Below are 46225 nucleotides of genomic sequence, written 5' to 3'. Positions count from 1 at the left end.
GGTCCCGCACCTCGCTCACGATCCGCGCCACCTCGGCCGCCCCCGACCCCAGGTCGCCCTTCAACCCCTCCGGGTCCCGCGCCAGCACGTAGGACCGGAGCGATTCCACGAACGGTAGATACGGCAGGGAGAGCGAGCCCTCCTCATAGCAATGCCCGACCAGCGTCTTCCCACCCCGGATCGACACGTAGGTGGCAAGCTGCTCGCACAACGCCGTCTTCCCAATCCCCGGCTCCCCCACCACCGCCGCCAGCGACCCCTGCCCCGACATCGCCCCGTCAAACGCCGCTCGAAGCTGCTTCAGCTCCGCCTCCCGCCCCACGAACGCCTCCCGGTAGAGCGGATCGTCAAGGGCGCGACTCCCACGCTCGACCGATCCCTCCCCGCGGGTCGCGGTCCCCTCGCCCTTCGCCGCGGCCCGCGCCCCAGCCAGCATCGCCCGGACCTCCCCGGCGCTGGCCGGCCGCTTCCCCGGGTCCTTCTCCAGCAATCGCAGGATCAGCGCCTCCAACCCCACCGGCAGGTCCGGCACGTGCCAGCTCGGCGCCACCGGCGGCGTGTTCAGGTGCTGGGTGATGATCGCCACACTCTCATCCCCCACAAAGGGCGGCCGGCCCGTCACCAGCTCGTACAGCATCGCCCCCAGCGAGTACAGGTCCGAGCGCGGGGTCACCTCGCCCCCGGTCGCCTGCTCCGGCGGCATGTAGCTCACCGTCCCCACCATCATCCCAGCCTGCGTCAGCCGGGTCCGGTCCAGCGACACCGCCAGCCCAAAATCCCCCAGCTTCGCCGTCCCCTCCGCCGTCAGCCACACGTTCCCGGGCTTCAGGTCCCGATGCACGACGTTCTTCCCGTGGGCGAACTCCAGCCCCTCGCACACCTCATCGGCGATCCGAATCGCATCTTGAAGGGACACCCGGTGGCTCTCGGCCCGCTCGATCAGTCCTTCGACGTCACCCCCTTCCATCAGCTCGGTGACGATGAAGGGCTGGCCACCCTCCTCCCCCAGATCGAACACCGAGACGACGTGCGGATGCGCGCCGAGCCGACCCATGGCCTGGGCCTCGCGCCGGACGCGCTCGCGGCCCACCTCGTCCAACCCATCGGTCTTGATGAGGGCGAAGGCCACATCCCGATCCAGCAGCGTATCAGTCGCGAGATAGACCCGCTTCTTCCCGCCCTCACCCAGGAATTCCTTGACCCGGTAGCGGCCGTTGCAAAACGAGGTCGGCTCCGGGGCGGGAGCGAAAACTGCCGACGCTGCTTCTCCCGCCCCGTCTTCTGCCGCGCCAATCGGATTGGCGCTGCGAGAGGCAGCGGCCAGATACGTGAGGGCGTCTTCGTTCTCGGGATCGAGGCGCAGCGCCGCCTGGGCTCGCTGCAGTACGGTGGCCCAGTCATCGCGGCGCACCGCGTCGTCCGCCTCATCAAGAAGGCGATCGATCTGGCGCTGGATTCGCTCGCTCGGCATCCAAGCCTCCAGCGTTGATCCGGACGTGGCTCGCCGGCGCCCCGACTCCGGACAACAGCGCGTAGTGTACGTGCGGTGGAGCGCACGTACAACACACGTCGGCGCTCCAGGTTGCACGATTCATGTCGGCGCGCGCTGAAGCGCCCGTGACCCCTCGAGCGCGGGATGGTATGCTTGCCCGCGTGCGACGGCCGTCCAAACCCGCGTCGGCTTGTCGGGAGGAGCATGGTTTCGCCTGCATCCGCCGCCACCCTCGATCTCCACGGCTTCCTGATCCAGTACGAGCGCGACTATCCCGACGAGGTCGTTCACGTGGAGCGACCGATGGACGCGACGTGGGAGCTGACGGCGCTCGCGGCGAAGCTCGAGCGCGACAAGCGCTTTCCGGTGCTCATCTTCCACGACATTCGCGTCGACGGCCTGCCCCTCGACATCCCGCTCGTGACCTTCATGATGGCCAGCAGGCTCCGGCTCGCACGGCTCCTGGGCTCCGGCGTGCCGGAGGCCGGCCGCGTCTGCTTCGAGCGCGTTCAGCGGCGTCGGCCGCCGATCGTGGTCCCGCGCGCGGAGGCGCCCGTGAAGCAGATCGTGGAGACCGGCTCGGCCGTCGACGTGCGGCGCTTCCCGGCGCCGCGCCACCACCGGACAGACCCGGGCCGCTATATCACGGAGGGGCTGTTCCTGACGAGACATCGCTCCACGGGCCTCGACAACTCGGCGCTGCACCGCGGCTGGCTGGCGGGCCGCGACGAGATCCGCGTCTGGATGGGACCCCAGACCCACAACGCCCATAATCTGCGTCAGTACGAGGACGCCGGTGAGGACATGCCCGCGGCGTTCTGGATCGGCCACCATCCGCTGGTGGTCCTCGGCGCGGCCAGCCACATCGGGCCGGAGGACAGCCACTTCGCGGCGGCCGGTGGTCTGGCCGGCGAGCCCCTGCGGCTCGTTCCATCGGAGACCCTTGGCGACGACTTCCTCGTCCCCGCGGATGTCGAGGTCGTCATCGAGGGATACGTGCCCGCGGGCCAGCGCAAGCCGGAAGGCCCGTTCGGAGAATACACCCGCTACATCGGGCCCCAACGCTGGGGCCCGTTTCTGAAGGTCACGGCGGTTACCCGGCGCCGCGACGCGTTCTGGAGCGACGTGATGGTCGGCCACACCCACTGGATCAGCAGCCTGGCCAAAGAGGGCGAGATCTTCCAGGCGATCCAGCGCGCCGTGCCCACCGTGCGCGCCGTGCACGTTCCCATGTCCGGGGCCGGCGTGGCCCACGCGTACGTACAGATCCGCAAGACCATCGAGGGGCAAGGCAAAGTGGCGGCGCTTGCCGCGCTCAACACGCAGGGGAGCATGAAGCACGCCTTCGTGTTCGATGACGACGTCGACGTGTTCGACGAAAAGGAGGTTCTCCTGGCGCTGGCCATGCGATTCCAGGCCGACCGCGGCATGGTTCAGCTCAGCGGCTTGACCGGCGGTCCCCTCGATCCCAGCTCCGAGGACGGGCGAACCTCGGCGAAAATCGGGTTCGACTGCACGAAACCGCTGGACAGACCCTTCGCCGAGCGCCTCGCCGTGCCCGCCGACGTGCTGGGCCGAATGGACCCGGTCGCGATCCTCGGGCGTGATCGCCTGGCGCGTATCCCGGCGGAGCCCTGGGGGTAGCAGGTGGCAGTGGAAACGCGTCCCCGAAGCTCAGTCCACGACCTCCGAAGCTACCTCGCCGCCCTGGAGGCGGCGGGCGAGCTGGCCCGGGTCTCAGCGCCGGTCGCGCTTGATCAGGAGATCGGCGCGATCTGCTACCGCAACTTGCTCAACCACGGGCCGGGGCTCCTCTTCGAGCGGCCCGGCGGCTCCGACATTCCGCTGGCCGTGGACCTGCTCGCCAGCCGAGCTCGGTACGCCCTGGCGCTGGGGACAGAGCCCGATCGGCTCGCCTCGGAGTGGAACCGGCGCGTCGCGACGCTCCTCCCTCCTCGAATCGTGGAGCGGGGCGCGTGCCAGGAGCACGTCCTGGTCGGGTCCGACGTCGACCTAAAACGGTTGCCGGCCCCCATCTGGAACGACCTCGACGGCGGGCCGTATCTCACCCTCTCGTGCCACGTCACCAGAGACCCGGAGACCGGCGCGCGGAACGTCGGCGTCTACCGAAACCAGGTGCACGACCGCGACCTCCTGGGCCTCCTCTCCGCGCCGTACACGCATCTGATGCTGCAGCGTCGCAAGGCGCCCAGCGAGCCGTTTCCGGTCGCCATCGCCATCGGCGCCGACCCCGTCGTGCTGATGACCGCCACCTCCCCGGTCCCCTTCGGCACCGACGAGCTGGCGGTGGCCGGCGCCCTGCGGGAGGCGCCCCTCGACCTCGTGCGCTGCGTGACGGTACCCCTCGAAGTGCCGGCCTCCGCGGAGATCGTCATCGAAGGCCACATCGCGCCGGACCTCCTTGTGGACGAAGGCCCGTTCGGGGAGTTCACCGGCTATTACGGCGGCCCAACGGAGCCCCGCCAAGTGATCCGCGTGTCGGCCATCACCCATCGGGATCGGCCGATCCTGCAGCAGACCTACGAGGGACGCCCGCCCCATGAGTCGGCAATCCTCACCGGCGTGCCGCGTGAAGCCGAGCTGATGCGGCAGATCGCCCTGCCGGGAATCAAGCGGGTGCACGTGACGGCCCCTGGCGGCGGGGCGCTCCACGCCGTGGTCTCCATCGAGAAGCTGTACGAGGGTTACGGGAAGTCCGTCGGCATGGCCGTCCTCGGGACACACCCCGGCCGATTCATCAAACAGGTCATCGTGGTCGACGACGACGTCGATCCCTTCGATCCGAGCGCGGTCGAGTGGGCCGTCGCGACGCGGGTGCAGCCACATCGGGACATGGAGATCATCAACGAGGTGACCGGCATCATCCTCGATCCCTCCCTCCCGCGTGCGGAGCAGAGCGTGCACGCCCGAACGTCGAAGGTCATCATCGACGCGACGCGCTACGACGCCAAGAGCTATCCTCCCCTGTGCATCCCGCGCGCGACTGTGCAGGAGCAGGTGGATCAGAACTGGGGACGATACGGCCTACCGAACGGGGGGAGGCAGCCGACATGATCTCGAGAGAGCGAGAACGGGAGCGCGAGCGCGACGATTATCAGCAGCTCCTGGACTACCATCGCGCGGAGCGCGACCGGTCTTTCGAAGGACGAGTCGTAATTCGGGCGAAGGACGTTCCCCTGAAGCAGACGCGCCAGGCGCTTCGCCGGAAGTACATGTGGCCGTCCCAGTACACGGGCGAGCCGGTCGACACGGCGCTCGACGGCTGGACCATCTTCGTCCAAACGATCCTCAAGCACTCGGGCCGCCACAAGCACCAGGGCGGCCTGGTCATCTACATCCTGGAGGGCGAGGGGTTTTCCATGGTGGACGGCGAGCGCCACGACTGGGAAGCGGGGGACCTTCTCCTCCTGCCCATGAAGCGCGGCGGCGTGGACCACCAGCACTTCAACAAGGACGACGCGAAGCCCGTGAAATGGATCGCCTTCATCAACGTCCCGCTGTTCACCTGGGGATCGAGCGAGATGGTGCAGATCGAGAACCACCCGGACTTCCAAGACCCCCAGGCGAACGCGACCGGGTCAATCCGATGATCCGTCTCTTTCCATCGCACTCGAGTGAGTCAGTTCCCGCGCACCAGGCTTCGATTTGTTCCTCTCCCATCGCAATGGGAGACGTTCGGTGAGGGGCCCTCGTCGGCGCCTCCATGCCGCAGGTCCTGGCCCAGGGTACGCCCTTACCCCGCCCGCTACTCCTGCGGCAGGAGCGGGTGACCACGCACGCCCCGCGCGTTTGGCCTCGACCATAGGGACTCACCGCACTGCCTTGACGGCGCGGGGTCTGGGTTAGCGCCCGATGGCCGCCACGATCCCCATCCGGATCGCTGACCTGCCGGTCACGCAGCCGCGCTACGTCGGGAAGGACCTGCCCCGGATCGAAGACGCCGCGCTCCTCACCGGGCGGGTCGACTTCACCGACAATCTTGCCTTCGCCGGCATGCTGCACGCGGCCGTCCTCCGAAGTACCCGGCCGCACGCCCGCATCCGGCGGATCGACACCTCGCGCGCCGGGCAGCTCGACGGCGTCGCCGCGGTCATCACCGGCGCCGACGCCGAAGCGTGGTCCGAGCCGGTGCCCGGGCTTCCGCCGGGCTGGGCTGGGCACTGCCTCGCCACGGACAAAGTCCGCTTCGTCGGCGAGCCCATCGCCGTCGTGGCGGCGACGAGCCGCTACGTCGCCGAGGATGCGCTCGAGCTGATCGACGTCGACTACGAAGATCTCCCGCCGATCCTCGACCCGGAGCGCGCGCGGGAGGCGGCGGGCCCGCTGGTGTACGAGTCGCAGGGGACGAACGTCGTGTACCAGCGCCAATTCGCCTTCGGCGACGTCGACGAGGCGTTCGCGCACGCGGACCTCGTCGTGCGCGACACCTTTCGCTGGCACCGCGCCAGCGGGAACGCCCTAGAGACGTGCGGCTGCATCGTGCAGTGGAACCCGATGGATCAGATGCTCACCTCGTGGGGCGGGTTCCAGGGGACCGGCTTCTACGTCCCATCGGTGAGCCGCGCGCTGCGCCTCCCGACCAACAAGATCCGCCTCATCCCGCTGCCCCATGGCGGCAGCTTCGGCACGAAGATCGTGCCGCACCACGTGGTCCGGATCGCTCTCCTCTCGCGCAAAGCGGGCGGACGGCCGGTGAAATGGATCGAAGACCGCGTGGAGCACTTGATGAGCGCATACAGCCATGGGCCCGATCGCCGGTACACGGCGGAAATGGCCCTGACGCGCGACGGGGAGATGACGGGATTTCGCGTGACGGCGCTCGAGGACATCGGCGCCCACGTCGTGTCGGTGGCGATGGGGATGACCCTCAAGCCCCTCTCCGCCTTTACCGGTCCATACCGCGTCCGCAACGTCGCCTACGACCTCGCCGTGGTCACGACCAACAAGTGTCCGCAGGGCTCATACCGCGGCTGGGGCGTCCCGCCCCACAATCTCGCCATGGAGCACTGTCTCGATCTCGCGGCCCGGGAGCTGGCGCTCGACCCCGCCGAGATCCGACGACGAAATCTCCTCCGCCCGGAGCAATTCCCCTACGTCGCGCCCAATGGGGCCGCGTACGACAGCGGAGACTACGAGCGGTCCCTCGACCTCGCCCTGGACCTCGCGGACTACCCTGCGCTGCGACGCGAGCAGGAGGAGGCGCGCGCCCAGGGACGGCTCGTGGGGATCGGCGTCTATACCGGCGTGGAGATCAGCGCCGTTGCCATGAGCATGTTCACGTTGCTCGGCGGAGGCGCGCCCTTTGGGACGTCGGTCCCCGAGAGCGCGCGCGTCCGGATCGACGCCGCGGGCAAGATCGTCGCGGAGGTCACGTTCCCGTGGGAGGGCCAGGGCCAGCACACAATCGTCGCCCACGTGCTCGCCGACTACTTCGGCGTCGATCGGGAGGACGTGGAGGTCGTGGCCGTCGACAGCTTGAGCGCCGGTCCTGGAACGGGGCCCATCGGCAGCCGCCAGGCCGTGATGCTGTCCGGCGCCGTGCTCGGGGCCGCGGGCCGGGTAGCCGAGAAGCTGCGCAAGGTGGCCGCAGTCCTCCTCGAGGTCCACGCCGACGACGTGGAGCTTCGCAATGGCCTCCTCCGGGTAGCGGGGGCGCCGTCGAAGGCGCTCCCCCTGCGCCAGGTCGCCGCGACGATGCTCACCCGGTGCGATCTCCTGCCCGAGGACGTCGACGGAAGCCCGGAGGCCACCTACACCTTCAACCCGCCGAGCCGTCGCCTGCCCGACGCGGAGGGGCGGGGGAGCTTCGATCTCACCGCCTCCAACGCGGTCCACGTCGTGATGGTGGAGATCGACCGCGAGACCGGCCAGGTGTCAATCCTGAAGTACGCCATCGCCGACGACTGCGGCGTCCGCCTCCATCCGGCCATCGTGGAGGGGATGGTCCAGGGCGGGCTGGCCCAGGGCGTCGGCCAGACGCTGCTGGAGGAGCACGTCTACGACGAGGGCGGACAGTACCTCACGGCCTCGTACATGGATTACCTCCTCCCGACCATCTGCGAGGTGCCGATGCCCGAGAGCGTGTACACCGAGACGGCGTCGCCCGTTGCCCCGCTCGGCGTGAAGGGCGCCGGCGAGGCGGCCGTGCTGGCGACGCCGGCGGTCCTCATGAGCGCCATCAACGACGCGCTCGCGCCCCTCGGCGTCCGCTGCACGACGGTGCCCGCCACGCCGCTTCGGCTGTGGGAGGTCATCCAGAGCGCTGAGCGGGCGGGCGGGTGACGGCGCGGCTCTCAATCATCTCGAGAGGATTTGGTCGAATGGCTCGTGCGCGTTTGCTCCTCTTGCTCGCGGCGATGACGATAGTCGGCTGTACCGCGGCGCCGAAAACGGCGGCGCCCCCCTTGCAGGCGCCGAGCCAGCCGAGCGAATGGGACCGGGTTCTGGCCGCGGCCAAGGAGGAGGGCACCGTCGCCATCATCGGCCCGACCGGCGACGATCGCCGCACCGCGCTCACCGAGGGCTTCGAGCAGAGCTACGGAATAACGGTCGATTACCTGGCGGACGCGGGCGCCGGCATCCCGCCGCGCCTCTCGGCGGAGCGCGGCGCCGGGCAGTACCGCTGGGACATCTTCGTCGGGGGGACCACGACGGCGCTGGAGTCGTTGATTCCCATGGGTGCGCTGGACCCGATGGAGCCCGCCCTCATCCGGCCGGAGGTCAAGGACCCGTCCAGCTGGCGCGGCGGGGCCCTCGAGTTCGTCGATGAAGGGCGAACGTGCCTTGTCATCACGCCCTTTCATCGCGGCACGCTTTTCGTCAATCCGACCCTCGTGAAGCCCGAGGAGTTCACCTCGTACAAGGACCTGCTGGACCCCAAGTGGCGGGGCAAGCTCGCCAGCGACGACCCACGACGCGCGGGCCCCGGCCAGGCGACCTTCACCTTCTTCTACCTCCACCCTGACCTCGGGCCCGACTTCATACGCGCGCTGGTCAAGCAGGACTTGACCCTCCTCCAGGACTACCAGCAGGAGATCGACGGCGTCGGACAGGGGCGGTATCCGGTGCTGCTCGGCAGCTCGGACGCCCTGGCCGAGGCGCGGATCAAGCAGGGAGTGCCGATCACCATCGTCGACCCCAGCACGCTGCGTGAGGGCTCCGACGTGAGCCCAGCGTCCGGCTCGGTGGGGCTCTTCAACGGCGCTGCCCACCCGAATGCGGCCCGCGTGTACCTGGATTGGCTGCTCTCGAAGGATGGCCAGACAGCCTACGCGCGCGCGACGGGGTACATCAGCGCGCGCCTCGACGTTCCCACCGACCACACCTTCCCATGGCGCGTCCCGAGGCCGGGGGCAGTGAAGACGTACGACCTCCGCGCGATGGAGACGAAGGACGCGGTGCTGGACCTGCTCCGCGAGGTGCTCCCGCAGTAGATCGCGCTCGTCGGCGACGCTGCCGAGCGCGCACGATTCGAGCGGGTTTCCGGTGGGATCGCAGCTCATATCCCACTTTCGGTCCTCGGCGTCCGGCAGCGGAGCGAGTCAGCCCCCGTGCCACCCCCGATAGTCCGGGTGGCTCAGGACGCGGTCCAGGAACTGCTCCTTCATCGCGGGGCCGTAGGTCGTGCGACTGTCCGGCACGCGCGCGGTCTCGGCCTCCACCTTGATCTGCAAGAACGTCGGGCCGGGCTTCGCGAGCGCGTCGCGGACGGCGCGCTCGTACTCCGGGAGCGTCCGCACCAGGCCTGTCGACCGGATGCCCGCGCCCTGCGCCATCCGGACGAGGTCCGCGCCGCGCGCCGTGGCAGTGGCGCCCATCCGCGCGTAGGACTCGTTGTCGAAGACCAGGATCACCAGGTTCGTCGGGTTCGCGTCCGCGACGGAGATGAGCACGCTCGTGTCTTCCATCATGCTTCCGTCGGACTCCAGCGCGACGACCTTCCGATGGGGAAAGGCGAGGCTCAGCCCAAGGGCAAACCCAATGCAAAGCCCCATATTGAGCCCCGCGAATGTCGGCCCACGGTCCCAGACCCCGGCCCAGATCCGTGCGTTGCTCGAGAGGCTGGTGACCGTGAGCGTATGCTCCTCCAGCATCTCCGCGAGGAGCGGGAGGCACTCGAAGCGATTCACGATAGGAAATCGCCGGTCAGGAGGAGCGCGATGGGCGTTCCGTATTCCCGGCATGCGACGGACGCCCCCTTGATCGAGCGCTTGAGCTTCGCCGGGTCGTTGATGATCTCGTACGGGATGCGCAGCATGTTGAGCTGCGGCTCCAGCACCTGGCGAAACATGAGGAGCTGGGACCCGGGAATGCCGGTCCGATCCGAGAAGTCGCCGCGATAGGAGGCGATGATCGTGAAGGGGGCGCCGTAGACCATGCCGACCTGCGCCAGCGCCCACGTGCCCACCAGGAGCCCGGCGACGCCGGTGAAGAACACGCAGTCGCGCCCGCCGAGCGCGGCGCCCGCGCAGAGCGCCAGCCCGTGGCCCTCCGCCGTCACGGTCACGGTCGTGAAATACGGATCGACCCGCGTCTCGTCGATCACCGAGTGGGTCGGCTCCTCTGGTAGGGTGACGACCAGATCGATCCCCGCCTCCTTCAAGCCGTCAACCACAATGCGCGTCGATTCTTTGTCCACCCATCGCTCCCGTCAGTGAGTCTGTGGGCCGGTCTGGAACAGGTCCGGCCAGTCGTGCAGGATTTGCTCCTGATACTCGGGACTCGTGCCCACGGACCGCGGAAATCGATCGCGCCAGTGGTACGGCCGGCAGGCGTCGATGACCGCCCGGGCCGCCGAGAAGTCGCCGCTCGCGCGTTTCTCCGGCGTGAGGCGCGGGTCGAGGTGGTTGGAGGCGCAGTTTCGAATCACGTCGATACTCGTCTCCGGATCGCACCGCGTCGACACAGCCCACAGCACCTGGTTGATGTCGGACGGGTCGATGTCGTCGTCCACGACGATGACGAATCGCCCGAGCTGCGCGCCGCCCGCGCGGCCGCCCATGGCCGCCTGGGCCACATTCTTGACGTGGCCGCTGTAACGCTGGCGCACCGAGATGATGGCGAGAAACGAGGAGCTGCCCGCCGGGTGCATCCACACGCCCTGCACGTCCGGCACGCCGGCCCGCTCGATCTCCGTCCACAGGTTCGCCGCGCGGAAGAGATAGGAGGCGTTGCTGGACGCTGGCGGCCGCAGCGGAGGCGTGCCCACGATGATCGGGTCGCGCCGGTGCTGCACCTGCTGCACGCGGATAACCGCCTGCTCGCTGGCGCCGCTGCCGTAGTAGCCAATCGTCTCGCCAAACGGGCCTTCGATCCGCGTCTCGACCGACGGCGGCGGAACGTACCCCTCGATCACCAGCTCGGCGGAGGCCGGGATCGGCAGCCCGGTCACCTCGCCTTCGACAACCTCGATCGGCCGGCCAACGACGGCGCCGGCCCAGCCGTACTCGCTCATGCCCCACGGCATCGCCAGGAACGAGCCCATGAGGACCGCCGGCTCCGTCCCGATACAGAGCACCACGGGGCAATCATGGCCAGATTCCCAATGGCGGCGCATGATGAGGGATCCCTGATGGGCCGGCTCGACCATGAGACCCAGCGTCCGCTCGTCGTGCACCTGCACGCGATAGGTTCCCAGGTTCACCCACCCATCGACGGGGTCCCGCATGATGACGGAGCAGCCCGTTCCGATGTAGCGGCCGCCGTCGTGCTCGTGCCAGAAGGGCGCGGGGAATTTGAGCAGATTCACGTCGTCGCCCCGCTCGGTCTCCTCGGCAAAATCGGCCCGCGACACCGTGACCGGGTCGATGAGCTGGAGACTCGAGAAGCGCTCGCGAATCGCCCGGACGAGCGCGATGCCGCCGACATCGCTGGGGTGCCCGAAGAGGGCCGCGACTCGCCGGGGACAATTCAACAAATTGGACAGCACCCGGTAGCCCGGTGCGTAGCCGGGGAGGTGATCGAACAGCAATGCAGGCCCCTCCCGGAGGGCCATCATCTCCGTGATCGCGCCCAGCTCGAGGTGCGGGTCGGCCTCATCCACGTGCCGCAACTCCCCCATGGCCTCGAAGGAGCGGATCACTTCGCGCAATTCCGTTCCCAGCAGATCGCGCGCAGCAACGTCAGTCATTCTTCCCTCCCAGCGCGCCAATGATATCGCCTGAGGGTCAGGCGGAAACGACGCGAATGGTGCGACGGACCAGCTCGACGAAGGCCTGGCGGTCGAAGTCACCTTTCTGGCCAATGGAGGTGACCTGGGTCGAGAGGGCGCTCCGCTCCTCCGCGGACAGCGTCTTCGACGTGAGAACAATGATGGGGATGGACGCCGTGGCCGGATCCGCGCGAAGCAGACGCAGGACGGCGTACCCGTCGACATCCGGCATGATCAGGTCCAGAATGATCAGCCCCGGCAGCTCGCGACGAGCCATCTCGATTCCCTCACGTCCGCCGAGCGCCGGGACCACGCGATACCCCTCGGGGGCCAGCACAGCATCGACGACCTCGATCGCCATCGGGTGGTTATCGATCACGAGCAGCGTAGGCCGCTTCTCGCCGACGCTTCCCGTTGGCTCGCGCGGCGGCGAGGGACGGTCCCACTCGTCGACTGGGCGTGGCAGGATGTCACGCGCCTCCGGAACGGAGGACCCGGTGGGCTCAGCCAGCGCCTGACGCAGCGGGATGGCGAACGTAAAGGTGCTTCCCGCCCCCGGCGCGCTCTCGACCCAGATTCGGCCGCCGTGTAGCTCTACCAGTCGGCGGCAGAGCGCCAGTCCGAGGCCGGTCCCCTCCGTCCGGGGAAAGCCATCACTCTTCACCTGCTCGAACGCGGCGAAAATCCGCTCGCGGTCCTCGGCGCTGATCCCAACACCGGTGTCGCGGACCGACACGTGGACGTCGTCGCCCATCTTTCGAACGCGCACGTCGACGCGTCCGTCATCTGGCGTGTACTTCACCGCATTCGACATCAGGTTCACCAGGACCTGCTTGATCTTCCGCTCGTCGGCCTCGACCATTCCGACGGTCGGGTCCAGGTCGAGCGTCACCGTGATGCGGTGGCGCGCGGCGCGCTCCTGAATCCAGATGAAGCTATTCTCGATCGCTTGCGCCAACGGGAATCGGCGCAGCTCGAGGTCCATCCGGCCCGCCTCCACCTTCGCGAGGTCCAGAATCTCGTTGATGAGGGACAGCAAGTGGCGCCCGGCCACCAGGATATTCGTCAGATAGCGCTGCTCGCGCTCGTCACGCCCCGGGGACGGTCGATCGGAGAGCACCTCGGCGAACCCGATGATGGCGTTCAGGGGCGTCCGCAGCTCGTGCGACATGTTGGCGAGAAACTCCGTCTTGTGGTGGCTCGCGATCTCGAGCTGGCGTCCTTTCTCTTCCAGCGCCTGCACTGCGTCCGCCAGGGCTCGGGTGCGGTCCTCGACCTTCTGTTCGAGATCGGCGTAGGAGGCCTTGAGCTGCGCGCTCATCTGGTTGAACGATTCGGCCAGCGCCTCGAGCTCATCGCCCGTTCGAACCTCGATGCGCTGGTCGAGCCTCCCGGCTCCGATGTCGGCAGCGCCCCGCTGCAGGACGTGGATCGGCGCGACCATGCGTCGCGCCAGCAGGACGCTGGCGAGCAGCGAAAGGGCGATGCCGAGGAGAACGAGAACCGTGGTCCGCCACACCACCGCGTAGAGCGGGGCGAGCGCCTCCCCCACCGGCTCGTTGACGACGACCAGCCACCCCGTTGGTCGAATCACCTCCGCCACGGAAAGCACGTCGCGGCCCTCGAGGTCCGGACCCATCGTGATGAGCTGCGGCCCGCCGGTCCAGCCATTCGCCTGCTGTACCGGAGCCAGGTGCGACACATCGGTGTGCCGAAGGACGAGGCTGAGGTCCGGATGAGCGATCAGCGCCCCGTCGTCGTCGGCCACGTAGGCATACCCCGCCTTCCCCACGCTGATCTGCGAGACGAGGTCCCACGTGAGCTTCAGGTTCACCTCCGCCGCGGTCACGCCCGGATTCGGCCCCGCCTCGCGCATCGCCACCGTCATAAAGGGCTCCGATCCGCGTCGAAAGTACACAGGGCCCCAGTAGGTGTGCCCACTCACCGCTGTGAAAATGGGATCCGCCGATCGATCCTCGCCGCTTCCAATAATCGTCGCCGCCGCAAGCGAGACGCTGAGTTGTTCCCGCCCGGTCCCATCGACGTACGTCAGCTCCGCGATGGCGGGCTCGAGGCGCAGAAGCCGCAGGTAGTCGAGCCGCCGCTGTTCGGCGCCCGCCTCGCCGCTCGGGCGCGCGCTCCGCGCCACAGAGCCGACCTCACGCTCGACGCCATCGAGAAAATCGGCGATCCGCGACGCCGCCGCCCGCGCTTCGGTCCGCTGGATCCGGGCGAGGGCATTCTGGCTCTCGGTCACCGCGAAGTACCCCTGGACGATGCCGCTCACGATGAGGGCGCCGCTGACTAGCAACCCCAGGACGAGCGCGTATTTTCGCGCCAGGCGACCCGGGACGGACGTGGTCTCCGGACGCGCTCGGCCCTGCATCTATGACGTCCGCGCGAGCCGATCTCGGACGGAGATCGCGAGCGCCAGCTCGGGACCTGCGCGCATGTGACGGAGCAGCTCGATGCTCGCATCGAGCTGGCCGGCGGCCGCGGCGCGCGCGGTTGCCCCCGGCTCGTCGTCTAGCGCGATCTCCCCGAGGAGGCGCCGCCCAATCGCCAGCGGAAAGCGCATGCCGGCCACCTCGGCGCGCGCAACCATCGCCTCAGTCATCGATCTTCCGGCGGCGCTCTGGCCGGCACCGCGATAGCTCTCGCCGAGGAAGAGCATCGTGGCGACCTCCGCCGGGCCGACGCCGAGGGCACGCACGCGGCCGAGGAGCGCTTCGAACAGGGATCGGGCATCGTCGGCCGATCCGTCGCCCGCCGTGGCGGCGCGGGCCATCGACCACCCCCGGGCCGCGTCGACCCAGATGCCCACGGCCGGACCGCACGTGATCGACGAGGCCGCCGAGGCGACGTCGACGCCCGTACGCGGGTCCCCGCCCGCCGTGCGAACCATCGCATCGACCGAGATTGCCAGGGCGACCGAGTCCGGGTCGCCCGACGCGTCTGCCCGCGCGCGCGCATCGCCGGCGATCCCGCGCGCGACATCCACTTGGCCCAGGAACGCCGCAGCCAGGGCAGCTGGCGCCATCCCCCAGCATCGCAGTCGCGCGTCCGACACCTCGTCGAGGGCGGCCAGCGTCTGCTCGTGACACAAGAGAACTTGATCGAAATCGCCCGCGCACAGTCGAGTCCACTGGAGGAGAACGTGCGAAAGCGCCATCTCCAGGCTGCTTCCGCCACGCTTGCCCTGTCCCACGGCGCCCTCGAAATCCGCGCGCGCCTGCCGCAGATCGCCCTCGGCCAGGTGACAATAGCCGATGCGATTCCCGATGGCGCCCATCACCCCCGAGTCGCCGTGCGCGGCGGCCATTGACGCCATTTCTCCGAGGAGACCGGCATACTGCGGCGCGCGCGCGATGGGCACGAACGCTACCCATTCGTCTGCAAGGGGGACGAGTCTGAGCCGCTCTGGGCTCTCGACGACGAAGCGCGAGTCCTTCTCGGTGTTCTTCGACGTTGCGCGCCGCCCACCTCGACGATCCGGAAGGGCCGGTTCGGGGTGCACTTCCTGCGCATGACCCAACACCGGGGTGCGGCGCACGGTGTCCGGCGGCCCGCTTCCGCGAATCGATTGAGGGCGAAGCAGCGATTGCAGGAGGTCGCGGCTGTCCGGCGAGAGGCGAAGAGCCTGCGCGATCCGTCGAAATGTCGCCGGGTAGGGGGCTGACTCACCGCGCTCGAGCTTCTGCACCGTCCGCGCGCTGAGGCCGGCCCGCTCGGCGAGACCCTCCTGGGTCAGCCCCGCTTCGGTGCGGAACTGCCGCAGCACCGCTCCAAATCGTTCGTCGACGACTCGCGTCACGCGGCCTGCCCCTACTCGATGATCTGTGAAGCTTGCGCAAGGACGTCCTTGGGCACGGTGAGGCCCAGATTGCGCGCAGTGTTCAGGTTGACGACGAAGTCGAAGGTGGTTGGCTGCTCGATGGGCAGGTCCTGCACGTTGGCTCCTTTGAGTATTCGATCCACGTACGTCGCCGCGCGGCGATAGTTGGCCGCGTCGTTCGTGTTGTAGGCCATCAAGGCGCCCAGCTTGGGCCAGCCCTGATCGATGTACACCGCCGGCAGATGGTATTGCGCCGCGAAGGCGCCGATTCGCTGACGGACAGCCTGATCCCCAAATGGATTCCCCTGATACTGGAGCAGGCCATCGGCCCCCCGCTCGACGGCCCCTTCCAGGGCAGGCTCGATGTCGTCGGGACCGGTCGGCTGCACGCGCTCCACGTCTACGTGGAGAAACCGGGCCATGTCCGCGATCTCCCTCCAGCCCGGAAGGTCGTCCGGCCGGTCCCATGGTGTCAGGACGATGACGCGAGTGACGGCGGGAGCGACCTGCTTCAGGAGCTGCAATCGTCGCGCGTGCTGGGCAACGTCGATGGCGATGATGCCGGTGAGATTGCCGCCAGGGTGCGCATAGCTGGTGATGGGAGGCGCGCCGACGTTCGGCGTGTTGAGGAGGGGCTCCACCATGGGAATGGGTGCCGCTGCCGCGGCAACGACAGAAAGGTGGTGGGGTAGCACCGCGGAAACAATGGCATCCACACCCTCAAGTCGGAGTCGCGCGATTGTCGCCAGCGTAGTCTGCACGTCCTCGGAGTCCGCGGGAACGTCCTCGACGACCAGGTCCCGACCCTCGACATAGCCGAGATCGCGCATCCCATCGCGGAACCCCTCCGTCCAGCCATCCCACACCGGTCCCCCCAGGGTCATCACGGCCACGCGATACACGCGCGGCGGCGATTCCGGCGCGGCCCACGCGCCTGGGAGCGGAATGGCCGGCGCGCACGCCGCGCTCAAGGGCAGGACGACGCAGAGGAGGGCGGCGAGCGCGCTCCGTGCGCGAACCGCGCGAGAATCGGTCGGGCCAATGGGTTGCATCCCGCTCAGGCCAATCACCTCCGCGAGCGCCCGCGCCAACTCTTGGTCTGTTGACGCCGGCGACGAGTAACGATGGTCAAGTTACGGAATGTTACTCCCCGGCACGAACTCTGACACGAATTCTTCGAGAATTCGCGCCATTGGTCCGGACTGTTCGTGGTCTCTGGCGCGCTGCCCGTCTACAGTGGCCCCGATCGCGACCGACAGGTCGACGCATTCGAAGGAGGCCGAGTCTCATGTACACCGAGCGCATCATCCACGTCCCTGCCGTCGGGAAGGGCCCCGAGCTGCGCGCAGCCCTCGAGGCGCGCAACGCGACCGGCAACAAGGCAGCGCCCCACGCCCTCAGCGTCCACATGTTTGCGCCCCAGCCCGGGTTCGTCCACTCGATTCGATTCGAGAACCTCGCGGCCATCGAGGCCTACATGGCCGCTCACCTCCCGAGCCCCGAGGAGAGCCGGAAGATCGACCAGTGCCTGGCCCGGGAGCGCGCCGTCGTCCTCTACGAAGAGCTGGACTCGACGCCCTTGAAGGCCACGCCGAAGTTCCTCATTCGCAATCGCTACCAGCCGTCGGCCGGGAACGGGCCGGAGCTCCGCAATGTGCTCGCCGAGCGCCTCCAGAAGGGCATCGGTGGAGCCGTGGCCGGAGCTGGGCTCAGCCGTCAGATCGGCTCGCTCGACGGACCGGCACTCGCAGTGACGATGCTGTTCGCCAGCATGGCGGATATGGACGCGCACCGCGCGGCCAACGCGAGCGATCGATCGTTCCAGCCGTACCTCAATAAGGTCGCGTCCCTCTGTCGCGCCCCGATGCAGCAGCGCATTCAGCGCATCATCGCGCCGTTCCCGTCGTAGCCCGACTCGATTCAGATAAGGAAGAGGATCATGAAACGCACAATCCTCGCGTGCGGCGGCACCGCGTTCGTCATGGCGTTCCTGGGAACGATGATGGCGATCAACGTCTCCCGGCCGACGCTGGTGGCTGCCCAGGACAGCACGATTCGGGCTGAATCCGTCACGGTGTCCGGAGGCAATGGCACGGATCAGGTCCGGCTCTCGGCAAGACCGACCGGTGGCGGCGTGATCCAGGCGCTCGACGCTGATGGAACGTTACGGGTGCAGGCGGCAACGGGCGGCGCCCCGCCCGGACAGCCTCCGAACCCGCTGACCGCTGGCATCAACGTGTATCAGCCCAACGGTCGGACGTTGGTGGCGCGCCTCGGAACCGGAGAGCGCAACGACGGCACGGGCGACGATGGAACCATCGCAACCCTGGTGTTAGATGATCAGTCGGGCCGAACGCGTATCTCGTCCCGCGTTGACGAGGACGGCTATCCGTCCCTCGTCCTCTTGAGTGATGAGGGACGCGCCCGGGCAAGTCTGCGCGCACAGCCGGACGGAAGCGCGCGGCTGAGCCTCCTCAACGCCGATGGGCAGGCCAGAGCAGCGCTCTCAACCGGCGCCGCCGGTGGCGTGGCCGACGAGGACGTCGCCAGTCTCAACCTCTGGTCGCCGGACCGGTCGCACCCGATGGTGCACCTGGCCGTTGACCACGGCCTCAGCGGCGACCGGCCGCTTTCCGCGCACCTGGTCATCTCGGACGAACAGCGTTCTCGCATCTTCATCGGCACCACCGACAACGGTGACCCGACCATCGAGCTCTACGACGCGGACGGCAACGTGACCTGGAGCGCCCCGTAGGCGCGCGCGGAGGTGACACGTGGTGATGCGACGCTTGCTGGCCGCGCTCGACGACTGGAGCGGCGAGCCCGTCATCTGCCCGGAAGAGCTGCTCTTCGCGATGGATGCGAACGGCATCGTCTTCGCGGACCTCGTGATCCACGACGTCTGGGACCTCGTGCGCCGGGGGGCTTCGGCCCTCCGGCGCGTGGCCTTCGCTCGGAATTCGTGGATTGCCGTCGATCTGTCCTCGGGGCAGCGCGCCCTCGAGCCGGCCGCGCCCGGAGGGCTGCGCGAGGATCGCCTCCAGTTCGTCCGCTGGCTACGGGACAACGGGTACCTTCGCGACTGAGCTGACGGTGAACGCCGAGCCGTGGGGGCGAGCCGGACGGACACGAGCGGGAGCCGCGGACCCACGGAGCCGACCCGGGCGCGGAATCCCGGATGGCCGAATCGCCCGGCTCGCGCTCCTGATCGCTGTCGCGTCCGCGCTATCGATCCGCTGTAACGCGGCGGTAAACGTCGCTCCCTCCATGGCGGGCCAGGGCAAGGTCCTCCGCGTGGGAGTGAGCCTGATCGACGCGCCCGTTTATCGCGAGGCCCTGGCCGGCCTTCAAAACGGATTGCGGGACCTGGGCTACCGTGAGGGACTGAATTTGGCGATCGAGGTACGCCACCCGACCGACGGAAGCGCCGGCGCGAAGGAGCTGGCGATCGCCGATCTGCGAGCGGCAAACGTGGACGTAATTGTCACGACTGCGCCGCCCCAGCTCATCCCGAAACTCATTCGACTCGCGAGCCCGACTCCCATCGTCGAGGCGCTCATGAGCTCTTCGATCATCGGAACGTCCGAAGTGGCGAGCTACGCGCGCCCGGGCGGGAGCCTCACAGGAATTATCCGGAGTGAGCCCAGGCAGTACGCTCGTCGTCTTCAGCTCCTCCACGAGGTCGCGCCGGCCGTCTCACACGTGGCGTTCGTGGTCGCATGGGATAGCTCACCCAACCCACCGGGACTGGCTGAGACGCAGGCGATCGCCCAGACGCTCGGCCTTGACGTGCGGGTCGTCCAGCCGAGCGCGGCGGACAACCTGAAACCCGCGCTGATCGCCGCCCTGCCCGCGCGCACGGACGGCATGATGCAATACGGCGCGGACGCGTTCGCGGATCCAGAGAGACAGAAACAGATCATTGACAGCGCCGCGACGCTCCGAATTCCGGCCGTTTATGACGATCGCGAGTGGGCCGCCGCGGGCGGGCTCATGGCTTATGGCCCCAATATCGTCGCGAACTTTCGACGCGCCGCGGCATATGTGGACAAGATCGCGAAGGGGGCGCGGGCTGGCGACCTCCCCGTTGAAGAGCCCGCCCAGTTCGACGTCGTTCTCAATTTGCGGACGGCTCGCGTTCTGGGTCTGCCGATTCCCCCGACTGTGCTGGGCCAGGCGTCCGAGCTGATCCAGTAGCTCGCGCGTGCGGCGTCCGCTATCGGCCATCGCGAATCGTTGCTCACCACCCCGGCGGGTAGGGTGGCCCCACCCCGCCATACGGGGCTGCCGGAGTCTAGGTCCGCGACACTATCTGCCGAGAGCGACGAACCCCTTCTCAACCTCATATCCGTGGACCATCCGTTGGCAGACTTCCTCGTTACCCACGTGAGCCGAGAACCCGGCTCAGAAACGATCGTGGGCATTACGCATCTCGCAGGCCCCGGCTGGCTGAAGTCGCGCCAGGAGGTGGTCGAGCTGCTCGAAAGCGGCCAGGACACGTTCTACACCGTGCGCAATGGGCTCCGGCGCGACGTGGCGATCGTGCGCGGCGCGCTCGGCGACTACCTGAGCACCAAGGTCGGCGGCCTATGGACCAGCGACCTGCTGTCGCTGCCCGTGCTCACGCCCGCGACCCCCGACGCCGGCGCGCGCCACGACACCGGCTGACGCGCAGACACCGCGTCCAAAGCGTCTACACTGCGGTCGCTTGCGTGTGGGCATCGATGACGATAGACTCCACGCACCCACGACCGGAGGAATTCCACTCATGCGCTTGATCCCGGCGATCGCGGCTGTCGTCATCATGGTCGCCTGCGGGAGCCAGGCCGGCGCGCCGGGAGGAACCGGGGGCGCTTCGAATGGTCAGGCGCAACAGACCTCCGAGTGGGACCGCGTCCTCGCGGAGGCGAAGAAGGAGGGCAGTGTCAACGTCATCGGGCTCGAAGGCGTCAACACCCAGGAGGCACTGACGGCCGGCTTCGAGCGCGAATACGGGATCCACGTGGAGTTCCTCCCGGACGCGGGACCCGGTGTCGGGCCGCGGGTGTCCAACGAGCGCAGCGCCGGGCAGTACCTATGGGACGTGTACGTCCTGGGCACGACGACCGCGCTGAACGCGATGTTCCCGATGGGCGCCTTTGACCCGATCGATCAAGCGCTCATCCGCGACGACGTCAAGGACCCCAAGAACTGGCGGGGCGGCGACATCGAGTATCTCGATCCCGAGCACCGATTGATTATCATGACGCCGTTCCAGCGCGGAACCCTCTTCATCAACCCCAGCATCGTCCAGCCCGGAGAGATCAAATCCTATAAGGACCTTCTCGATCCCAAGTGGCGCGGGAAGATGGTCATGAACGACCCGCGCCGCGCCGGCCCGGGCCTCGCGACCTTCACCTTCTTCTACCTGCACCCGGACCTTGGCCCGGACTTCATCCGTGCCCTGGGCAGACAGGACATCACCATCCTGAGCAACTTCCAGCAGGAGGTGGACTCCGTGGGGCAGGGCAGATATTCGATCCTGATCGGGACCGCGGACGCCATCGCTGAGGAGCGGATTCGACAGGGGATTCCGATCCAGATTATGGACGTGCGCCAGATCCGTGAAGGCTCCGACGTGAGCCCGGCCAACGGCGCGCTCGCCATCTTCAACCGAGCCCCGCATCCAAACGCCGCAAAGGTGTACGTGAACTGGCTCCTCTCGAAGGAGGGACAGACGGATTTCGCACGCGCCTCGGGCTACGTGAGCGCGCGGCTCGACGTGCCGACCGACCACGCACTGCCCTGGCGCGTGCCAGCGCCGGGCGCCATCAAAACGTACGATCTGAAAGCGGTTGGCCTGCGCGACCAGGTCATCAGCCTGGTCGAAGAGGTGTTCGGTCCAGCATAGAACAGGAGGCAGCGTGCGGATCTTTACATTCGACTTCATCCCCTACGCCAAGAACCTGAAAGGCTCGCTTGGGTATCCGGTCGGACGCCAGCACTTTGACCCGGAGATCGCCGCCCAGACCTACCAAAACCACGTGGAGCAATTTCAGCTCTGCGAGGAGTTGGGCTTCGACGGGATCAGCCTCAACGAGCACCACGGTAGCCCCTACGGCCTGGACAACTCCCCGAACGTCTTTTTGTCCTACATTGCGCGCGCAACGTCGAAAATCAAGCTCACCATGCTGGGCAACCTGCTGCCGCTGCATGCGCACCCCCTCCGCGTGGCGGAAGAGCTGGCGATGCTGGACTGCATCACCCGCGGGCGCATCATCGCCGGCTTCGTCCGGGGCATCCCTCGCGAGCATCTCGTGTACAGCGTGCCGCTGTCGGAGTCGAGCGAGCGCTTCGAGGAGGCGCTCGATGTCATTCTGAACGCGTGGACGAGCGAGAGCTTCACCCACCACGGGCGCTTCTACAACTACGATAACGTCGACATGTGGCCGCGGCCGTACCAGCAGCCTCGTCCGCCCGTGTGGGTTGCCGCGATCAGCGAGGATTCGACCCGTCGCCTTGCCCACCGCCCGAACGTCTGCCTGGCCGTCAACTTCCTGCCGACGCCCGGCGTGAAGAAGCAGCTAGCCGCGTATCGCGAGGAAGCGGCCGCCACCGGCCGCGCCGTGACCGACCACGACATCATCTACGGGCGGCACCTCTTCGTGGCGGAGACCCAGCGCGAGGCCGAGGCGCAGTGCCGCGAGCACGTGCAGTACTACTTCAATAATCTCTTGGAAGAGATCAACACCGCGGCGCTGAACATGCTGAAGGCGCAGAATCCGGACATCGATTTCGCGCGGCTCAAGCCGCCCTTCGACTACGCGACGGCCAACATGGACAACCTGCGCGAGCGCGGCCTCCTCCTCGTCGGCACGCCGGACCGGGTGTTCGAGGACCTCATGGAGCAGTATCACGAGGTTGGCGGCTTCGGTACGCTGCTCGCCATGATTCGCATGGGGACCATGCCGCAGGAGGTCCTGACGCGGTGCCTCCGACTCATCGGCGAGGAGCTGATCCCCAAGCTTCACGGCGTCCATGAGCCGGTGGCCGCGAGCTAATGGGTCACCGCTCACGGCTATGACAAAAGCGCGAATAGCACCGATCGGGCGGGGGCTTATCCCCCGCCGCGGCAACGCCCGGCGCGGAGCCGCAACCAAGGGAGACGGAAAGTGGTGGAGCTGAAATCGGCGTTCGTTCAGGCGGGCCAGTATCGCACGCGCTACTGCGAGGCGGGCAGCGGTGACGCCCTCATCGTCCTCCACTCTGCCGATCCGGGCTCCAGCGGTGAGCTCGAATACCGCAACAACATCGGGCCGCTGAGCGAGCATTTCCGTGTCATCGCGCCCGACATCATCGGGTTCGGCCAGACGGACCCGCCGCCCCGGCTCCTCACCCACCCCGCCTACGTCGAGCACATGCTGGCCTTCATCGATGCGCTTGGGCTCACCCGCTACCACCTCATCGGCAATTCCCGAGGCGGCCTGATCGCGATCTCCGTCGCCGCCGAGCGGAGCGACCAGGTCGGCCGGCTCATCTGCGCGGGAAACGCGGGCGGCGGCATCCCGCCGGAGATGCAGGCACGCGCCCTCGCGCCCTTCGCCGAATACACGCCGTCGCCGGAGAACCTGCGCGCCGTCGTCGGCCGGAGCTACTTCGATTTCGACCGGCACGTTCCGCCACCGGTGTTCGCTCGGTACCTCGAAAACAGCAAGCGCCAGTATGAGGCGTATGCGAAGGTCGGCGGGTATCCGATGGACGTCCCGAATGTGCGGCCGCAGCTCGCGGAATTGAAGGCGCCCGTGATGTTCTTCTTCGGCAAGGACGACCAGGTCTTCCACATCGATCAGGCCCTCGTCGGCTTCCAGGGCACGCCGAACAGCCGATTCGTCGCCTTCTCGAATTGCGGCCACCACCCCCAGGTGGAGTACGCGAACGCCTTCAATCGGCTGGCGCTGCAATTCCTCGCGGGAGAGCTGGATGACTGACCTCCGCCCGGACGGCGTCGCAATCACGACGACCGTCAACGGGACGGAGTACCGCGCAACCGTCGAGCCTCGCCTCTCTCTCGCCGACTTCCTCCGCACCGATCTCGGACTGACCGGCACCCACGTGGGCTGTGAGCATGGGGTGTGCGGCGCGTGTACGGTGCTGCTGGATGGGCACACGACTCGAGCGTGCCTGCTCTTCGCCGCTCAATGCGATGGAGCGGAGATCACCACGATCGAGGGGATCGGCCAGCCCGATCGGCTCCATCCGGTCCAGGAGGCCTTTCGCGAGCACCACGCCCTCCAGTGCGGGTTCTGCACGCCCGGGATGGTCCTCTCCGCCATCGAGCTGCTGACCGACAACCCCCAGCCGACCGAGGAGGAGATCCGCGTCGCTCTGGCCGGCAACCTGTGCATGTGCACCGGCTACGTCAACATCGTCCGGGCCGTCGAGGCCGCGGCCGCGGCTCCGCGCGCGCGCGATTCAGTCGCCGCGTCGAGAGAGGCAAAGTCATGACGGAGAGCCACGTTGGGCAACCAGTCCGACGAACGGAGGACCTGGCCCTACTGGTTGGCCAGGGACGCTTCATCGACGACGTCGCGATGCCGGGGATGGCCCACGCGGCGTATCTCCGAAGCCCGTACGCCCACGCGCGGATCGCGCGCGTGGACGTGCGCCGCGCGGCCGCCCATCCAGGCGTGTTCGCGGTGCTCACAGGGGACGAAGTGGCGCGACTGTCTCGACCGCAGCGCGGGCGCGTCCCCCTCGCCAACTCGCCCCAGGTCTTCGCCCTGGCCCACCGCAAGGTCTGCTACGTGGGCCAGCCCGTGGCGGCCGTCGCCGCCGTCGACCGGGCCACGGCGGAGGACGCGGCCGAGCTGATCGAGGTCGAGTACGAGCCGCTGCCGGTCGTCGTCGACCCCGAGCGCGCGATGGAGCCCGGCGCGCCCCTCGTGTTCGAGGAGATCGGCTCCAACGTGCTCTGGCACGGGACGTTCCCGTACGGCGACGTCGACGGCGCCTTCGCCCGCGCCGAGCGGGTCGTTCGCGAGCGCGTCACGCTGCATCGGTACGCGTCGACACCCCTCGAGACCTTCGGCGCCATCGCCCAGCTCGAGTCGGCGACAGGCGCCTACACCATCTGGGGCCACACGCAGCAGCCCGGGCAGGACCTCCACGGCGTTGCCGCGGCGCTCGGGATCTCGCCGAGCCAGGTGCGGCTGATCGTACCCCCGCTGGGGGGCGGGTTCGGCAACAAGGTCCGCCCCCTTAACTTGATCGCCCTCGCCCTCCTCGCGCGCAAGGCGGGGCGTCCCGTGAAGTGGATCGAGGACCGCCGCGAGAGCCTGCTCGCCCTCGGGCATTCCGCGGACGGCGTGATGGAGGTCGAGGCGGCGGTGACGAACGCGGGGGTCATCGAAGCGATCCGCGTCCGCAACATCGAGAACGAGGGCGCCGGCATCGACTTCGCCGGCCGCCACAACCTGCTGATGCTCACCAACCTGGTGAACTGCTATCGGATCCCGGCGGCCTCGTACGAAGGCTACTCCGTCGTCACGAACCGTTGTCCGGTCGTCGCCAACCGCGGGATCGGCAAGCCCTTCATGTGCCTCGCCGTCGAGCGGACGGTCGACGCCATCGCCCACGAGCTTGGCCTCGATCGGGCGGAGGTACGGTTCCGGAACTTCATCCAGCCGGACCAGTTCCCCTACACCACGCCCGGCGGGCAGGTCTACGACAGCGGCGACTATCCGGCGATGCTCCGCAAGGCGCTGGATCTGGTCGATTACCAGGGGGCCCTTCGCGAGCAGGAAACGGCGCGCCGCGCAGGGCGGCTCGTCGGGATCGGCATCGCAACCGGAGTCGAGCCGGGCGGCTCGAACCTGAGCTATGGGATGCTCATCAGCGGCCCCGGCCAGCTCCTGAGCGGACAGGGCGAGGCGGCGCGCGTGCGGATGGAGACCGACGGCACCGTGTCCGTGCTGACCGGCGGGCTCGACGCCGGCCAGGGCCACGCCACGGCCCTCGCGCAGATCGTAGCGGACGAGCTGGGCGTCTCCGTCGAGCGCGTTCGGGTACCGACGACGTTCGACTCGGCCAGCCATCCCTACGTCATGGCGTCCGGGAACTACTCCAATAAGTTCCACGGCCAGGACACGGCCGCGGTCATCGGGGCCGCGCGCAGGGTCCGCGACAAGCTCCTACAGCGCGCGGCGACGCACCTCGAGGTGGCGCCCGAGGACCTGGAGCTCCGGGACGGCATGATCGTCGTTCGCGGCGCGCCGTCCCGGGCGGTGCCCATCGCCGAGATCGCGACCCGCGCCTACTGGAGCCTGGCCGACGACCAGCCCGAAGATGGCCCCGGCCTCGAGGCCGTCTATTACTACGCCAATCCGTACACGAACCGGCCCGACGCGCAGCACCGCGTCCGCGTCCAGCTTGGCTTCTCGAGCGCGGCCCACGTCGCGCTCGTCGAGATCGATCCGGAGACGCTGGTGATCCACGTGCGCCGCTACGGCGTCGTGCACGACTGCGGGCGCGAGATCAATCCCATGATCGTCGAGGGCCAGGTCCACGGCGCCACCGTGCACGGGATCGCCGCGGCGCTCCTGGAGGAGTTCGTCTGCGACGACGACGGCCAACTCCTGACCGCCTCGTTCATGGACTACCTGAAGCCGACCGCCGCCGACGTTCCCACCATTGAAGGGGATCGACTAGAAACGCCCTCGCCCTTCACGCCCCTCGGCACGAAGGGGATCGGCGAGGGGGGCGCGGTCATCGCCCCGGCGGCGATCGCCAGCGCCGTCGAGGATGCGCTCGCGCCGCTGGGCATCCGCATCGGCGCGCTTCCCATCACGCCGTCCCGGTTGTGGGAGCTGATTGCGCGGGGCGGCGGGCGGTACGAGTCGCGCTAACCCGCCGTTCTCTGTCTCAGCAGTCCGGCTCGTCGCCCGGCGCGGCGCCGCGCTCGTCACCAGACGGCTGGACCTCTTCGGATGGCGCCTGCTCCTCGTCATCCTGCCCGTACGAGGCAGGGACGAGCAGGGCGCAAGTCAGTACCCCAACGGAAAGCGGGAGCACGACGAGCCTTCCCGTAAACACCTTACCCTGCAGCGGGACCCGCTGCGGCCGCGTTGTCCGGTGGAATTCGACAGCATCAGCGCGCCAGCATTGGAGATGCCGCCGACAGGGATGTAGCAGCCGCCACGGTCGCACGACGCGCTGCCGCCCGTGATGGTCAGATCCTTGGCGCCCACCGTCTTCCCGGTCGCGACGGTCAGAACCGGCTGCCCCCACGGAGGACGGCACGACCCTTCCCGTCCAGCGCCAGGGTATCGGCAGTGGTGCTCCCGATCACAAAGGGGCCCCTGCAGGTTCCGGTAATTTCCAGGTTGTGACCAGCGGTTGCGGCCGTCAGCGCGCGGGCGAGGACGCTCGGGTTGGTCCGACAGGTGACCGGGATCGTGGTGGCCGCGGTCGCTTCTTCCGCTCCCAGCGGCCCGAATGCCACCAGACGTGAAGGCGACGAGACACCAACGGGCCGACGCACGCTCAGAAGCTCCACAGCTCCGAGGCGCCGCTGCCCGCGATTCACTTCGTGGGGAGGAATCGCACCCGGTACCTGAACCCCAAGCTCGACGGCTCGATCGACACGTATTTGGCGGCGATCCAGATGGAGCCGCGCACGCCTCGGCCAGTCCGCGCACCACACCTCGGACCAGCTCAACGTGATAGGTCTGCCCTACGACCTCCGTATCACGCGAGTCAGCAAGCGAAACGCCGGCCTGTCCGGCGGGCTGACGGCTTGGAACGCGCAAGAATGGGTGTTGTACGCCGAGCACTCACGGTTGCGGGGTGGTCGGTTGCGCCCTTGCTGTAACGCTGCGCATCCGCGACGCGTTACGCGCTTTCCTCCTCGAACGGGGAAGGGGCAACCGCGGACTCTGTTGCCTGAGAAGCCTCCGCCTCATATTGTTGGTGCGGGCGGTCCCTCGATGCGCCGAGCGTCTCATCTACGATGTAGTCCAGCACCTGGACGAACAGACCGAGTTCTTGCTCGCCTGTCAAAGCGGTCAGCAGAAACGTAGGGCGACCATTTAGGCGAGGCTCCAGACGAACCCCAGGGATTGCGGTCAGTCGCTCCCAGATCCGCCGGCGGGTTTCTAGATTGTCAAAGGGCGCAGACATGTGCTGGAATTGGATCACTACGTTTCCATCGGAGCGAATGCTGCATGTCCACTGGAAGCCTTTGCTGTTTCGTCGATCGAGTTGGAAATACATTTCGGTCTCGGTGCCACGATTGACGAATGGCAGACGGTCCAGGCGGATATCCCGGTAGCCCAGGCGCTGAAGGTCATCCTGTTTGCGATTGACCCATACCAAGAGGTTCTCAACCACAACACCGGCTGCGAGACCGAATCGCTCTGCCAGCAAGGCGGCGAACGACCGAGGATCCCACTCGGTTCGCAGAAGAGGGGTCGTCAGATCGAATTCGCAAACGATCGGCACATGGTCGCTCAGGACTGACGTATCTGCCGGAAGTAAAAGCCGCTGAGCGCGCTTCGCTAGCTCTGGCGTGGCGTAAAGGTAATCCATCTGCGACCCGTTGAATGTGATCAGATGCCTGCACGCTGGCTCATGACATGAGCAGCACGGCGGGGCGGGCGGACGTTCCGGAACGACTTCCGCAAGATGCACGAGGCCCAGAGCTTCCACTGCACGCAGGATTGCGTCATATCGCTTCCATTCGGGCTTGTCGGGGTTGCTAGCTGTGGATACGTTGAAGTCGCCACCCAGAACAACATGTTGACCCTCGGGGGAATCGAAGAGCGGTATGAGATCGGCAACGATGCGGAACATGGTCGTCTGGGCATATACCTCGATCATTCCGTAGACGCTCACGAACGCGACCGAGCCAAAGTCAGGAACAGTCGTCCTGGCCACCACCACCGCGCCGGGCACGCTACCGAGCATCGAAAAAAGCTGCGGGGAATAGCGGGTCCGGACGACATCGATCTCATCAACGGCGTAGTTGGGACAAACTGCCACGACCGCTGACCCCCAGCCGCGTCTCCCGCCGATCGGACGATAGACGACACGATCTCGGGCGATAGACCGCGGCGGAACGGTCTCCTGCAGCAGAGCGATATCAATGGCGAGCTCTGTGAGTTTCACCCAACCGGCTTCGCGTGCTGACACGGTCCGTTTCCAGTGGTCCATGTTCCACGTCGCGACACGCAGAAGGCGTGGACGGCTTGTCTGCTCCTCCTCCATGCGGCCCCCGGCGTAGTAGCGCCGTCTCGAATGCGCCACCCCTAAGAGTGGCCGGAGGGTCGGCAGATGTCAACACCCTGCAATCCCTGTAATAACCTGCAATACGGCAAAGCCCCGCCGATAACGGTGCGATGGCCTCCCGTGGACCGCGCCCATGGCCGCGTTCCTTTGCGTCAGTCGTACCGCGCGGGAAATGCGTACGGCTCGGGCGCGGGCGTGTCGGTTCCCACGTTGAGCTGAATCACCTCGCGGTCGGCAAGTTCAATGTCCGACGGGTCGCCGTCGACTCGCGCGCCGTCGACGTACGCAAATACCTCTCCATGGGCCTCGCCGACTTGCGTCTCGCTGAGGGGCTCTCCCCAAACGGCGAAGAAGTCGCCGAGGGTGAACGTGCGAGGAATCGGAGCTTCATGGACGTGGAAGAGTAGCGATTCCAGGCGGCCACATGGGATGTCGTTCGGCCAATTCGCTTCGTCGGGGTTGGATTCGTCCTCTGCGCTCGCTGGGGCAACGGCCACCACCAACGCGAGGAGCATGGTCAAGGCCAAGGCACGAAGCATACGAACCTCCGAGGTCAAACCGGTGCGTCACCGCCATGAACGATCGCAAAACCAGCTCCACGCAATTGGCAGGAAGCGGGCCTGCTCGGGTCTCGACTGGCGCGGCGATCACCGGGTTCGAGAGACTGGGGGTTGGGCCTTGCGCACATGCTCGTGCAGCAATTGCGCCCGTCCACTCACCCCCGGTCTGATCGCTCCTGGAACTCTGGGTGCAGCTCCATCTGGACCATCTCGCTCCCTCCCCAGGAGAAGATGGTCGGACAGATGAAGGCGATCCACTTGGCGGGCCTGGCGTCGTCCTTGTTGAAGTGCTGGTGCTCGACCCCGCCGGGCTTCATGGGCAAAAGCAGCAGGTCGCCGGCCTCCCAGTCGTGGCGCTCGCCTTCGACGACGGAATACCCTTCGCCCTCGAGGATGTAGATGACGAGCCCGCCCTGGTGGCGATGCTTCCCGGAGTGCTGCTTGATGTCCTGAACGAACACGATCCAGTCGTCGAGGGCGGTCTGCGGCGGCTGGTCCGAGTGCCGAGAGGGCCAGAGGAAGTACTTGACGAGCGCCTGACGAGTCATGACCCACGGCTCTTCCTTGGCGCGGACCACCACCTTGCCGCTGTACGATCGCTCCCGCTCCTCCCGGAGGTCGGTGATGAGCTGGTCGTAATACTCGCGCTGACGGACCCGCTCGCGCTCGCGCTCGATCACGTCGACGCCCCCTGAATGGCCCGCCATACCCGCAGCGGCGTCGCGGGCGCCTCTGTGATTCGCACGCCGAGCGGGCTCAGCGCGTCGTTGATCGCGCAGAGGACGGCCGCCGGCGTGGTGTGGATCGCCGCCTCGCCGATCCCCTTCACCCCAAGCGCGGTGATGGGCGAGGGTGTCACCATCGGGTACTCCTCCGCCATCGGTACTTCGTGGATGGTGGGGAGCAGGTAGTCCATGTACGTCGACGTCAGGATCTGGCCGTTCTCGTCGTACACGTACTCTTCCAGAAGCGCGTTCCCGATGCCGTGGGCCAGTCCGCCCTGGAGCATGCCCGACACGACGCTGGGGTTGAGGCGCGTCCCGCAGTCATCCACCATCACGTACTTCAGGATCCTGACCTGGCCGGTGTCCCGGTCCACCTCCACCATGCACAGGTGGAGGGCGCCGGCGGCCGTCACGCTGTACGTGCCGCGTCCTTGCTCGTCGGGGAGCGCCCGGTCCGGCGGGTTCCAGACGTACGTCGCCTCTGCGCTCCCGTCGACTCCTTCCGGCAGGAGGTCTGGCCGCATCAGCATGAACCCGGCCACCCGCGCCACGGGCACGCCCCGGTCTGGCGCGCCCTTCACGCGGAGCTGGCCGTCGAACAGCTCGAGGTCGTCGGCGTGCACCTCGAGCATGACCGCCGCGCCCTGCTTCAGCTTGTCCGTCAGTCGCACGAGCCCGCCCATGACGGCGCCGCTGAGGGCGATGGCCACCGAGCTGGAGATCGGGCCAGTGCCCGGCTGCATCACGAGGCTATCGACCGTGACGACCTGGACGTCTCCCGGGGTGAGGTTGAAGTAGTCGGCGACGATCTGGCGCACGAAGGAGTGCTGGCTCTGCCCGCCCCACGGAAACCCGACCTCGACGATCACCTTCCCGAAGGCGTCCATGCGGATGAGCACCCCCTCGGGCGAGGCCGTGCGCGTGAAGATCCGCGGCGAGAGGTGCACCAGCATGGGCGGGCCGGTCAGGCCGGGCTCGATACTGGAGACCACGCTGAGGCCGACGAGCCGACCCTCGGCCCGGGCAGCCTCTACCTCGCGCCGGAGCTCCGCGTGACCGGACTTCTCGAGGAGCAGATCGAGGCTGCCGGCGTAGTTGCCGCTGTCGTAGACGTTGCCGGAGGGAAGCGTGTAGGGGAACTCGTCCATCGGCACGAAGTTGCGACGCCGCATCTCGACGGGATCAATGCCGAGGCGCGCGGCCGCGATGTCGATGAGCTGCTCCAGGATCCAGTAGTGGGACGGGAGCCCGAAGCCCCGATACGGGCCCTGCGGCACCTTGTTCGTGAGGACGGCCACGCACTCGTAGTCGAAGCAGGGGATCTTGTAGCAGCCGCTGAAGGAGATCATCGGTTTCAGCACCATGCCGACGCCGAGCCACTCCGCAAAGGCGCCGAAGTCGTCGACCATGCGCATGCGAAAACCGGTGATCGTCCCATCGCGCTTCACCGCGAGGGCGCATTCGTGGCGCCGGTCCCAGGCGTGGCTGCTGTTCCCGATCAGGTGCTCCAGCCGGTCCTCCGTCCACTTCACCGGCCGACCGCCCAGCTTCTTGGCCATGAGGCACACCAGCACGATGTACCGCGCGAAGGTCTTCACGCCGAAGCTGCCGCCCAGCGGCGACTGGACGATGCGGATCTGGTTCGACGGCATTCCGAGGGACGTAACGAGCGCGGGGAGGATGAGGTGCGGGGAGCGATGGCTCCCCCGAACCGTCAGCATGTTCGAATACGGGTCCCAATCGGCGATGCAGACGCACGTCTCTATGGGATTGCCGCTGGTCCGGTTCCAGCGAAACCGCTCCTCGACGATCAGGTCCGCCTCGCCGAAGGCCTTCGCGACGTCGCCGAACTCGAAGTGGCGCTGATAGGCAACGTTGCTCTCCTTCCCCTCCAGCACGAAGGGGGGACCGGCGATGGCGCGCTCGGGGTCGACGACCGGATCGAGCGGCTCGTACTCCACGTCGATGAGCTCGAGCGCGTCCTCAGCGATGTAGCGGTCCGTCGCCGCGACCATCGCCACCGGTTCGCCCACCCAGTGCACCTTCTCCGTGGCCAGGGCGTAGCCCGTCCACCCCTCGGGAACGCCGAAGACCGGCTGCGACCAGGCCTTCACCTCTTCACCGGTGAGGATCGCCGCGACGCCGGGCAGCGCGGCGGCGCGCGAGGCGTCGATTCGAACGATGCGGGCGTGGGCGTGGGGACTCCGGAGGATCGCCGCGTGCAGCATCCCCGGTAGGCGGACGTTGTCTCCGTACTCCGCGCGCCCAGTCAGCAGGAGCGGGTCTTCCACGCGGGGGACGTCCTTCCCCACGTAGCGGGGCTGCGCGATCGGCAGGGCTTCCGGCCCCCCCATGGCGCCGTCGGTCACTGCCATCGCCTCACGCGTGCTCGCGCTGGGACGTGGGGACCGGGTTTTCGCCGCGCAGCCGGGCGGCGGCGAGCTGCACCGATTCCAGGATGTCTTTGTAGCCCGTGCAGCGGCAGATGTTGCCCGAGAGCCAGTCCTTGATCTCGTCCGCCGACGGATCCGGAATCGTCTGGAGCAGCTCGTAGGTGGTCATGAGGAAGCCGGGGGTGCAGAACCCGCACTGGAGCCCGTGCTCATCGCGAAAGGCCTGCTGGATGGGATGGAGGGTGCCGTCGGGGTTCGCCAGCCCCTCCACTGTCATCAGCTCCGCGCCATCGGCCTGCACGGCCAGCATGATGCAGGAGCGAGCCGTTTCGCCGTTCAACAGGATCGTGCAGGCGCCGCACACGCCGTGCTCGCAGCCGACGTGCGTGCCGGTGAGCCCCAGGTCCTCGCGGAGAAAGTCCACGAGCGTCTTCCGCGCCTCGACGGTTGCATTGTACGTCATGCCGTTGACGCGGAGCTGGACCTCGCGCGTGGTGGCCACGCTACCTACTCCAACCTTCCCATCGGGGTCACTGGGCGAGCTTCTGCCAGGCCTGGCTCAGGGTTCGACGGGTCAGGGCGCCGGCCACCGAACGACGGTACGCGGCCGACGCGTGGAGGTCATCCTCAGGATCGAGCTGGTCGCTCACGACCGCGCCCGCATCCGCGAATGCCCGGTCACCCGGCGGCTGCCCCACCAGCGCTCGCTCGGCGTCCGCCACGCGCTGCGGCGTCGGGCCGACACCGAAGTACACCAGGCGCGCCCGCGCGATCGCCGCGCGATCGGGATCGAGCGCGAGCCCCGCGACCGCGCCCACCAGGGCGAAGTCCCCATGGCGCCGGCTCACCTCCGTGAACGACCAGGCCATGTCCGGCTCGGGCGCGGGGAACCGCACTTCGGACAGGACCTCGTTCGGAGCGAGCGCGGTCGTGAGAAAGCCGACGAAGAACTCCGCGGCCGGCACGGTGCGCTGACCTTTCGAGCTGGACGCGATCATCTCGGCGTCGAGCGCCAGCGCGAGCGCCGGGATCTCGGCCGCGGGGTCGGCGTGCGCCAAGCTTCCGCAAACGGTTCCGCGACTGCGGATCTGCGGGTGACCGATGGAGAGGGCGGCTTCGGCCATGATCGGAAAGCGCGCGGTGACGAGCGGGTCGCGATGGAGCGAGCGCTGGCGCGCGGTCATGCCAATCGCGACGCCGCCGTTCCACGCGCGCACATAGCCGGACCCCTCGATCCGATTGAGGTCGACCAGGACGGCGGGGCGCGCAAGGCGCATATTGAGGAGCGGCATGAGGCTCTGACCGCCCGCGATGACCTTCGCGTCGCCATCGTGCCGGTCGAGGAGCGCCAGCGCTTCCTCCAGGGAACGCGGGTCGAAATAGTCAAAACGTGCTGGTTTCAACGCAGTCCTCGGGCGGTGGCCGGGGCCATTTTCCACCACGTCTGGAGAAAATGCAATACACTGATCCAACCGCCGAGCCTCGCGACGGCAATTCCCGCCAGAACTCGTCGATCAGCCGCCTGGCTCACGGCGCTCTATCCGCGGTGCTGAAAAGGAGTGGCCTCGTTGCAGCCGGTCTATTTGGAGCTTCGCGACGTCGTGAAACGGTTCGGCCGCGTGACCGCTGTCGACCACGTCTCGTTCAACGTCCGGCAGGGCGAGGTCCTCACGCTGCTCGGGCCCAGCGGGTGCGGCAAGACCACTACGCTCCGAATGGTCGCCGGCTTCGAGCGTCCGGACGCCGGAGAGATCGAGATCCAGAGTCGCCTCGTCTCGTCGAGCGCGCGCCGCCTGAACGTCGCGCCCGAGAAACGCGGCCTGGGAATGGTGTTCCAATCGTACGCCGTGTGGCCGCACATGAGCGTGTTCGACAACGTGGCCTATCCCCTGACCCTTCGTCGCGTACCCCGCGCCGAGGTGAAGGAACGCGTCGAGCAGACCCTGGAGCTGGTGGGGCTCTCCGGACTCGCGCACCGCCCATCTCTGCTCCTGAGCGGCGGGCAGCAGCAGCGGGTGGCGCTGGCGCGCGCGCTGGTGTACTCGCCCAGCATTCTTCTCCTCGACGAGCCGTTGAGCAATCTCGACGCCAAGCTTCGCAATCAGATGCGGATCGAGCTGAAACGCCTCCAGGAGCGCGTCTCCGTCACCGTGCTCTTCGTGACCCATGACCAGATCGAGGCGATGTCGCTGTCCACCCGGCTTGCCGTGATGAACCAGGGCCGCATCGAGCAGATCGGCTCGCCTCAGGAAGTCTACGAGCGACCTTCCACCCCCTTTGTCGAAGACTTCCTCGGACGCGTCGTGCGGTTCCACGGCACCATCGTTGACCGAAGCTGGAAGGGCCTGCTCGTCGAGCTGGATTCGGTCGGAGCGCGCGTCACGGTGGAGGCCGACGACTCCTTGGCCCCGGGTCAGCGGGTGCTCGTGGCCATCCGACCGGAAGACCTCGATCTCAGCAGACGTGGTGAGGGAAGCGGCGATCATTCGATTCGCTGCGCCGTCGAGCGGCTGCTGTATCTCGGCAGCGAATGCGAGGTACTGCTCCGCGCGGGCTCCGAGCTGTTCACCCTCACGGTTCCTCGCGCGCGCTCCGCCGACGTCGGCCAGACGGTTGACCTGTCTCTGCCGCCCGAGCACCTGCGCGTCTGGGCCACCGGCCGCACGGCGCTTCAAGTCGCCGGACTCGGAGAGGAGGGTGAGGCGCCCGTGGAGAGCGCGCTCGCCGCTCCGGGCACGAACGGCGCCCCCGTCTAGGAGTCGCAGGCGTGGCTGACGTCGCCGTCCCGATAGAGGGCCGCGCCTTTGCGCGGAACATCCAGTGGAGCGCGGTGCTCATGACGCTCCTCCTGGGGATCGTCGCCTTCGCCGTGCTCGCACCGCTGGCCATGATGCTTCTCAGCAGCTTTCAGCTCTCCGCCCCGGGGCGGCCCGTCGTCTACGGACTCGACGGCTGGGCGCGCGTCATCAGCGACCCCTCAATCGCGTCGGCCTTCGCGAACTCCATCTCGCTCTCCGTCGTTCGGGAGGCCATCGCCCTGGTTATCGGTGTCTGCCTCGCCTGGCTCATCGCGCGCACCGACCTCCCTGGGAAGAGCGTGCTCGAGTTCGTGTTCTGGATCGCGTTCTTTCTGCCGCCGCTCCCCGTTGCGATCGGCTGGATCCTGTTGCTCGACGGCAAGTTCGGCATCGTGAACCAGTGGCTCGGCATGCTGCCGTTTGGGATCGGGCCCGTCTTCAACATCTACTCATTCTGGGGAATCATCTGGGTCCACCTCACGACCACCCTCGGCGTCAAGGTGCTGCTGCTGGCGCCGGCCTTTCGGAACCTCGACGCTGCCATGGAGGAGGCGTCGCGGAGCTGCGGCGGCAGCACGGTCGGGACGCTGTTCCGAATCGTCGTGCCCCTGATGGCGCCCGCCATCATCGTGTCCACAGTCCTCGGGCTGATCCGCTCGCTGGAGGCCTTCGAGATCGAGCTGCTTCTGGGCGTGCCCATCGGCCTGTACGTGTATTCCACGAAGATCCGCGACCTGGTCCAGTTCGAGCCGCCCCAGTATGCGCCGGCCTCTGCCCTGGGCGTCGCGTTCCTCGCGATCTTGCTCGCCCTCGTCTGGTTCCAGCGGTGGTTCCTCGGACGCCGAATGTATCGAACGATCGGCGGGCGCGGCTTCAGCACACGGCTGACGGCGCTCGGACGCGCTCGTTGGCCCCTCTTCGCGGTGGTCGTGCTTCTCGCCCTGGTCATCACCCTCGTCCCTGTGTCCGTCCTCGTGATGGGGACCTTCATGCGCGCCTTCGGCTACTTCAACATCCCGGACCCCTGGACCCTCCAGCACTGGCAGCGCGTGCTCCGCGACCCGCTCCTCGTCCGCTCGTTCCAGAACACGCTCATCGTCGGGTTCGGATCCGCGGCCTTCGGCGTGGCCTTCTACGGCCTCGTCGCGTACGTGATCGTGAAGACGCGCTTCTACGGACGCGCGCTGCTGGACCTGCTCTCGTGGCTGCCCTGGGCGATCCCCGGGATTCTGATGGGCCTGGCGCTGCTGTGGACCGTGTTCCGAACCCCGTTCCTGCTGCCGTTGTACGGCACGATCTACCTGCTGATCCTCGCCCTGGTGATCAAGAGCATGCCGCTTGGGGTTCAGCTCACGAAGAGCGTGCTGCTGCAGCTCGGCGACGAGCTGGAAGAGGCCTCGCGCATCGCTGGCGGCTCCTGGGTGCTCACCTACCGCCGCGTCGTGCTCCCGCTCCTCGGCCCGACGCTGGTGACGGTGGGGGTTGTGTGCTTCATGTCGGCCGCGCGCGACATCAGCACCATCGTCCTGTTGGGGTCGAGCCAGTCGCGGACGCTGTCGCTCCTCGCGCTCGACTTCGCATATGGGGGTCAGCTCGAGCGGGGGACGGTGGTGGCGGTGCTCACCGTGGCCATGATCGTCGTCGCCGCGTTCATCGCGCGCCTCTTCGGCGGCAAGATCGGCATCGCCAGCCAGTAAGCCCGGGCCGAGGCGTCAGTCGGACGGGGCGGCCGCCGCGCCCGGCCCGCGATAGTCCGGAAACTTCATGATCTCGTCGATAAAGGCCTCGCGCATCGCGCGGCCGTACGTCCGGCGCGGGTTCGTGGCCCGGGCGCGCGTCGTTTCTGCCTCCACCTTCGCGACGAGGAAGCTCGGGCCGTCGCCTTTGAGCGCCGCCGTCACGGCCTCCTCGAATTCTCCGATGGTGCGGACGGTGCGGGTCGTCTCGATGCCCGCGCCCTGCGCCATCTGTGCGAGGTTCGCGTTGCGCGCGGTGGCGGTCGGGCCCATCCGCGCGTACGCTTGGTTGTCGAAGACGATCACGACGAGGTTCTTCGGGTTGACGTCGCCGATGGTGATGAGGACGCTGGTGTCCTCCATCATGCTGCCATCAGAGTCCAGGGCGATCACCTTGCGCTTGGGGAAGGCAAGGCTCACGCCGACGGCGAAGCCGGTGCACAGCCCCATATTCAGCCCGTAGAAGCCCGGGCCGCTCTTTCGGAGGGATGCGAAGACGCTCGTGTTCGTCGAGAGGCTCGTCACGACGAGCATTTGATCGTCGATGAGCCGGTCGGCGAGCAGCTTCAGACAATCGTACCGATCCAAGCAGCCCTCTCCCATCCCGTGCTGGTTGCGGCCGACGCCAGTATACCCGGTCGCGACCGCGGTCCTAACAATCGCACTCTCGCGCGGGTCGCGTCGCCACAGTACAATGCGCTTCATCGAGCCAGAAGGAGATTCATCTCGTGCGGCAATTCGCTCCCGTGTTCATCGTTGTCCTCGGCGCCCTGCTCCTCGCATGCACGCAGGCGCCCCGCACGGGCTCTGCCCCGCAGACCTCCGGGGGCACGCAGACCAGCGCATCATCCGAGTGGGACCAGATCGTGGCCGCCGCGAAACGCGAGGGTAAGGTCGTCGTCGTCGGACCGCAGGGAAGCGACGCCCGGGACGCGCTCGTCGAAGGGTTTCAGCAGAAGTATCCCGACATCGAAGTCGACTACAGCGGGCTCTCCGGGTCGGAGGTTGCGCCCAAGCTCATCAATGAGCAGGCCGCAAATCAGCACCTCACCGATCTCGCCATCACCGGCACGACGACGGTCATCGAGGCGCTCCGCCCCGCCGACGCGGTCGTTCCGATCAAGGACTATCTCGTCGGACCCAACGTGCGCGACACCTCGGTCTGGCGAGATGGCAAGCTGAATTTCGCCGACGACGCGGGCCAATACAACCTGGTCTTCAGCGCATACGTGAAAGAGGCGTTCGTCTATAACCCGACGATGATCGCCCCGGGCGAGATCACCAGTTACCGCGACCTGCTCGATTCGAAATGGCGCGGCAAGATCGTGTTCCGCAATCCCACGACCCCGGGCGGGGGACTCGCCGCGGCGACCTTCTTCTACGCGACCGACTCTCTCGGGAAGGACTTCCTCGGCCAGCTTCTGAAGCAAGACGTTGTCATCTCGACGGACGACCGGCAGGTGCTGGACTGGGTGGCCCGGGGTCAATACCCCATCGCCTTCGGGCCCAGCAACGTGCTCACGAACGAGTACATCGAGCGCGGCCTGCCGGTGAAGCTGATGAGTGGCGACAACATTCAGGAGGGCTCGTACCTCACGGCGGGAAATGGGACCCTCGCCGTGCTGCGCGATGTCCCCCACCCGAACGCGTTGAAGGTGTACCTGGACTGGCTGCTCTCGAAGGATGGGCAGGCGGACTGGACCCGCGAGATCGGCTTTGCGAGCCTGCGACGCGACGTGCCCCACCCCAACGTCGACCCCATCCTCGTCCCTCAGGAAGGGGTCGAGTACCAGGCCAACCACATGGAATCGTACGTGAAGATGCGAAGCGAGATCGTCGCGTTCATCAAGAGCGTCCTGCCTCAATAGGCGCCGGAGGAAAAGTGAGATGACGGAGCGGCCTCGTCGCTCGCCCAATGAGCCGCTGGGCATGAAGCCCGCGACGCGCGAGGACAACCTGCTCGACTGGCTGTACGCTCTGCGAGACAAGCAGCGGGCCCAGCAAAAGAAGGCTTCGTGGCTCATCAAAGGGAAAGACCTCAACTGGGAGCGCAACCGCCAGGGCAAGATGAAGTGGTACCTCCATCCCGCCCTCGACGACGCGTGCATCCGGTCGATGCTCTTCTTCCAACAGGAGATCCCCCCGGGCGGGCGGACCGGCGCGCAGCGCACGCCGGGCGGAGCCGTCATGTACATCATCCAGGGGCGCGGGTATACGCTCCTCGACGGCGTACGCCACGATTGGGAAGCGGAGGACGTGGTGAACATCCCCATTCGTACGGACGGGGTGGTGGTTCAGCACGTGAACGCCGACCGGCGCGAGCCGGCCATCTTTATCTGTGCCGACCTCAACCTGGTCGACCTGCTCGGCGTCGATCGTGGTGCGGAGCTGGAGCAGATCGAGGACGCGCCAGACTTCGGGGACCACGATGCGTAGCGTCGTCGCCGCTCCACCGGAGGCGGTCGAGCTCCACGGTTTCCTCGAATGGTACGAGCGCGACTATCCCGACGAGGTCGTCCATATTGAGCGCCCCGTCGACGTGGAGTGGGAGCTGACTGCGCTCGCGACGCGACTGGAGAGGGAGAAGCGCTTCCCCATTCTCATCTGCCATCGCTTGGTCGCGAACGGCCGGGAGCTGGAGCTTCCCGTGGTTTCCTTCATGATGGCCAGCCGGCTGCGCCTCGCGCGCGCCTTCGGCGTCGGCGTTCGCGAGGCGGGGATCGCCTGTTATCGGCGTCTCCAGCACCGCGTCCCACCCGTGGTCGTCTCGCGGGAGGAGGCGCCTGTGAAGCAAATCGTCGCGACTGGGGGCGCCGTGGATGTCCGCGAGCTGCCGGCGCTCCGCCACCACCGGATGGACCCGGGCCGCTACGTCACCCAGGGGCTGTTCCTCACCTTCAATCGCCAGACGCGGCGCGACAACTCGGCGATGCAACGCGGCTGGCTCGCCGACCGCGACGAGATCCGCGTGTTCCTCGGTCCCAGCACCCACAACGCGAAGAACCTGCGCGAGTACGAGGAGGCGGGCGAGGACATGCCCGCCGCGTACTGGGTCGGCCACCATCCGCTCGCCCTGCTGGGCGCGGCGACGCGGGTTGGCGTCGAGGAGAGTCACTACGAGGCGGCCGGCGGCACGCTCGGATCACCCCTCCGCCTCGTGCCGTCCGAAACCCTTGGCCAGGATTTCCTCGTACCCGCGGACGCGGAGATCGTGATCGAAGGCTACATGCCTCGAGGGCAGCGCAAGCCCGAAGGTCCGTTCGGGGAGTACACGCGGTACGTCGGGCCCCAGCGCTGGTGTCCGTTCTTGAAGGTGACCGCCATCACCCGGCGCCGGGACGCGTACTGGGACGACGTCATGGTCGGCCACACGCACTGGATCAGCAGCCTCGGCAAGGAAGGCGAGATTCACCGCGCCGTCCAGCAGGCCGTGCCAACGGTCCGCGCGGTCCACGTCCCGATGTCTGGAGCCGGCGTGCAGCACGTCTACGTCCAGATTCGTAAGACCATCGAGGGGCAGGGAAAGGTCGCGGCCCTGGCTGCGCTCAACGCGTATTTCGCCAACAAGCACGCCTTCGTCTTCGATGAGGACGTCGACATCTTCGATGAGAAAGAGGTGCTCCTAGCCCTCGCCACGCGCTTTCAAGCCGACCGCGGCCTCGTGGTCGTGAACGGCATCACTGGTTCGCCCCTGGATCCAAGCTCCGAGGACGGATTCACGACGTGCAAGGTCGGGTTCGACTGCACGAAGCCGCTGGGAAAGCCATTCGCCGAGCGCCTCTCCATCCCGCAAGACGTGATGGACCGGATCGACCCATTCGAGATCATCGGCCAGGACCGCCTCGAGCGAATTCCCGTCGAGCCCTGGGGATAGGAGCCGATTTGGCAGACTTTGCCTACGTCCCATGCCCGAAGTGCCGCGAACAGTTCATGGTGGGCGTGGAGTTCTTTCGAATCCCGGACGCCTACTGCCACTGCCCCTTCTGCCACCATGAGTTCACCGTCGGAGTGGCAGCCCAAAGGCGCGAAGGAGAGCCGACCGGGAGACTGAGCGCCGACCCGTCCCCGTCCGGCCGCTAGCCGCGGCCGCCGACGCCACCACCAGGAGGAAAATCCATGCACTATTCCGGTCTCCGTGAGTTCCTCGACCTGCTGGAGAGCGAGGGGGAGCTGGCGCACATACCCGTGCCGGTGGACCTCGACCAGGAGCTGGGCGCGGTCTGCGTCAAGAGCCTTCGCGCGTACGGGCCCGCCCTGCTCTTTGAGCACCCGGGCGGGAGCGACATCCCCATGCTCACGAACCTCCTGGCCACCCGGCGGCGCTACGCCCTCGCCATGGGATGCGCGCCGAACGAGTGCCAGCGAGAGTGGAATCGCTGCGCGGAAAATCTCGTCCCGCCGGTCCTCGTCGACCGTGCGCCGTGCCAGGAAAACGTCCTCGTCGGCGACGAAGTCGACATCCTGAAGTTGCCCGCCGCCCTCTGGAACTCGCAGGACGGCGGGCGATATCTGACTCTCTCGTGTCACCACACATTCGATCCAACGACCGGCGCGCGCAACGTCGGGATCTACCGGAACCAGGTCCACGACCGGAATACGCTGGGTATTCTGGCCGGTCCCTACCAGCACATCTCGCTCCAGCACCGTCGCGCGCCCGACGAGCCCTTCCCAGTGGCCATCGCCATCGGGCCCGACCCTCGCGTGACAATGGCGGCGGCGACGCCGTTGCCCTTCGGGACGGACGAGCTGGCGATGGCCGGCGCGCTGCGGGGCGCGCCGATCGAGGTCGTCCGCTGCAAGACCGTGCCCATCGAGGTACCGGCGCACTCGGAGATCGTCCTGGAGGGAGAGGTCCGACCCAACGAGAAGCGCGAGGAGGGGCACTTCGGCGAGTTCACCGGGCATTACGGCGGGCTCCGCATGCCGCGCACCACCATCCACATCACCGCGATGACCTTTAGGAACCGGCCGATCCTCCATCAGGCCTATCAGGGCGCGCCACCGCACGAGACGGACGTGCTGACGGCCATCGGGAAAGAGGCAGAGTTCATCCGCACGATCCCGCTCCCCGGGATCAAAGCCGTCCACCTGACCGAGGGCGGGTGCGGAGTGCTCCACCTGGTGATTTCGGTGGAGAAGCTCTACGAGGGCTACGGGAAGATGATCGGCATGGCGGCCCTGGGTTGCCCGCCCGGCCGACACATCAAGCTCGTAACCGTCGTCGACGACGACGTGGATCCCTTCGACCCGGTGGCCGTGGAGTGGGCGATTGCAACGCGCGTTCAGGCCCACCGGGACGTCGAGATCATCAAGGACGTTACCGGAATCTTCCTGGACCCCTCGATGCCCCCGGAGGAGCAGGCGGGGCCGGCGCGCACGTCGAAGATGATCATCGACGCGACCCGCTACAACGCGAAGAGCTATCCGGCGGTTTGCCTCCCCGACGCGGAAGTCATGAGCCGTGTCGATCAGAACTGGGACCGCTACGGTATCCACCTCGGGGCGGCCGGCTCGCGCCATAACGGCCACACCGCCCCGACGCCAGTGGGGGCCTCCGGCCTCTGAGGTAGGAGCCATCCCGCAATCTCGTCCGGGCGGGTGTCGTAGGGGCAGGGCTGGTCCGAAGGGCCGCGGCGCGTCCCCCGCCGAGGCGAGGCTCGCCACGGCGGTACCTCAAGGGTCGCATTCACCTCGGCGCCGAGGAAGCCGCGGCGCGTCCCCCGCCGAGGCGAGGCTCGCCACGGCGCTACTGCTTCGCCGGGTTCGTGTGACCTTTTTGCCGGTACTTGCTCACGATCCGGTCGATACCCTCGACCATTGCGCGCCGCGCGCGGGGCGACAGGCGGCGGAACTCCGGAAGCGCATTGGCGCCACTTCGGTTTCGGTGGTAGCCGGGATACGTACCCAGCTCGTACTCGTACTCTTTATCCAGCGCCTCAACCACCGCGTCGACCTGCTCGTCGCTGAGAGGCGGGCGGTCGCCGTCGCGTCGGTACCACGGGTCCGACATGATTCGATCCTCGTTTCCCGACTCGAGCAGATCGAAACAGTGCTGAAGCCAATCGGTAACCTCGAGCGTGTAGGCCGAGAGCGTTACGCCCTCTTCGACCCGAGGCGTGTAGTCGCCAATCACGGCAGAAGCCGCCGCACGGTCTCGCCGATCCGGACGCGCTGCGCCGGGCATACTTTCTCCGGCTCCATGCGACGGACAGGCTCGGTTGTCGGCTGCGTCACGGGCGTGGTGCGAAGTGGGGATTCAGTCACTGCGTCTCTCCAATCCAGCGGCGCAGCGCGGCCCGGCGCTCGTCCGTAAGCTCTTCCTCGACGCCGTCCGCCTCTGGCAGGTTCAGCTCGGTGTTGTAGGCGAGCAGGACGCGGTAGAGCTTACAGAGCAGCCTGACGCCGAAGAGAGCGTCGGTGGGGCTCTTGTCGCCGCTGGTCACTTTCGACCGGAGGAGCCACGCTTCCGCTTCGGACACAGCAATCGGCACGTCGCCGGAGCGCTTCCCGTCCCCGAGCATTTCGACGTAGGCGGATCCCAGTCGCAAGAGGAGCGGATAGGCGGAGCAGCTCATGTCTTCCGTCCCGCGGTCCTGGTTCAGCACCCGATCGGTCAAGACAAGGATCTCTTCCGCGTTCAGATGGAGAAATTGTTGCTGCGTCATCTGCACGTTGCTCCTTTACCTGTCAACAAACATCCCACGGCACAGTTAGCCATTGAATATCTGTGCGTGAATAGAGAGTGAATGAATAGCTCAGGAATGACTGTCGCCGAGCAACGACTACTCGTGCGCAATCGATGCGCCGTCAACGTGCGATTACGCTGGGATCTCCGGACGGCCCCAGTAGCGGGGGCCGCGCACGCGGTGTATATTCGTCTCCGTTCCGAAGGCGTTCCCGGGAGGAAACGTGAAGCTGCTGTTCTTCGACGACTACAAGCTGGGCGTGCTGGATGGCGAGACGGTGGTCGACGTCTCGAGCGTGGTCCAGGCGATCCCGCACGTCGGCCCGCACGGTCTGATCAACGGGCTGATCGAGCGCTTCGGCGACTACCGACCGGCCCTCGAGTCTGCCGTGCGGTCGGGCACGGGCGTGCCGATCGGCAGCGTGCGCATTCGGCCTCCGCTGCCCAAGCCCTACAACGTCGTCTGCATGGCCGTGAATTACATGGAGGACGGGACGCGCGATGCGCCGGCGCCCATCAACGCCTTTCTCAAAACGCCGAACGCCATCATCGGGGACGGGGACACGATGGTCCTTCCGGACGTCCCCGCGACCATCTTCGAAGGCGAGGCCGAGATCGCCCTCGTCATCGGAAGGCGGGCCTCCCAGGTGCCGGCGAGCGATGCGATGGGCTACATCTTCGGCTACTTCAACTTCGTGGACGGGTCGGCGCGCGGGCTGCCTCCCGAAGGAAACACGTTCTACCTGATGAAGTCCCGCGACACCTTCGCGCCCATTGGGCCGTACCTGGTGACCGCGGACGAGATCGCCGACCCGCACGCCCTGCAGGTTCGTCTCTGGAACAACGGCGTTCTGATGCAGGACTACAACACGAGCGACATGGCCCACAAGATTCCCCGCTGCATCGAGTGGATCACCCACACGCACACCCTCGAACCGGGAGATGTGATCTCCCTCGGGACGAACCACCGTGGCCTGAATCCATTCATGGATGGAGACGTGGTGGAGGTCGAGACGGAGGGCCTTGGCCGCCTGCATTTCCGCATCCGCGACGATCTCGAGCGGACGTGGGCGCGAGAGACGCGCCTCCAGCGCCAGGAAAAGGGGCTCAAGGGCACAACGCCGCAGCTTACCGGTAAGTACGCGGCGAGCTGAGAGGGCCAGGCGCCCTCAGCGCACGCCGCCAGATCAGGGAGCGACCGATGGATGATTCCTTGCGAGGCGCCGCGGCCATCGTCGGAATCGGCGAGCTGAAGCCCGAGCGCACCCGACCGGGCCGCGACGCCATGAGCCTTCTCGCGGAGGCGGCGTATCTCGCGATTCAGGACGCCGGCCTGACGAAACGCGACATCGACGGACTCATCATGGAGCCGGAGCTCGCCGTTGGTGGCGGCGGAGGCTTCAACGCGAAGATGGCCGAATACATGGGCATCTATCCGACGTGGGCAACCGGGTGCGACGCCCAAGGGGCCGCCGGCGTGGCCATGGCGCTGCAAGCGGCCGCGTACGTGCAAGCCGGCCTCGCCACCTACGTGCTGTGCGGGATGGGCGCCGCGATCGACACGGGCGGCCGGCGCCGGCCCGCGGCGCCGGCGCGAACGGAGACGGCGACGACCGAGTTTTCCGTCCCGTTCGGCCCGACGGTCGCCGCGAACGGCTGGTACGCCATGATCGCCAAGCGCTATGAGGCGCTTTACGGAACGACCGTGGAGAAGCGCGCCAAGATCTGCGTGGACCTCCGGTACAACGCCAACCACAACCCCATGGCCATCTGGCACGACACACCCATCACCGTCGACGACGTGGTGAAATCGCGAATCGTCGCCGACCCGCTCCACCTGCTGGAGTGCGTCATGCCATGCGCTGGTGGATGCGCGTTCATCGTGACTCGGGCGGACATTGCCCGTGGCATGCGCCACAAGCCCGCGTACATTCTCGGCGGCGGACTCGGCATCCTCCGCGGCAACCTCACGCACGTCGGCGAGATCACGATCTGTCCCGTCGGCGGCGCCGCCCGCCAGGCGTTTCGCATGGCGCGCGTGAGTCCTGCCGACGTGCAGGTCAAGGAGATCTACGATTCCTTCACCATCACCGTGATGTGCGAGCTGGAGGAGTCCGGATTCTGCAACAAGGGGGAGGCCGGCGACTGGGTTCAGGAACACGACCTCACGTTCAAGGGGGACCATCCGCTCAACACCCACGGCGGGCAACTCTCGTATGGCCAGGCCTCGACCGCGGGCGGATGCGCCCAGGTGACCGAGGCTGTACGCCAGATTCGGCGCGAGGCGGGCGAGCATCAGGTCCCCGGGCCGACCGACGTGGTGTACGTCACCGGATCAGGCGGGGCCTTTTCCCAGCAGGCTGCGATGGTGCTGGGGAGCGAGGCAGCGCTGTGAGGCGCGCGGGAGGGAACGAATGAGCGAGGGCCCCGAGTACCGGAAGCCGCTGCCGACGCCGAGCGCGGTGAGTCAGCCGTTCTGGGACGCAGCCCGCGAGCACCGGCTCGTCTACCAGCGTTGCCGCGTCTGTGGCACGCGTGTCTTCTATCCGCGGGACATCTGCCCTGGC

At 67.4% G+C, this 46225-nt stretch carries 42 protein-coding genes; 25 read left to right on the top strand and 17 right to left on the bottom strand.

The window, feature by feature from the left end; all coding sequences use genetic code 11:
• Window positions 1-1471, bottom strand: a 1471-nt coding sequence (locus tag VFC51_03475) for a serine/threonine-protein kinase (GenBank protein HZT06065.1), incomplete at its 3' end; no start/stop codon positions are given.
• A gap of 225 nt (window positions 1472-1696) precedes the next feature.
• On the opposite strand from VFC51_03475, the gene VFC51_03470 reads away from it, so the two are divergent.
• The 5 genes from VFC51_03470 to VFC51_03450 all read left to right on the top strand — a co-directional run bounded on the left by VFC51_03470 (window position 1697) and on the right by VFC51_03450 (window position 8946).
• Window positions 1697-3136, top strand: a complete 1440-nt coding sequence (locus VFC51_03470) for a UbiD family decarboxylase (protein ID HZT06064.1) — start codon at window positions 1697-1699, stop codon at window positions 3134-3136.
• A gap of 3 nt (window positions 3137-3139) precedes the next feature.
• On the top strand, window positions 3140-4567 hold the full coding sequence (locus VFC51_03465; GenBank protein ID HZT06063.1) for a UbiD family decarboxylase: 1428 nt from the start codon (window positions 3140-3142) through the stop codon (window positions 4565-4567).
• The gene (locus tag VFC51_03460; GenBank protein ID HZT06062.1) at window positions 4564-5103 is read left to right on the top strand and encodes a cupin domain-containing protein; all 540 of its coding nucleotides are present in this window, start codon (window positions 4564-4566) and stop codon (window positions 5101-5103) included. The genes VFC51_03465 and VFC51_03460 overlap by 4 nt, the downstream gene beginning before the upstream one ends.
• Before the next feature lie 262 nt (window positions 5104-5365).
• Complete coding sequence (locus VFC51_03455) at window positions 5366-7795, top strand: xanthine dehydrogenase family protein molybdopterin-binding subunit (GenBank protein HZT06061.1); 2430 nt, start codon at window positions 5366-5368, stop codon at window positions 7793-7795.
• A gap of 38 nt (window positions 7796-7833) precedes the next feature.
• The gene (locus tag VFC51_03450) at window positions 7834-8946 is read left to right on the top strand and encodes an extracellular solute-binding protein (GenBank protein HZT06060.1); all 1113 of its coding nucleotides are present in this window, start codon (window positions 7834-7836) and stop codon (window positions 8944-8946) included.
• 108 nt (window positions 8947-9054) lie between these two features.
• On the opposite strand, the gene VFC51_03445 is transcribed toward VFC51_03450, so the two are convergent.
• The 6 genes from VFC51_03445 to VFC51_03420 are packed head-to-tail and all read right to left on the bottom strand — an operon-like array spanning window position 9055 to window position 16568.
• Window positions 9055-9642, bottom strand: coding sequence for a thiamine pyrophosphate-dependent enzyme (locus VFC51_03445; protein HZT06059.1), 588 nt, complete (start codon window positions 9640-9642; stop codon window positions 9055-9057).
• A complete protein-coding gene (locus tag VFC51_03440; GenBank protein ID HZT06058.1) occupies window positions 9639-10151 on the bottom strand; it encodes a hypothetical protein in 513 nt (170 codons plus the stop codon). Before VFC51_03440 ends, VFC51_03445 begins: the two co-directional genes overlap by 4 nt.
• A 12-nt stretch (window positions 10152-10163) precedes the next feature.
• Window positions 10164-11642: a UbiD family decarboxylase gene (locus tag VFC51_03435; protein ID HZT06057.1), complete on the bottom strand. Its 1479-nt coding sequence runs from the start codon at window positions 11640-11642 to the stop codon at window positions 10164-10166.
• Window positions 11643-11679: 37 nt separating this feature from the next.
• Entirely contained in the window at window positions 11680-14049 is a 2370-nt protein-coding gene (locus VFC51_03430; GenBank protein HZT06056.1) for an ATP-binding protein, read from the bottom strand.
• Entirely contained in the window at window positions 14050-15477 is a 1428-nt protein-coding gene (locus VFC51_03425; GenBank protein ID HZT06055.1) for a helix-turn-helix transcriptional regulator, read from the bottom strand.
• Window positions 15478-15488: 11 nt separating this feature from the next.
• Entirely contained in the window at window positions 15489-16568 is a 1080-nt protein-coding gene (locus VFC51_03420; GenBank protein ID HZT06054.1) for an ABC transporter substrate-binding protein, read from the bottom strand.
• A 218-nt stretch (window positions 16569-16786) separates the two neighbouring features.
• Between VFC51_03420 and VFC51_03415 the strand changes: the two genes are divergently transcribed.
• The 10 genes from VFC51_03415 to VFC51_03370 all read left to right on the top strand — a co-directional run bounded on the left by VFC51_03415 (window position 16787) and on the right by VFC51_03370 (window position 26381).
• Entirely contained in the window at window positions 16787-17407 is a 621-nt protein-coding gene (locus VFC51_03415; GenBank protein HZT06053.1) for a hypothetical protein, read from the top strand.
• A gap of 30 nt (window positions 17408-17437) precedes the next feature.
• Window positions 17438-18253, top strand: a complete 816-nt coding sequence (locus VFC51_03410) for a hypothetical protein (protein HZT06052.1) — start codon at window positions 17438-17440, stop codon at window positions 18251-18253.
• Between the two features lie 19 nt (window positions 18254-18272).
• Window positions 18273-18584: a hypothetical protein gene (locus VFC51_03405; protein ID HZT06051.1), complete on the top strand. Its 312-nt coding sequence runs from the start codon at window positions 18273-18275 to the stop codon at window positions 18582-18584.
• 7 nt (window positions 18585-18591) lie between these two features.
• Window positions 18592-19695 carry an ABC transporter substrate-binding protein gene (locus tag VFC51_03400; protein HZT06050.1) on the top strand — a complete coding sequence of 368 codons (1104 nt, stop codon included), beginning with the start codon at window positions 18592-18594 and terminating at the stop codon, window positions 19693-19695.
• Between the two features lie 165 nt (window positions 19696-19860).
• Window positions 19861-20166: a DUF3892 domain-containing protein gene (locus VFC51_03395; GenBank protein HZT06049.1), complete on the top strand. Its 306-nt coding sequence runs from the start codon at window positions 19861-19863 to the stop codon at window positions 20164-20166.
• A 100-nt stretch (window positions 20167-20266) separates the two neighbouring features.
• The gene (locus tag VFC51_03390; GenBank protein ID HZT06048.1) at window positions 20267-21388 is read left to right on the top strand and encodes an extracellular solute-binding protein; all 1122 of its coding nucleotides are present in this window, start codon (window positions 20267-20269) and stop codon (window positions 21386-21388) included.
• Window positions 21389-21401: 13 nt separating this feature from the next.
• The gene (locus VFC51_03385; protein ID HZT06047.1) at window positions 21402-22538 is read left to right on the top strand and encodes an LLM class flavin-dependent oxidoreductase; all 1137 of its coding nucleotides are present in this window, start codon (window positions 21402-21404) and stop codon (window positions 22536-22538) included.
• Window positions 22539-22652: 114 nt separating this feature from the next.
• Window positions 22653-23465, top strand: coding sequence for an alpha/beta hydrolase (locus VFC51_03380; GenBank protein HZT06046.1), 813 nt, complete (start codon window positions 22653-22655; stop codon window positions 23463-23465).
• The gene (locus tag VFC51_03375; protein ID HZT06045.1) at window positions 23458-23982 is read left to right on the top strand and encodes a (2Fe-2S)-binding protein; all 525 of its coding nucleotides are present in this window, start codon (window positions 23458-23460) and stop codon (window positions 23980-23982) included. Before VFC51_03380 ends, VFC51_03375 begins: the two co-directional genes overlap by 8 nt.
• The gene (locus VFC51_03370; GenBank protein ID HZT06044.1) at window positions 23979-26381 is read left to right on the top strand and encodes a xanthine dehydrogenase family protein molybdopterin-binding subunit; all 2403 of its coding nucleotides are present in this window, start codon (window positions 23979-23981) and stop codon (window positions 26379-26381) included. The genes VFC51_03375 and VFC51_03370 overlap by 4 nt, the downstream gene beginning before the upstream one ends.
• Before the next feature lie 16 nt (window positions 26382-26397).
• Here the strand turns inward: VFC51_03370 and VFC51_03365 are convergent, their stop codons facing one another.
• The 7 genes from VFC51_03365 to VFC51_03335 form a co-directional block, all read right to left on the bottom strand.
• The gene (locus tag VFC51_03365; protein ID HZT06043.1) at window positions 26398-26568 is read right to left on the bottom strand and encodes a hypothetical protein; all 171 of its coding nucleotides are present in this window, start codon (window positions 26566-26568) and stop codon (window positions 26398-26400) included.
• A 798-nt stretch (window positions 26569-27366) separates the two neighbouring features.
• Window positions 27367-28740, bottom strand: a complete 1374-nt coding sequence (locus VFC51_03360) for an endonuclease/exonuclease/phosphatase family protein (GenBank protein HZT06042.1) — start codon at window positions 28738-28740, stop codon at window positions 27367-27369.
• A gap of 173 nt (window positions 28741-28913) precedes the next feature.
• A complete protein-coding gene (locus VFC51_03355) occupies window positions 28914-29300 on the bottom strand; it encodes a hypothetical protein (protein ID HZT06041.1) in 387 nt (128 codons plus the stop codon).
• Window positions 29301-29476: 176 nt separating this feature from the next.
• Window positions 29477-30001 (bottom strand): cupin domain-containing protein, encoded by a 525-nt coding sequence (locus VFC51_03350; GenBank protein HZT06040.1) that lies wholly within the window; start codon window positions 29999-30001, stop codon window positions 29477-29479.
• Window positions 29998-32421, bottom strand: coding sequence for a xanthine dehydrogenase family protein molybdopterin-binding subunit (locus tag VFC51_03345; GenBank protein HZT06039.1), 2424 nt, complete (start codon window positions 32419-32421; stop codon window positions 29998-30000). Before VFC51_03345 ends, VFC51_03350 begins: the two co-directional genes overlap by 4 nt.
• A gap of 4 nt (window positions 32422-32425) precedes the next feature.
• On the bottom strand, window positions 32426-32941 hold the full coding sequence (locus VFC51_03340; protein HZT06038.1) for a (2Fe-2S)-binding protein: 516 nt from the start codon (window positions 32939-32941) through the stop codon (window positions 32426-32428).
• A 28-nt stretch (window positions 32942-32969) separates the two neighbouring features.
• Window positions 32970-33842 (bottom strand): xanthine dehydrogenase family protein subunit M, encoded by an 873-nt coding sequence (locus tag VFC51_03335; GenBank protein HZT06037.1) that lies wholly within the window; start codon window positions 33840-33842, stop codon window positions 32970-32972.
• A 165-nt stretch (window positions 33843-34007) separates the two neighbouring features.
• Here VFC51_03335 and VFC51_03330 point away from each other — a divergent pair, with 165 nt between their 5' ends.
• Both VFC51_03330 and VFC51_03325 read left to right on the top strand, forming a co-directional pair.
• On the top strand, window positions 34008-35195 hold the full coding sequence (locus VFC51_03330; GenBank protein HZT06036.1) for an ABC transporter ATP-binding protein: 1188 nt from the start codon (window positions 34008-34010) through the stop codon (window positions 35193-35195).
• An 11-nt stretch (window positions 35196-35206) separates the two neighbouring features.
• Window positions 35207-36934, top strand: coding sequence for an iron ABC transporter permease (locus VFC51_03325; protein ID HZT06035.1), 1728 nt, complete (start codon window positions 35207-35209; stop codon window positions 36932-36934).
• A gap of 15 nt (window positions 36935-36949) precedes the next feature.
• Here the strand turns inward: VFC51_03325 and VFC51_03320 are convergent, their stop codons facing one another.
• Window positions 36950-37561: a thiamine pyrophosphate-dependent enzyme gene (locus tag VFC51_03320; protein HZT06034.1), complete on the bottom strand. Its 612-nt coding sequence runs from the start codon at window positions 37559-37561 to the stop codon at window positions 36950-36952.
• A gap of 140 nt (window positions 37562-37701) precedes the next feature.
• Here VFC51_03320 and VFC51_03315 point away from each other — a divergent pair, with 140 nt between their 5' ends.
• The 5 genes from VFC51_03315 to VFC51_03295 are packed head-to-tail and all read left to right on the top strand — an operon-like array spanning window position 37702 to window position 42538.
• Window positions 37702-38841 carry an extracellular solute-binding protein gene (locus tag VFC51_03315; protein ID HZT06033.1) on the top strand — a complete coding sequence of 380 codons (1140 nt, stop codon included), beginning with the start codon at window positions 37702-37704 and terminating at the stop codon, window positions 38839-38841.
• Window positions 38842-38860: 19 nt separating this feature from the next.
• Window positions 38861-39409 (top strand): hypothetical protein, encoded by a 549-nt coding sequence (locus VFC51_03310; GenBank protein HZT06032.1) that lies wholly within the window; start codon window positions 38861-38863, stop codon window positions 39407-39409.
• The gene (locus VFC51_03305; GenBank protein HZT06031.1) at window positions 39402-40847 is read left to right on the top strand and encodes a UbiD family decarboxylase; all 1446 of its coding nucleotides are present in this window, start codon (window positions 39402-39404) and stop codon (window positions 40845-40847) included. The genes VFC51_03310 and VFC51_03305 overlap by 8 nt, the downstream gene beginning before the upstream one ends.
• Window positions 40848-40855: 8 nt before the next feature.
• The gene (locus VFC51_03300) at window positions 40856-41053 is read left to right on the top strand and encodes a hypothetical protein (GenBank protein HZT06030.1); all 198 of its coding nucleotides are present in this window, start codon (window positions 40856-40858) and stop codon (window positions 41051-41053) included.
• A gap of 36 nt (window positions 41054-41089) precedes the next feature.
• On the top strand, window positions 41090-42538 hold the full coding sequence (locus tag VFC51_03295) for a UbiD family decarboxylase (GenBank protein HZT06029.1): 1449 nt from the start codon (window positions 41090-41092) through the stop codon (window positions 42536-42538).
• A gap of 181 nt (window positions 42539-42719) precedes the next feature.
• Here VFC51_03295 and VFC51_03290 read toward each other — a convergent pair whose 3' ends face one another.
• Together VFC51_03290 and VFC51_03285 are read right to left on the bottom strand one after the other, a co-directional pair.
• Window positions 42720-43157 (bottom strand): hypothetical protein, encoded by a 438-nt coding sequence (locus VFC51_03290; GenBank protein ID HZT06028.1) that lies wholly within the window; start codon window positions 43155-43157, stop codon window positions 42720-42722.
• 76 nt (window positions 43158-43233) lie between these two features.
• A complete protein-coding gene (locus tag VFC51_03285) occupies window positions 43234-43638 on the bottom strand; it encodes a hypothetical protein (protein HZT06027.1) in 405 nt (134 codons plus the stop codon).
• A 244-nt stretch (window positions 43639-43882) separates the two neighbouring features.
• Between VFC51_03285 and VFC51_03280 the strand changes: the two genes are divergently transcribed.
• The 3 genes from VFC51_03280 to VFC51_03270 form a co-directional block, all read left to right on the top strand.
• Window positions 43883-44812 (top strand): fumarylacetoacetate hydrolase family protein, encoded by a 930-nt coding sequence (locus VFC51_03280; protein ID HZT06026.1) that lies wholly within the window; start codon window positions 43883-43885, stop codon window positions 44810-44812.
• A 47-nt stretch (window positions 44813-44859) separates the two neighbouring features.
• Window positions 44860-46053 carry a thiolase family protein gene (locus VFC51_03275; GenBank protein ID HZT06025.1) on the top strand — a complete coding sequence of 398 codons (1194 nt, stop codon included), beginning with the start codon at window positions 44860-44862 and terminating at the stop codon, window positions 46051-46053.
• 19 nt (window positions 46054-46072) lie between these two features.
• Window positions 46073-46225, top strand: a 153-nt coding sequence (locus VFC51_03270) for a zinc ribbon domain-containing protein (GenBank protein HZT06024.1), incomplete at its 3' end; no start/stop codon positions are given.

The organism is Chloroflexota bacterium, assembly GCA_035652535.1.
GTDB lineage: Bacteria > Chloroflexota > UBA6077 > UBA6077 > SHYK01 > DASRDP01.
The sequence above is the reverse complement of the archived record's forward strand: the minus strand, read 5'-3'. Positions and strand labels throughout refer to the sequence as shown.

Excerpts from the sequence above, each read along its gene's own strand:
- VFC51_03415 (HZT06053.1), top strand. The coding sequence starts at position 16,787 with ATGTACACCGAGCGCATCATCCACGTCCCTGCCGTCGGGAAGGGCCCC.
- VFC51_03290 (HZT06028.1), bottom strand. The coding sequence starts at position 43,157 with ATGCCCGGCGCAGCGCGTCCGGATCGGCGAGACCGTGCGGCGGCTTCT.
- VFC51_03430 (HZT06056.1), bottom strand. The coding sequence starts at position 14,049 with ATGCAGGGCCGAGCGCGTCCGGAGACCACGTCCGTCCCGGGTCGCCTG.
- VFC51_03295 (HZT06029.1), top strand. The coding sequence starts at position 41,090 with ATGCACTATTCCGGTCTCCGTGAGTTCCTCGACCTGCTGGAGAGCGAG.
- VFC51_03410 (HZT06052.1), top strand. The coding sequence starts at position 17,438 with ATGAAACGCACAATCCTCGCGTGCGGCGGCACCGCGTTCGTCATGGCG.
- VFC51_03275 (HZT06025.1), top strand. The coding sequence starts at position 44,860 with ATGGATGATTCCTTGCGAGGCGCCGCGGCCATCGTCGGAATCGGCGAG.
- VFC51_03455 (HZT06061.1), top strand. The coding sequence starts at position 5,366 with ATGGCCGCCACGATCCCCATCCGGATCGCTGACCTGCCGGTCACGCAG.
- VFC51_03355 (HZT06041.1), bottom strand. The coding sequence starts at position 29,300 with ATGCTTCGTGCCTTGGCCTTGACCATGCTCCTCGCGTTGGTGGTGGCC.
- VFC51_03390 (HZT06048.1), top strand. The coding sequence starts at position 20,267 with ATGCGCTTGATCCCGGCGATCGCGGCTGTCGTCATCATGGTCGCCTGC.
- VFC51_03345 (HZT06039.1), bottom strand. The coding sequence starts at position 32,421 with ATGGCAGTGACCGACGGCGCCATGGGGGGGCCGGAAGCCCTGCCGATC.
- VFC51_03370 (HZT06044.1), top strand. The coding sequence starts at position 23,979 with ATGACGGAGAGCCACGTTGGGCAACCAGTCCGACGAACGGAGGACCTG.
- VFC51_03450 (HZT06060.1), top strand. The coding sequence starts at position 7,834 with ATGGCTCGTGCGCGTTTGCTCCTCTTGCTCGCGGCGATGACGATAGTC.
- VFC51_03470 (HZT06064.1), top strand. The coding sequence starts at position 1,697 with ATGGTTTCGCCTGCATCCGCCGCCACCCTCGATCTCCACGGCTTCCTG.
- VFC51_03305 (HZT06031.1), top strand. The coding sequence starts at position 39,402 with ATGCGTAGCGTCGTCGCCGCTCCACCGGAGGCGGTCGAGCTCCACGGT.
- VFC51_03435 (HZT06057.1), bottom strand. The coding sequence starts at position 11,642 with ATGACTGACGTTGCTGCGCGCGATCTGCTGGGAACGGAATTGCGCGAA.
- VFC51_03285 (HZT06027.1), bottom strand. The coding sequence starts at position 43,638 with ATGACGCAGCAACAATTTCTCCATCTGAACGCGGAAGAGATCCTTGTC.
- VFC51_03460 (HZT06062.1), top strand. The coding sequence starts at position 4,564 with ATGATCTCGAGAGAGCGAGAACGGGAGCGCGAGCGCGACGATTATCAG.
- VFC51_03310 (HZT06032.1), top strand. The coding sequence starts at position 38,861 with ATGACGGAGCGGCCTCGTCGCTCGCCCAATGAGCCGCTGGGCATGAAG.
- VFC51_03375 (HZT06045.1), top strand. The coding sequence starts at position 23,458 with ATGACTGACCTCCGCCCGGACGGCGTCGCAATCACGACGACCGTCAAC.
- VFC51_03360 (HZT06042.1), bottom strand. The coding sequence starts at position 28,740 with ATGGAGGAGGAGCAGACAAGCCGTCCACGCCTTCTGCGTGTCGCGACG.